This window comes from Gardnerella sp. c23Ub_4 (assembly GCF_055804115.1).
This window is the reverse complement of sequence record NZ_JANUYO010000001.1, coordinates 806,521-864,191: the sequence shown is the minus strand read 5'-3', so window position 1 is coordinate 864,191 and position 57,671 is coordinate 806,521. Positions and strand designations below refer to the sequence as shown.

At 40.7% G+C, this 57,671-nt stretch carries 43 protein-coding genes, 1 tRNA gene, 1 other RNA gene and 2 pseudogenes (2 of these 47 only partly in view); 21 read left to right on the top strand and 26 right to left on the bottom strand.

The window, feature by feature from the left end:
* Together rpsA and NYP67_RS03405 are read right to left on the bottom strand one after the other, a co-directional pair.
* Nucleotides 1–71, bottom strand: the 5' end (the start) of a protein-coding gene (gene rpsA / locus NYP67_RS03410; protein WP_004130522.1) for a 30S ribosomal protein S1. Its footprint begins 1,435 nt before the window's first position; the window shows 71 of its 1,506 coding nt (coding positions 1–71); it begins with the start codon at nucleotides 69–71; the stop codon falls past the left edge of the window.
* Between the two features lie 163 nt (nucleotides 72–234).
* Complete coding sequence (locus NYP67_RS03405; protein WP_004130520.1) at nucleotides 235–1,119, bottom strand: bifunctional methylenetetrahydrofolate dehydrogenase/methenyltetrahydrofolate cyclohydrolase; 885 nt, start codon at nucleotides 1,117–1,119, stop codon at nucleotides 235–237.
* Between the two features lie 299 nt (nucleotides 1,120–1,418).
* Between NYP67_RS03405 and NYP67_RS03400 the strand changes: the two genes are divergently transcribed.
* Entirely contained in the window at nucleotides 1,419–2,489 is a 1,071-nt protein-coding gene (locus NYP67_RS03400; protein ID WP_415695141.1) for a metal ABC transporter solute-binding protein, Zn/Mn family, read from the top strand.
* Between the two features lie 93 nt (nucleotides 2,490–2,582).
* On the opposite strand, the gene NYP67_RS03395 is transcribed toward NYP67_RS03400, so the two are convergent.
* Complete coding sequence (locus NYP67_RS03395) at nucleotides 2,583–3,191, bottom strand: pyroglutamyl-peptidase I (protein WP_115761821.1); 609 nt, start codon at nucleotides 3,189–3,191, stop codon at nucleotides 2,583–2,585.
* 360 nt (nucleotides 3,192–3,551) lie between these two features.
* Between NYP67_RS03395 and nox the strand changes: the two genes are divergently transcribed.
* Together nox and NYP67_RS03385 are read left to right on the top strand one after the other, a co-directional pair.
* Complete coding sequence (gene nox, locus NYP67_RS03390; RefSeq protein WP_473411176.1) at nucleotides 3,552–4,892, top strand: H2O-forming NADH oxidase; 1,341 nt, start codon at nucleotides 3,552–3,554, stop codon at nucleotides 4,890–4,892.
* A 208-nt stretch (nucleotides 4,893–5,100) separates the two neighbouring features.
* On the top strand, nucleotides 5,101–6,234 hold the full coding sequence (locus NYP67_RS03385; RefSeq protein ID WP_004132241.1) for a 4-hydroxybutyrate dehydrogenase: 1,134 nt from the start codon (nucleotides 5,101–5,103) through the stop codon (nucleotides 6,232–6,234).
* Between the two features lie 162 nt (nucleotides 6,235–6,396).
* Here NYP67_RS03385 and NYP67_RS03380 read toward each other — a convergent pair whose 3' ends face one another.
* The 3 genes from NYP67_RS03380 to NYP67_RS03370 form a co-directional block, all read right to left on the bottom strand.
* Nucleotides 6,397–7,050, bottom strand: a complete 654-nt coding sequence (locus NYP67_RS03380) for a TenA family protein (protein ID WP_020758031.1) — start codon at nucleotides 7,048–7,050, stop codon at nucleotides 6,397–6,399.
* A 300-nt stretch (nucleotides 7,051–7,350) separates the two neighbouring features.
* Nucleotides 7,351–9,429 (bottom strand): YhgE/Pip domain-containing protein, encoded by a 2,079-nt coding sequence (locus NYP67_RS03375; RefSeq protein ID WP_004130169.1) that lies wholly within the window; start codon nucleotides 9,427–9,429, stop codon nucleotides 7,351–7,353.
* Nucleotides 9,419–10,186, bottom strand: a complete 768-nt coding sequence (locus NYP67_RS03370) for an ATP-binding cassette domain-containing protein (protein WP_032819532.1) — start codon at nucleotides 10,184–10,186, stop codon at nucleotides 9,419–9,421. The genes NYP67_RS03375 and NYP67_RS03370 overlap by 11 nt, the downstream gene beginning before the upstream one ends.
* A 695-nt stretch (nucleotides 10,187–10,881) precedes the next feature.
* Here NYP67_RS03370 and NYP67_RS03365 point away from each other — a divergent pair.
* Together NYP67_RS03365 and NYP67_RS03360 are read left to right on the top strand one after the other, a co-directional pair.
* Nucleotides 10,882–12,684, top strand: a complete 1,803-nt coding sequence (locus NYP67_RS03365; RefSeq protein WP_004130173.1) for an ABC transporter ATP-binding protein — start codon at nucleotides 10,882–10,884, stop codon at nucleotides 12,682–12,684.
* 369 nt (nucleotides 12,685–13,053) lie between these two features.
* Nucleotides 13,054–14,385, top strand: a complete 1,332-nt coding sequence (locus tag NYP67_RS03360; protein ID WP_016636140.1) for a Na+/H+ antiporter family protein — start codon at nucleotides 13,054–13,056, stop codon at nucleotides 14,383–14,385.
* 157 nt (nucleotides 14,386–14,542) lie between these two features.
* Here the strand turns inward: NYP67_RS03360 and NYP67_RS03355 are convergent, their stop codons facing one another.
* From NYP67_RS03355 to NYP67_RS03345, 3 genes are all read right to left on the bottom strand, one after another.
* Nucleotides 14,543–15,352: a nucleoside phosphorylase gene (locus tag NYP67_RS03355; protein WP_004130177.1), complete on the bottom strand. Its 810-nt coding sequence runs from the start codon at nucleotides 15,350–15,352 to the stop codon at nucleotides 14,543–14,545.
* Between the two features lie 140 nt (nucleotides 15,353–15,492).
* The gene (locus tag NYP67_RS03350; protein WP_060785529.1) at nucleotides 15,493–16,047 is read right to left on the bottom strand and encodes a LemA family protein; all 555 of its coding nucleotides are present in this window, start codon (nucleotides 16,045–16,047) and stop codon (nucleotides 15,493–15,495) included.
* A gap of 107 nt (nucleotides 16,048–16,154) precedes the next feature.
* Entirely contained in the window at nucleotides 16,155–17,141 is a 987-nt protein-coding gene (locus tag NYP67_RS03345) for a DUF3137 domain-containing protein (RefSeq protein WP_180963216.1), read from the bottom strand.
* 378 nt (nucleotides 17,142–17,519) lie between these two features.
* Here NYP67_RS03345 and NYP67_RS03340 point away from each other — a divergent pair, with 378 nt between their 5' ends.
* The 6 genes from NYP67_RS03340 to epsC all read left to right on the top strand — a co-directional run bounded on the left by NYP67_RS03340 (nucleotide 17,520) and on the right by epsC (nucleotide 23,130).
* On the top strand, nucleotides 17,520–18,119 hold the full coding sequence (locus tag NYP67_RS03340) for a sensor histidine kinase (RefSeq protein ID WP_004130184.1): 600 nt from the start codon (nucleotides 17,520–17,522) through the stop codon (nucleotides 18,117–18,119).
* 76 nt (nucleotides 18,120–18,195) lie between these two features.
* Complete coding sequence (locus NYP67_RS03335; RefSeq protein WP_016840073.1) at nucleotides 18,196–18,996, top strand: energy-coupling factor transporter transmembrane component T family protein; 801 nt, start codon at nucleotides 18,196–18,198, stop codon at nucleotides 18,994–18,996.
* Nucleotides 18,978–19,829, top strand: a complete 852-nt coding sequence (locus NYP67_RS03330; protein WP_004130187.1) for an energy-coupling factor ABC transporter ATP-binding protein — start codon at nucleotides 18,978–18,980, stop codon at nucleotides 19,827–19,829. The genes NYP67_RS03335 and NYP67_RS03330 overlap by 19 nt, the downstream gene beginning before the upstream one ends.
* Nucleotides 19,829–20,632, top strand: coding sequence for an energy-coupling factor ABC transporter ATP-binding protein (locus tag NYP67_RS03325; RefSeq protein ID WP_115793856.1), 804 nt, complete (start codon nucleotides 19,829–19,831; stop codon nucleotides 20,630–20,632). The genes NYP67_RS03330 and NYP67_RS03325 overlap by 1 nt, the downstream gene beginning before the upstream one ends.
* 564 nt (nucleotides 20,633–21,196) lie before the next feature.
* Nucleotides 21,197–22,129: a cysteine synthase A gene (gene cysK / locus NYP67_RS03320; protein ID WP_473411175.1), complete on the top strand. Its 933-nt coding sequence runs from the start codon at nucleotides 21,197–21,199 to the stop codon at nucleotides 22,127–22,129.
* Nucleotides 22,130–22,272: 143 nt separating this feature from the next.
* Nucleotides 22,273–23,130 carry a serine O-acetyltransferase EpsC gene (epsC, locus tag NYP67_RS03315; RefSeq protein ID WP_473411174.1) on the top strand — a complete coding sequence of 286 codons (858 nt, stop codon included), beginning with the start codon at nucleotides 22,273–22,275 and terminating at the stop codon, nucleotides 23,128–23,130.
* Nucleotides 23,131–23,137: 7 nt separating this feature from the next.
* Here epsC and NYP67_RS03310 read toward each other — a convergent pair whose 3' ends face one another.
* The 4 genes from NYP67_RS03310 to NYP67_RS03295 form a co-directional block, all read right to left on the bottom strand.
* The gene (locus tag NYP67_RS03310; RefSeq protein ID WP_016799377.1) at nucleotides 23,138–23,560 is read right to left on the bottom strand and encodes a GNAT family N-acetyltransferase; all 423 of its coding nucleotides are present in this window, start codon (nucleotides 23,558–23,560) and stop codon (nucleotides 23,138–23,140) included.
* Nucleotides 23,561–23,704: 144 nt separating this feature from the next.
* Entirely contained in the window at nucleotides 23,705–24,961 is a 1,257-nt protein-coding gene (gene sstT / locus NYP67_RS03305; RefSeq protein WP_473411173.1) for a serine/threonine transporter SstT, read from the bottom strand.
* A gap of 194 nt (nucleotides 24,962–25,155) precedes the next feature.
* Entirely contained in the window at nucleotides 25,156–26,457 is a 1,302-nt protein-coding gene (locus NYP67_RS03300) for an MFS transporter (RefSeq protein WP_032839296.1), read from the bottom strand.
* A 561-nt stretch (nucleotides 26,458–27,018) separates the two neighbouring features.
* On the bottom strand, nucleotides 27,019–28,146 hold the full coding sequence (locus tag NYP67_RS03295) for a hypothetical protein (protein ID WP_050543289.1): 1,128 nt from the start codon (nucleotides 28,144–28,146) through the stop codon (nucleotides 27,019–27,021).
* Nucleotides 28,147–28,772: 626 nt separating this feature from the next.
* Between NYP67_RS03295 and NYP67_RS03290 the strand changes: the two genes are divergently transcribed.
* Nucleotides 28,773–29,930, top strand: a complete 1,158-nt coding sequence (locus NYP67_RS03290; RefSeq protein WP_415680708.1) for a Panacea domain-containing protein — start codon at nucleotides 28,773–28,775, stop codon at nucleotides 29,928–29,930.
* A gap of 216 nt (nucleotides 29,931–30,146) precedes the next feature.
* Here the strand turns inward: NYP67_RS03290 and NYP67_RS03285 are convergent, their stop codons facing one another.
* The 7 genes from NYP67_RS03285 to guaA form a co-directional block, all read right to left on the bottom strand.
* Complete coding sequence (locus NYP67_RS03285; protein WP_102705002.1) at nucleotides 30,147–30,527, bottom strand: recombinase family protein; 381 nt, start codon at nucleotides 30,525–30,527, stop codon at nucleotides 30,147–30,149.
* Nucleotides 30,528–30,765: 238 nt separating this feature from the next.
* Nucleotides 30,766–32,253 (bottom strand): N-6 DNA methylase, encoded by a 1,488-nt coding sequence (locus NYP67_RS03280; protein WP_219722719.1) that lies wholly within the window; start codon nucleotides 32,251–32,253, stop codon nucleotides 30,766–30,768.
* Nucleotides 32,213–33,049: a hypothetical protein gene (locus NYP67_RS03275; RefSeq protein WP_219722718.1), complete on the bottom strand. Its 837-nt coding sequence runs from the start codon at nucleotides 33,047–33,049 to the stop codon at nucleotides 32,213–32,215. The genes NYP67_RS03280 and NYP67_RS03275 overlap by 41 nt, the downstream gene beginning before the upstream one ends.
* Before the next feature lie 426 nt (nucleotides 33,050–33,475).
* A complete protein-coding gene (locus NYP67_RS03270; RefSeq protein WP_102705000.1) occupies nucleotides 33,476–33,682 on the bottom strand; it encodes a helix-turn-helix transcriptional regulator in 207 nt (68 codons plus the stop codon).
* 878 nt (nucleotides 33,683–34,560) lie between these two features.
* Nucleotides 34,561–34,957, bottom strand: a transfer-messenger RNA (tmRNA) gene (ssrA, locus tag NYP67_RS03265).
* Nucleotides 34,958–35,100: 143 nt separating this feature from the next.
* A complete protein-coding gene (locus NYP67_RS03260; RefSeq protein ID WP_415680720.1) occupies nucleotides 35,101–36,783 on the bottom strand; it encodes an alpha-amylase in 1,683 nt (560 codons plus the stop codon).
* Nucleotides 36,784–36,884: 101 nt separating this feature from the next.
* Nucleotides 36,885–38,447 carry a glutamine-hydrolyzing GMP synthase gene (gene guaA / locus NYP67_RS03255; RefSeq protein ID WP_415695139.1) on the bottom strand — a complete coding sequence of 521 codons (1,563 nt, stop codon included), beginning with the start codon at nucleotides 38,445–38,447 and terminating at the stop codon, nucleotides 36,885–36,887.
* 373 nt (nucleotides 38,448–38,820) lie between these two features.
* Here guaA and NYP67_RS03250 point away from each other — a divergent pair, with 373 nt between their 5' ends.
* The 3 genes from NYP67_RS03250 (at nucleotide 38,821) to NYP67_RS03240 (ending at nucleotide 44,637) form a co-directional block, all read left to right on the top strand.
* The gene (locus tag NYP67_RS03250) at nucleotides 38,821–41,298 is read left to right on the top strand and encodes a phosphoketolase (RefSeq protein ID WP_004112522.1); all 2,478 of its coding nucleotides are present in this window, start codon (nucleotides 38,821–38,823) and stop codon (nucleotides 41,296–41,298) included.
* Between the two features lie 283 nt (nucleotides 41,299–41,581).
* A complete protein-coding gene (gene pta, locus NYP67_RS03245) occupies nucleotides 41,582–43,240 on the top strand; it encodes a phosphate acetyltransferase (protein ID WP_473411172.1) in 1,659 nt (552 codons plus the stop codon).
* 167 nt (nucleotides 43,241–43,407) lie between these two features.
* Nucleotides 43,408–44,637 (top strand): acetate/propionate family kinase, encoded by a 1,230-nt coding sequence (locus tag NYP67_RS03240; RefSeq protein WP_004130229.1) that lies wholly within the window; start codon nucleotides 43,408–43,410, stop codon nucleotides 44,635–44,637.
* A 102-nt stretch (nucleotides 44,638–44,739) separates the two neighbouring features.
* Here the strand turns inward: NYP67_RS03240 and aroA are convergent, their stop codons facing one another.
* From aroA to NYP67_RS03215, 5 genes are all read right to left on the bottom strand, one after another.
* On the bottom strand, nucleotides 44,740–46,119 hold the full coding sequence (gene aroA / locus NYP67_RS03235) for a 3-phosphoshikimate 1-carboxyvinyltransferase (protein WP_473411171.1): 1,380 nt from the start codon (nucleotides 46,117–46,119) through the stop codon (nucleotides 44,740–44,742).
* A gap of 50 nt (nucleotides 46,120–46,169) precedes the next feature.
* The gene (locus NYP67_RS03230) at nucleotides 46,170–47,063 is read right to left on the bottom strand and encodes an energy-coupling factor transporter transmembrane component T family protein (RefSeq protein ID WP_473411170.1); all 894 of its coding nucleotides are present in this window, start codon (nucleotides 47,061–47,063) and stop codon (nucleotides 46,170–46,172) included.
* A 24-nt stretch (nucleotides 47,064–47,087) separates the two neighbouring features.
* Nucleotides 47,088–48,656, bottom strand: coding sequence for an ABC transporter ATP-binding protein (locus NYP67_RS03225; RefSeq protein ID WP_473411169.1), 1,569 nt, complete (start codon nucleotides 48,654–48,656; stop codon nucleotides 47,088–47,090).
* Between the two features lie 192 nt (nucleotides 48,657–48,848).
* The gene (locus NYP67_RS03220) at nucleotides 48,849–49,451 is read right to left on the bottom strand and encodes an ECF transporter S component (RefSeq protein WP_020758098.1); all 603 of its coding nucleotides are present in this window, start codon (nucleotides 49,449–49,451) and stop codon (nucleotides 48,849–48,851) included.
* Nucleotides 49,452–49,710: 259 nt separating this feature from the next.
* Nucleotides 49,711–49,784 (bottom strand) — tRNA-Pro (locus tag NYP67_RS03215).
* A 135-nt stretch (nucleotides 49,785–49,919) separates the two neighbouring features.
* On the opposite strand from NYP67_RS03215, the gene NYP67_RS03210 reads away from it, so the two are divergent.
* Nucleotides 49,920–50,972, top strand: a complete 1,053-nt coding sequence (locus tag NYP67_RS03210; protein ID WP_020758097.1) for a hypothetical protein — start codon at nucleotides 49,920–49,922, stop codon at nucleotides 50,970–50,972.
* A gap of 151 nt (nucleotides 50,973–51,123) precedes the next feature.
* Here the strand turns inward: NYP67_RS03210 and glgX are convergent, their stop codons facing one another.
* A complete protein-coding gene (gene glgX / locus NYP67_RS03205; RefSeq protein ID WP_016786800.1) occupies nucleotides 51,124–53,247 on the bottom strand; it encodes a glycogen debranching protein GlgX in 2,124 nt (707 codons plus the stop codon).
* 242 nt (nucleotides 53,248–53,489) lie between these two features.
* Between glgX and NYP67_RS03200 the strand changes: the two genes are divergently transcribed.
* The 5 genes and pseudogenes from NYP67_RS03200 to NYP67_RS03180 all read left to right on the top strand — a co-directional run.
* Complete coding sequence (locus NYP67_RS03200) at nucleotides 53,490–53,954, top strand: YraN family protein (RefSeq protein WP_473411220.1); 465 nt, start codon at nucleotides 53,490–53,492, stop codon at nucleotides 53,952–53,954.
* Nucleotides 53,954–54,548: pseudogene (locus NYP67_RS03195) on the top strand (magnesium chelatase domain-containing protein); the annotation flags it as partial. The gene NYP67_RS03200 and the pseudogene NYP67_RS03195, both read left to right, overlap by 1 nt.
* Nucleotides 54,549–54,661: 113 nt before the next feature.
* Nucleotides 54,662–55,639: pseudogene (locus tag NYP67_RS03190) on the top strand (YifB family Mg chelatase-like AAA ATPase); the annotation flags it as partial.
* Complete coding sequence (locus NYP67_RS03185; RefSeq protein WP_473411168.1) at nucleotides 55,636–57,180, top strand: DNA-processing protein DprA; 1,545 nt, start codon at nucleotides 55,636–55,638, stop codon at nucleotides 57,178–57,180. The pseudogene NYP67_RS03190 and the gene NYP67_RS03185, both read left to right, overlap by 4 nt.
* A gap of 97 nt (nucleotides 57,181–57,277) precedes the next feature.
* Nucleotides 57,278–57,671, top strand: partial view of an FAD-binding protein gene (locus NYP67_RS03180; protein WP_473411167.1) — the start only. 1,550 nt of this gene lie beyond the right edge of the window; the window shows 394 of its 1,944 coding nt (coding positions 1–394); its start codon is at nucleotides 57,278–57,280; the stop codon falls past the right edge of the window.

Sequence of the window (57,671 nt, the reverse complement as noted above, 5' to 3'; positions counted from 1 at the left end):
TTGATGAAGTCTTCTTCGGTGCCAATATCATTAATCGCAACCTTGGCGACTTCGTTATTATTCTCTGCCATTACTTATTAGTGGTTTCTTCTTGGGGTGGATATTACTCGATATTAAATTATGACTTTTGCACGCGCACTATGCACGCGCTCTGTCAATGTTATATATAGGCATAGCCAAAATCGCCGTTTTACTTCGGGCGTGTCGTGCGACTTGATATTTGCTACTTAACACTTACTTGCCACTCGCTGCTCGCTCAGCCATGTCAACAACATTAGCCAATAGCATTGCGCGAGTCATTGGTCCAACTCCACCAGGATTTGGCGAATACGCTCCCGCGACTTCTCTACAAGCAACATCAACATCGCCTTTTACGCGATACCTTCCCACTTCTTCATCAAAAACGCGCGAAACACCAACGTCAACCAACACGGCTCCAGGCTTAACATCACACGGCTTTACAAATCCCGCGCTGCCCATTGCTGCAATAATAACGTCGGAGCGCATCATAATATCGTGCAAATCACGAGTGCGAGTGTGGCACAATGTTACAGTTGCGTCTACTCCCCTGCGCGTAAGAAGGAGCCCGATTGTTCGGCCAACCGTGATTCCTCGTCCAAGTACGCACACATTTTTGCCTTCAAGATCAATGTTATAAGCATCTAAAAGCGCCAAAATTCCTCGCGGCGTGCATGGAAGAGTCGTAACAATATCTCCCGAAATATGCATAACCAGCTCGCCCAAATTATATGGATGCATTCCATCGCAATCTTTTGCAGGGTCTACTGCCTCAATAATTTTTTGGGAATCAACTCCCTTTGGCAAAGGCAATTGCACAATAAAACCTGTGCAAGAAGGGTCATTATTAAGCTGATTTACGGCTTTAAGAATTTCGTCTTCGCTAGCGTCTTCTGGCAAATCGCAGCGGATTGAGCGAATCCCCACTTCTTCGCAATCCTTGTGTTTTCCGGCAACATACTTCAACGAACCAGGGTCGCTTCCAACTAAAAGCGTTCCAAGCCCTGGATTAATGCCTTTTTCTTTAAGCTTTTCTACTCTATTTTTTAAGTCGCTTTTAATACTTGCAGCTAGCGCTTTTCCATCTAATACAACAACCATGATTCACTTCCCAACTCGTATGTTAATTCTTATGTTCAACTTACAAATCATCTAACACAATTCGTACGCGTAGGATATTCGTATGGATAGGATATCGTGAGGTATCGAAGTGCGCGATACAAAGCATCGCGACACAACTGCTAATAACTGAATATTATAATAGAATGGTATTTATATTGCATAAGCAAGCTACTGCGAGCCTTTGAAAAACAAGCCTTGCAACAGACAAGCCTTGCAGCAAACTAGAACGAGTTTTAACAAGTGCTAATGCTAATAACACTGACGGAAGGGGCGCAAAGATGTGCGAAAATATTTTTCATTTAACTCGCGCAAAGAAAATATGCAAAGCTGTTTTAGCGTGCATAATTGTTCCATCAATGTTGCTTGGCATAGCTGGGTGCGGTGAAAGCTCGCAATCTTCTAAAACTCCAACGCAACCCAAAAAAGAGGTTAAGCAAATTAAGGTTGTTTCCACTCTTGAATCTTGGGCAAGTTTGGCTAGAGAAATCGGCGGAAACGATGTTGAAGTGCAATCTATAATCAGCAATCCAGATACCGATATGTCTACTTTTAAGCCGTCTAGTAAAGATTTGCAAAAGCTGTATTCTGCGCAAGTTGTTGTGTCAAATGGCGCTGGCTACGATAGTTGGGTTGCAAAGCATACGTCTAAAAGCAGCGAGATTGTAAACGCAGCTTCTACAGTCGGCGCGCTAAATGGCGATAACCCTTATCTTTGGTTCTCAAAAGATGCTAGAAACGAGATGGCTTCTAGCATTTGCAACGCTTTTTCTAAAGTCCTTCCTTCAAAAAAGAAGGTTTTTGCTAAAAGACTTGACGCAGTTAAATCGCAAGAAAATAAGCTTGATGAATATCTTTCAAACTTCGCTAAAAGTCACAAAAAGTTTAAGTACGCTTCAATAAATCCTGTTCTTTTCTGGCTTATGTCCGATATGGGAATCAGCGATTCTGCGCCTAAGGCATACGCTAAGCAAGTAGCGCAAGGCGACGAAGTAGACAAGGCTAATATAGATGAATTCCAAAAGCTTATTGAAGAACGAAAATTCGACGTACTTATAAGCAATAGTCAACGTAAAGGCGACGATATTAGCATTTTGACGGGAACTGCTGGCAGAAGCTACACATCTGTAATGTGGGTTAATGAGCTTATGCCAACGTATGCAACAGATTTAAGAAAATGGGTTATGAAGATTTGCGAAGACATTGATAACGCAAGCAAAACTACGACCGATATGCGCAAAGATTTAGCAAAGCAAGAAGCTGATCAAAAGAAGCCTATTACCGAAAAGCCTACTGTTTCTCAGCCAGATCCAAACAGGTCTAACGAGGGCCAGCAAGATCCTGGTAAATAGGCACGTGCTTGAGCAAGTATAGACAATAAATACTTCATACTATTTATTAGCAATTACTTACAAATTAACGATTTGCTGGCGATTTATCTGCAATCACTTGCAATCATCTGCAATCACTCGCAGTGCAATTTCAATGCCTCGAAGCATATCAGCTAAACTCATAGAACTCGTGCTCGGCTTATTGAGAACCTGCTCAGGCAAATACGGAACGTGAATAAAACCGCTCTTAATTGGCAATTTTTTAGTCTGGCAATAATTACAAACACTGTAAAGCACGTCATTGCATACGTATGCACCCGCAGAAAAAGACACAGCCGCAGGCAATTTCGCTTTATTTAAAGCGTCAACTATGTTCACAACTGGCAAAGTCGCTTTATAAGCCACATCACCATCCTGCACAACAGACTCATACCAAGGCTTATATCCACTATTATCTGGTATGCGCGCAGCTCTACAGTTAATGCCAACATATTCAACGTTAAAACAAGCAGAACCGCCAAATTGCCCTAGCGAAAGCACAGCATTAGGGTGAACTTCCTCTATTTTCTCAATAACTTTTTGCGCACCCTTGTTAAATTCCGTAGGAATCTGCAAACGAACAAGTTCCACACCTTCAGGCGCATGCACTGATTGCGCAATCTCCCACGAAGGATTTATAGACTCATTATCAAACGGCGTAAAACCAGTAATCAAAATACGCATTAAAATACCCCCTCATACAACTCTTACTTATCAAGCTTTATCAAACTTTATCAAACTTTATCAAAATACATTGCAAAAACTGTATACACGTATATACACGAATGCACTTGTATAGAACATTCATGATTCTATTACTTATTTCACTTTCATAGCAAAGTTTAAATGGTAATTACAACTTATACAATAATCGCAAAACAACACACCTAGACTCACGATTAGCAAGACTCGTCTTAGTGTAATATGATTGTCTATTGGCGCGTGCTTAACGAACAATGTTGTTAACAGCGCGCATATAAAACAATATAAATAAACCATATAAATACACATAAATAAAAAATCAATGACGAAAAGAGATTACCGATGACCAAGATTATTCAAATTGGCGCAAATCATGCTGGCACTGCCTGTGCTAACACCATTTTGAGCTACCCAGGAAACGATCTTACAATCTACGATCAAAATAGCAACATTTCCTTCCTTGGCTGCGGTATGGCTTTGTGGATTGGCAAGCAAATTCAAAGCAGCGATGGTCTGTTCTACCAGAAGCCAGAAGATTTCGTCAAAAAAGGCGCAAAAGTAAATCTGGAAAGCAAAGTTCTAGACATTGATTATGCAAAGAAAGAAGTTACTGTAGAGCTTAAAGACGGCACTGTTATTCACGATTCTTACGATAAACTCGTTCTCGCTACTGGCAGCCTTCCAAACAAGCCACGCATTAAAGGCATTGACTTGGAAAACGTGCAAATGGTAAAGCTTTTCCAGAACGCGCAAACTGTTATTGCAAAGCTTCAAGAGCGCGATTTCAATAATGTTGTTGTTCTTGGCGGCGGCTACATTGGCGTGGAACTTGCGGAAGCGTTTAAGCGTTTGAACAAAAACGTGACTCTTATTGACATGGAAGACCATATTCTTAACGGCTACTTTGACCCAGAGTTTTCCGATAATTTGAAGAAAATTATGGAAGATAAGGGCATTAAGTTTGAGCTTGGCCAAGCTGTTGAAGAGATTGTTGGAGATACTGAAGTCAAGGCTGTTAAAACAAGCAAGGGCACTTACGAAGCCGACATGGTGATTTGCGCTATTGGATTCCACCCAAATGTTGCTCTTGGAAAAGATCATTTGAAGCAATACGAAAATGGCGCTTTCCTAGTTGACAAGAAGCAGCAAACTTCCGACCCAGACGTGTACGCTATTGGCGATTGCGCTACAATCTACGACAACGCTCGAAGCCGCGTAAACTACATTGCGCTCGCTACTAATGCCGTTCGAAGCGGCTTGATTGCAGGCCACAACGTTTGCGGAACTCCTGTAGAAACTGAGGGCGTGCAAGGCTCTAGCGCAATGATGATTTACGATTACAAGCTTGTTTGCACTGGTTTGAGCTTGACTGCCGCTCAAAAAGAGGGCATGGACGTTGACTACGTTGATTTTGAAGATACACAAAAGCCTGCGTTTATGGAAGTTGAGAATCCAAAAGTTAAGATTCGCATTGTTTACAAGAAGGATTCTAAGGTGATTGTTGGATGCCAATTGGCTTCTAACTACGATATGTCTGCAGCAATCCACCTGTTCTCTCTTGCTATTCAAAAGAAAGTCACGATTAAAGAGCTTGCTTTGTGCGATATCTTCTTTATGCCTCACTTCAACCAGCCATACAATTACATTACGATGGCAGCTTACACGGCTTTGTTGAAGGGCTGATTAATATCTGATTAGACTTTTCTGATTAGCTTAGGCTGAATCGCTTTTTGCTGATTAGCTTATGATTAGCTTAAATCGCGTTTATTAAACCAAGCAATTTGTTCTATAATGGAGCAGTTGCTTGGTTTTTTAATCATCCGCGCACAAATCGCGAACCAAAACGCGCATATTAGCGTAAGACATACAAATTAAAACAAAGGAGTCTAGGATGAAGCAGCTCTCTATTAAGCCGACTATTCATAAATTTGAAAATACGCGCGATTTTGCGCAAGAATTTAAGCTTTGCAAAGACGATTTGGTTATTACAAACAAGTACATTTGGGAGCCTTATTTTGGCAGCTTAAACCTTGATTGCAATGTGATTTTCCAGGAAAACTACGGCAAGGGCGAGCCAAGCGACGAAATGGTTGATGCAATTGTTCGAGATATTCACACTACCCCAAAGCGCGTGATTGGCATTGGCGGCGGCACTGTTTTGGACATTTCTAAAGTTTGCGCGTTAAAGCAAACAAGCCCACTCGAAGACTTGATTGACGGCAAGATTCCTGCGCAAAAAGGCGCGGATCTTATTCTTGTTCCAACTACTTGCGGAACTGGCTCCGAAGTTACCAACGTTGCCGTGTTCTCGCTTACAAAGCGCAACACTAAAAAGGGTTTAGCAAACGATGCTTGCTACGCTACAGACGCGGTTCTTATTCCAGAATTGTTAAAAAGCCTTCCAGATTACGTTTTTGCAACCAGTTCTATTGATGCCCTTACGCATTCTATTGAGTCTGCGCTTTCACCTATTGCAACCGAGCTTACAAAAATGTTTAGTTACAAGGCTTGCGGGCTTATTTTGCAAAGCTATATGCGAGTTGTTAAGGAAGGTAGCAGCGCTAAAAGCCAAGTTGTAAGCGACTTGGTTTCTGCAAGTCTTTACGCTGGCATTGCTTTTGGTAACGCTGGCTGCGGTTGCGTGCACGCTATGGCTTATCCACTTGGCGGCACTTTCCACGTGGCTCATGGCGAAACAAATGCTGCTCTTCTTACAAGCGTTTTGCGCTACTATGCTAAGCATGATGCAGAAAACAGTACTAGCGCCGAAAACACTGAGCTTTCTAAGCTTTTTGACTTTATGGCAAATATTCTTGAATGCCAAAAGGTAGATGTATTAGATAAGCTTGACGAAGTTCTTAACACAATTTTGACTAAGCACAAGCTTCACGAGTATGGCATGAGCGAAGATATGATTCGCGACTGGGCTTCAAGCGTTGTTAAAGAGCAGCAGCGACTTTTGAAGAATTCGTACATGCATATGAGCGAAGATGCCATTGCCGAAGTTTACGCATCTACTTTCTAATATATAGTTAACAGTGAGATTTTCAATTATTAACGAAAATTTCTCATCTTCTTAAAGGTAGACCCTACAAATCTTGTAGGGTCTATTTTTATTCTCACAGCTTGCTTACTTCGTTAGATTTCCGTCCGTTAGATTTCCGTCCATTCGTTAGAATGCTGTTCGTTAGATTGCCGCAGGAGTTTCATACGAATTATCGAAGAACATGCGCTCCAGCTTTACTGCACGCGCAAAATATTCTCGAGCAATATCAGCATCCTTAGGACCAATACGATCCAACTCATCACGCAAGAACCCTACAAACTTGTGGAATCCTTCATAATCATGCAGGTCGATCCACTGGTAATGAACCTTGCGTTCAGGACGCTTACCTTCAGCGTTTGATGCCCACGTAAGATATATCCATTCCGTAACGTTTAACACGGCTAGCACGGCAGCATAATGTCCACTGTGAGCCGCGTCTAAAAACATCTTTTTAAATTCGCGAGTTGCTTCAGTGTCTGGAATTTTATTGCGGAAAGATTCAGGAGTATTAAATTCGTTAAATGCATCCACAAAATACGTATTCTCATCTCCCGCTACCTCACCAATATATTTCGAAAACACGAGACGAGAATCAAGTGTGTCTGCTGTCGTAACTGCAGCACCAAGCAAAGCCAAGAAACTATCTAAAAATCGGTAGTCTTGAATTAAATATCCAGCTAATACAGCATCAGGAATAGTGCCCTCAACTAACTCGTTAACAAAACGATGATGAATAGCAGCATCCCATGTTTCGATATTCTCATTTTTTAATTCGTCGGTAAATCGTGCAGTCATTGACACGTCCTTTCCCTCTGTAACTCATATAAGCACTTAGGTAGCTTAATATAATTGCGCATAGTTGCGTTAGCCATACCAGTTACGTCATATACGATTCACATATAGTCGTATAGTTATGCAAAACCGAGCACTGCGCGTACACCTAGCTGAACAACTACGCTAGTATGAACAATATCATAAGTAGTCATACTTAACTTGGGTACAAATTTTAGCAGCACTCGGTTGCAATTTTTATATTATGGCAACTTCAGTAACTTCAGCAATCACAGTAATTACTCCCTACTCATTGTCGTATTCTCATGCATCCAATGTAATTACAGGATGCAAATCAAACATTTTTACAGTACGCTTCATGCGGAAGGCAATGCTTGTTATAGCAATCGCAATAACGCCGAAAAGCACAAGCATTCCAACGCCAGAGACTATTTCACCACTGTTCTTTCCAGACATTGCTTGACGCAACCCCATAATCGAGTACGTCATTGGCAAATATGGGTGAACAGCTCTAAAGAACGATGGCGTCATTTGTACTGGGAACGTTCCTGCAGAGCTTGTGATTTGCAACATAAGAAGCACAATAGCAACTATTCGCCCTGGCATTCGGAACACCACCATAATCATTTGCATTATTGCCATAAAGACTATTGACGCTATAATCCCCAGCGCGTAGAATGCACCAACATTATCGATTTGGAACTTCAACGCTCCTTGAACAACGCCCATAAGAATAATCGCTTGCACTACGCCCATAATCACAAACGGCGTCAAGCTAACAAGCGCGCTTTTAAGCGGATTCATGCCGTTTAGTATCGCTCGCCTATCCATAACTCTCAAAACGAATGTTGTCATAAGAGCACCAACCCAAAGGGCGATAGAAATAAAGTAAGGTGCAAAACCGGTACCGTAGTTTTCAACGTGCGAATACTCGTGCTCCTCCAAGGAAACTGGTGCGCTCATCATCTTACTTTTTTGCTTAATATTGTTGATTTTGCTAGAGTTTTGTGCGCTTTTAAGACCTTCATGTAACTTTTTAGCTCCATCAGCAAGCTTTGGAGTATTTTCAGAAAGCTTTTGAACTCCAGAATTCAATTGACTTGATCCATCAACTATTTTTGCAGACCCAAGCGCAGCAGAATTAATACCATTATTGAGCTTTTCACTTCCGTTGCTTACAGCGCTAAGACCTTCCGCCAGCTTATTTGCTCCAGCGGAAAGCTGCGATGAGCCACCTCGAACGCTTGATATTCCTTTAGAAACGGCGTCAACTCCAGCTTTTATCTTCAAGCTACCAGAAGAAAGTGCTCCAGCACCTTGGCTCAACGCCGAAAGATTCGTCTCTAAGAGCTTAGAATTTTCGCTTAATCCTCCTGCAAGACCTTGCAATTTTTCTAACACAAGCTCTTTTGTTACAAGCGGATTTTGCGCTTCAACAAGCAATTGAGCAAGCTGATTTTTTGTAGCCTCGTTTCCAGCCTTAACATGCTGTTCAAGCTGCGCACTAGAATCTGAAAGCTTTTGAGCACCATTATATAGTTCGTCTGTAGCGTTATATAACGTTTGCGCTCCACTATTTAGCTGATTTGCGCCATTTGCCAAATCGTTAGTTTTTTGAGCTAAGAATTGCGCTCCATCTTTGCTTTGCGCATTTGCATTTTTAAGCGATTGCGCTCCCTTTTGAAGTTCGCTTAATCCGTTTTGTAGTTTTTGCAAAGACTGAGTAAGCTTAATCGATCCATAAGCAAGCTTATCTACTCCGCCATTAAGCGATTGCATTCCAGCGCTTAAATCGCCAGAACCACTCACTGCTGAATTAAGAGAATCAGAAGCAGAATTTACTTTTTCAAACATATGCTCCCAATATTCTTGAACAATCGCCTCACTAATTTCGCTTCTCATAGTGCGGAAAGCAGTTTTACCGATTTGTGAAGCCAGCATATTGCTTGCTTGATCGTATTTTACGTGAAGCTTTGCTTTAGTAGGAGTATCGTATTGCGCAGAAGCAATGCACTTACTAAAAGACGATGGAATAGTTGCTACCATAAAATAATCGCCATTTTTAAGGCCTTTATTTGCTTTAGCGCTATCTACAAAGTTCCACTGGAATCCTTCACTTCCATCTTTTTGATTCTTTAAACGATTCTTGATTTCATCGCCAACATTGCGCATTTTGCCGTTTATCATCGCACCGTCATCTTCCACAACAAAAGCGACTGGAACGGTGTCTAGCGTTTTGTAAGGATTTGTAAACGCCCACAAGTAAAGCGATCCGTATAAAAGTGGAATCAAAGCTACGGTTCCAATAACAAGCTTTCTAGCTTTTCCTTTCATCGTATTGTTAATCTCACGAAATGCAAGAGCAATAGTATTAACGTGCATTGTTTTCACCACCATTTGCTTCACTTGTAGCAAGTTGAGAATCAGTATGAGAATTTTCTGTTTTCTCATTATTTGGCATAAGTCTTAAGACTTGATCCGCTTGCTTTTCTAACTCACTTTGCAAAACTCCAACAAGGCAGGAGCAGTAGTTTTTGCTAACATATTCGCGAATGTCTGCAAGTAAGCATTCGCTTTGCTCACTAGTAAGCTCCATCTCAATTCCATCAACAAATAGCAGCCACGGCTTTTTTAGCAAAGCCAACGCAATTGCCAAGCGCATGCGCTCGCACGGAGTCAACTCTCCTATTGCTGTTTTGTGAGGAGAAAATACTTTCCATTGAGTTAGCACGTTGTAAGCGTACTGCTGTAAAGCTTCACGGTTTTTAACATCATTTTTGTATTGCTTCAAAAATAGAGGCGAACGCGCTGCTAGTTTCAGCTCGCTCATAAGAACTTCTTCTATTGTTTGCATTTTGTAGAATTCGTTAATTCCGTTGAATAATCCCAATCCCACATATTTACGCGATTCTTTAAAATCGTTAGGAAGAGTTGCGTCCGCAATAGTAAGAGTTCCGTTCGTAAATTTCATATAACCAGACAATGCAAGCAGCAAAGCTGATTTTCCAGAGCCGTGTTCGCCTGATATTGCAACGATTTGATGAGGCTCTACTTTTAACGATACGTCCCAAAATGGTGTTCTTCTAAATATTTGTAAACCTAATTCTTTCGCTTCTATAAGCGTTTGTTCTTCTTGCATAATTTGCATGATTTGTTTGCTGCAAAATACCGATGGTATACATTTCTAAATGGTATACATTTTTAATGTTGCTATCGAAATTGCTATGCATTCCTCCTTTGTATCTAACTTTTTCAATTTTTCAATTTTTTGATTTTTCAATTTTTTGATTTTTTGATTTTTTGATTTTTTGATTTTTTGATTTTCCTAACTTCAGACTCAATATTTAATTCTGATATCGCCTACAATGATTTTGGCGACTACCTCATATTGCTATGTTGCAACAAAAGGTTATAAATAAAGAGGCCAATTATTGACGTCAATCCCCCGAAAGTACTTTCATTGTACTCTTCAAGGTGAACAAATACTAACTTATTTTTGAACATTTTGTTCATTTGTCTATGTTTTGGTCATAAAAACACGCTATATATAACAAAATCTCACATTTTTGATTTAATCGTGTGACTTCTAATATTATTTCTGGTGAACATTACCTATAAGTTTGTCTAAGTATTTATATAAGTATTTATATGTGTTGTCATATGTTGTCAAGTAGATAATTGTGACCAATCAGAATGAGTATGATAATGTAGCTTTCAACGTTTTGTAGCGAGCGAATCAGAAAAACAGAAGCGAAAATGCTAGCTACAAAAATACCATTAGAGAAAAATAGCAAAATAGCAAAATAGATATAAAGGAAGCGAGAGGTAGCGAGAATGAGCAAAACTGACAACACGGCAAATCAGAATTCACGCGCAAATCAAAATACTGCGTCGAATCAGCAATCGCCTGCGAATCAGCAATCATCCAAACTACATCCCGACGTAAAAAATTACGTAAAACTATTTTTCAAAGAAAACAAGCTTGTAGCTTTTCTTTCGATGATAGTTTTTATTGCCTTGTCTATGATTTACACTGCTATTTCTTGGATTTTGCAAATTATTTTCGATTATATGGCTGGTAAAGGAGCTTTTTCTTTAGCTACTATTTTGCTGCTTGTAGTTTCCTTTATGCTGGCAATCTCCCTGATTTTCGCGTTAAAGCGCAGCGCGTATCCTCGCTTTCTTGAAAAAGCAATGAATCAGTATAAAGAGTCTGTTATTAAAAAGCTGTTAAAAAAGAGTTATAGCGATTTTTCGCTTGCAAATTCTGGAACATATCTTTCTGTGCTCACTAATGATTGTGAGCGTATTCAAGAAAAGTATTTGAAGAAGATTTTTGACTTTGTTCAAGACGTTCTTATGCTTGTAAGCTCGCTAGCTCTTATGATTTACTATAGTCCGTTGCTCACTGTTATTGCTCTTATTATTTCTGTGCTTCCAATGGCGTGCTCGATTCTTACAGCTAGCGGAATTGCCACTCGCGAGGAGCAGGTTTCTAAATCGAATGAGTCTTATACGGCCCTGACGAAGGATGTTTTGAACGGAGTTTCGGTTATTAAGAGTTTTAAGGCGGAGCAGGAGGTTATTAACCGTTATCAGAATCAGTCGATGGAGCTTGAGCATACAAAGAATCTTCGCGAAAAAACGATGACTACTGTTTCTGCTCTTGGCACAATTTCCAGCCTTGCAACTCAGCTTGGCGTAATGCTTGTTGGCGCTTGGATGGTTAACGCTCATGTTGGTGTTATTACTGCTGGAATGGTTTTAGCTTTCACTAATTTGATGAATGGCGTACTTCAGCCTATTGCAAGTCTTCCACAAATGCTTGGCGAGATGAAGGGTGCTAAGAAGCTTATTAGTAAGATGGCTGATTACATGAGTAACGCTAAAGAGGATTCTGGCGAGATTATTGACGATCCGATTAAAAGTGTTGTTTTGCGAGATGTTTCATACGCTTATGATGCGGATCGTAAAGTCTTGAAAAACGTAAATCTAACTTTGCAAGCTGGAAAATCTTACGCGATAGTAGGGCCTTCTGGTGCTGGTAAGAGTAGTTTGATTAATCTGCTTATGGGCTACTACAAGGATTATAAGGGTAGCGTGCAGCTGAATAATCACGAACTTAGCAATGTGAGCAAGAGTTCACTTTATGATAAGACGACTCTTATGCAGCAGTCTGTGTTTATGTTTGATGCTTCGATTTTAGATAATATTACGCTTTTCAAGCCGTTCCCGGATGCGGAAGTGAATCGCGTGATTCACTTGGCTGGTTTGGATGATTTGATTGCCGCTAAAGGCAATGATTATCAGTGTGGCGAGAACGGTAGTCATCTTTCAGGCGGCGAAAAGCAGCGTATTGCTATTGCGCGAAGCTTGCTTAAAAAGTCCGAGATTCTGCTGGTTGACGAGGCAACGAGCGCGCTAGATAACGAGACGAGCGTTAACGTAACGCAGTCTATTTTGGATTTACAAGGAATTCTTCGACTTGTTGTAACTCACCGCTTGGATGCCAATTCTCTTAAGCAATATGATGAAATTCTTGTGATGAAAAGCGGCGAACTTATTGAGCGCGGAAGCTTTGAGGATCTTATGAATCAGAAGGCTTACTTCTACTCGCTTTACACTGTGTCTATGTAATACTGTTACGCTGGTTTTGGATTGGCTTGCGCTGTACAATTTAGCGCAATAAATTCTGAAGCAGCGCTAGTAACCATTAGGTGCAATTTTGCGGTGATTGGGTACTAGAGATAACAACACAGCTGAGCCTACTCTTAAATGCTATTGCTAACAAACTATTGTGAACGAATCTGCATTAATGTATTAATGTATTTAACTTTTAAAGAGTGATTTATAAAAGCGTAATCTAAGTTTTACTTTACGAATAAAACTTTACGTAAGTCTTTATGATATTGTCTTTAATTATTAAAATTTAAAAATTATAAAAATTGAAAAACATATTATTACAAACATCAAAATGAAGATAACTTTAAAAAGAGGTGAAAGAGTATGCAAATTTTAAACATTCTATGCAACCCAGTAATTGTATCGGTTGTAGTGTTATGCGCGTTAAGTCTCGCTAAACTCAATGTTTTACTCGCAATGATTGTTGCGTGCGTTGCAGGCGGCATTGCCGGCCATCTCCCTCTTTTTGGAGATGGAAGCCATACTATTATGGCGCTGCTTTGCGATGGATTTTCCACAAACGCGCAAACTGCGCTCGCCTACATTCTTCTTGGTACTTTTGCAGAAGCCATTACAGCAACTGGTCTAGCTCAAATCATTTCTAAAAAAATCAGTAAACTTATTGGCGCAAACAAATTTATTCTTCTTGCAGTTCTAACGATTATTGCATGCATGTCTCAAAATATTGTGCCAGTTCATATTGCTTATATTCCTATTCTTATTCCACCAATTCTTTCCATTATGAACAAGCTTAAGCTAGATCGCCGTGCTGCCGCTTGCTGTACTGCGTTCGGCCTAGAAGTTCCATACATTGCTATTCCATTTGGCTTTGGCTTAATTTTCCAAACAGTTATTGCAACTAATCTTTCTAAAAACGGCATGAAAGTTAGCGTTTCAGACGTTAGCGCTGTGAATTGGTATTTAGGTGCTGCAATGCTTGCAGCTTTACTGTTTGCAGTTTTTGTTCTATACCGCAAGCCTCGCGAATATAAAACAACCGAAGCAGATACTCGCGCTGCGGACGCTGTTGTTGGCCCGCTTACTAAAGCACACTACGTAACCATTCTTGCGATTATTGTTGTTGTAGTAGTGCAAGTTATTAGTAAGGATCTTTCGCTTTCTTCTCTTGCAGGTCTTGCAACCATGATTATTTTTGGCGCAATAAAGTGGAAAGACATCGACAAGCAGCTTATGGGCGGCGTTAAGCTTATGGGTCTTATTGCATTTATTATGCTAATTGCTGGAGGCTACGCTAACGTGATTCAAGCTACAGGCGGAGTTAATGAGCTTGTACACCTTGGCGTTGCTTTTATGGGTCAAAACAAGCTAATCGCTGCATTCGTTATTACGATTATTGGCTTGCTTGTTACTATGGGCATCGGCACCTCGTTTGGCACGGTTCCTATTCTTGCAGTTTTGTTCGTACCGCTTTGCCAAAGCATTGGTTTTAGCACTCCTGCAACAATTCTTCTTATGTCTTCCGCTGCAGCTCTTGGAGACGCAGGTTCTCCTGCTTCCGATACAACGCTTGGTCCTACTTCTGGCTTAAATGCAGATGGTCAGCACAGCCACATTTGGGATACTTGTGTTCCAACATTCCTTATTTTTAACATTCCACTTATGGCTGCAGGCATTGTAATATCGCAGTTTATTTAGCATTTAGCTGAAAGTCACCAACAATATACATCTAATAAACGCTGGTGAAGATTTTTGCCATTTGCGGCTATTTTCTTCACTACCCCAAATTGTAAAAAACAGGCAAAGTTTGATACACGTCGAGCCCATTAATTAGCTCTGTAAACGCGTACAAAAATCAAATGCGCAACACTGCTTCAATACAAAGCTCAAGCGCATACGCTTTAGAATCCCCACCCCAATTGCGCTCATCGTAATTTTCAACATCATGCAAAGTATCTGCAGTATAAAGAATCTCACCCCAAACAATCTCACGCATTTGCGCACACGCAGCTAAAGCAGAACACTCCATCTCCACAACCGCGCAGCCCTCCTGCTTACGACTAGCAACTTTCGTCTTAGTTTCACGGAAAAACCCATCCGTAGTCCACGTTTTAACTTCATGATAAGGCAAATTATGCGCCTGCAAGGTTTGCAAAATAGCATGCCTCGAGCGCTCTGAAACGTCAACATAACGACTTGGAGGCAAATAATGATAAGAAGTTCCCTCATCTCTTAAAGCTTTATACGGAACCAGAAAAACGTTTTCCGCATAATCAACTAGCGATCCGCAAGAACCAGCACTAATAACTTCCCTAACGCCGTAAGAAATCAACCAATCTAAGATCTGAACAGCGGCAGGAGCGCCAACTGGAGCCTGTACTAAGCAGATTTTTTGCGTTTTTTCTTCTATTTCGCTGTTTGTATTTTCTCTTACTGTATCTCCTACTTTTTCTTCCAAAACATATATCGGATATACTTTAGTTGCAGATTCAAAATTTGCTACAATCGTAGCTTTCCTACTTAAAGCATACTGATCGATTTCATCGCCTAAGAAAGCAAAAACCGCTTTAGATGGAAGCTGGACGGAAATATTATCGTGATTTGGCATTAAAACTGCGCTTTTATCGGAATCATACTCTAAAATCGGCAAATCATATTCTGCCATACAATCAGCTCCTTAATACAATCAGCTCCATCCTACAAGCAACTCAATCCTATATACAAACACACGCATTAGTACGTAAAGATCATAAAAATAGCCAATCGCTACAAATCTGCAACGATTGGCCACTTAAGATATGTTATCTAGCTAAACATGCTATCAATATTCTTCTTATTGCTTAGATCATCTTCATCAAGAAAATCCATCTGCTTTATTCCACTTAATCTTGCAATAAGCGAAATTGGGAATGTAACAATATTTTGATTAAGCGCACTGATGTTACTATTTACTATTCTTTTTGCTGCAGCCAATTGCTCGTTTTCGTCATTTACTTCTTCTTGCAAATTCAAAAATTGTTCTGAAGACTTTAATTCTGGGTAAGCTTCTGCCAAAGCATAAATCTTCCCTATTGCATGATTCTGATTTTTCATTGCTTCGCTAGAATCCGCAGAGTTTAATCCTTCTCTTAAACTCACCAAATCAACTAATGTTGTTTTTTCGTATTTTGCAAACGATTGCGCAACTTTAAGCATTTGGCAAATCGTGTCGTACCTTTTAGCGAGCGCAATGTCAACATTTTTTTGCGACTCTTCTATAATCACTTTATATTTTCTTAGTCTATTTAACGTGCCAATAAACCAGCCAATAGCCACTACAAGCACTGCCGCAATGACTATTAAAATAATCTCATAATCCATAATGTCTCCTTTATTTTTAGCTCTTTCTAGTCCTAATTGTCTATAATTTTACAATTCGCTAGTATTTTCCACTTTTGCAATTCACGAGTATTGCAATTTTCTAGCTTCTAATTTTGCAATTTTTCTTTAATTACGTTGATTACTTCATAATACTCAGCCAAAACATCCCTAAATCTTGCATATTCTCTTGTTAAAGATAGGTTTTCTATTCCAGATTTTCCAGGATTTCCTAATATATACCGACCAGAGTCAAAAGATGCAATAATATGCTCGCTATCTATATATATGCAAACTCTCATTCGTTTTTGCAAATTATTCAATACTTCTATAAAACTTGGATCCAACACAAGCTTTGTATAAAAATCGTCTGTAGAAAAGATTGAATACGAGTTGTTAAACTCAATGGATTCTGTTTGAACTTCACTCTCCCCTTTTGTTTTTTTGCCATAGTATCCATTTAGTTTTTGCCCCATAAAGGTCTTTCCAGTAACGGGAACAATTCTAATATGACCATTTATATTGGTTTTTGCGTTTATTAATAAGACTTGACCAATAAAATCAGTTTTTTTGACAGTTTTTCCACTTTCAGTTCTAGAAAAGTGCATTGCTTGCATATTTGAAAATTCAGTTTTAGATTCATCGCCAAAAATTATGTGTTTGTTTGAATAATACCTACTAGATATTGGCAGAAGATTATTAAAAATGCTATTGTCAATTCCTTCGGAATTTTCTAATACAGTTCCAGGCAGAATCGCATTCAAAATCGGCGTTAAAACATTATCCGCGTATAGCGAGCTTACATCAACCTTATTTGTTACAAAAAACTTGCCAGCAAAGCAAACAACAAAGGCAACTATTATGAGTAAAGGATATTTATAAGTAGAGTAATCAAGTGAAGGCAGATAATTGCCAACAGCACCAATAATCAGGACTACTGGTATTAATGGAATCAAACGCATTGGGTCAAAAGCGTTGTTTTTTACGCCTTCTTTTAACTCATTTAATTTCCCTTGCATTTGGGGAGATTTTTCTAATTTATTAAGTCTTTCTAAAACTTCGGAATCTGTAAACACGCTACTATGCTTTACATTCATCGTCATCTCCCTCTTATAATCGCCAATATTTTTATAACAATATTTTTATAACAACATTTTTGCAAAAGGCATAAAAGGCTCTTATATTTTTTATCATAAATAACCATTATTTGGAATAGTAAGATTTGTGATAGTTGAATTTGAAATAGTGAAATAATAACCACTTTGATTTTGAGCCACTTTGATTTTGCTAGCAAAGTATCTTAAATGTGATTATTTTCAATAAAGATTTAATACAAAACAAATAGTAAAGAACAAAATAACACAGAATAAACAATATAACAATTTATAACACATTAATTTTCAACTACTTTAATAACATTTGGCAAAGCGTATAATGAACTTGAATTTATTCCTTAACTGATAGGAAATTCCAAAATGGTACAGAAACTAAAAAATATTTGGAGCGTTAAATTAACTACTGCTTCACTCGTACTAATACCAGCTGCAATCGGCATAAATTATGTTGCAAAACTATTTGCAAGCATGCTAAAACTACCACTTTGGCTTGGCACACTAGGCACTTGCATTTCAGCTTGCTTAGCAGGACCAGTTGTAGGCGGAATTGCAGGATTTTTAACTAATATTGTTTACGGCTTAACGATTGATCCAATTTCTACAGTCTATAGCATTACAGCTGCAGCAATTGGCGTAAGCGTTGGAATCGCTGCACGACTAAAGTACATGAACAAAGGCCTACACATTTTTATAACAAGTCTTATTGTTGCAGCAATCGCAATAATCATCTCTACACCTCTAAACATGATTTATTGGGGTGGAACCACTGGAAACGTTTGGGGTGACGCTGTTTTTGCAGCAATGGGTTCCAAAGGCTTCTTTGCATCATTCGTAGATGAGCTTGTTGTAGATATACCAGATAAGATTGTTGTTTTGTTCCTTGCAGCTGGAATCTATAAAGTTCTTCCTAAGAGTTTAATAGCCATCTATCAATCCGATGACGAAGATCTTGATAAATAAACGTTTATCTCAAGCAAATAAATCGCATAAACGTTAAGTTCTACAAGTTTTTATAAGCGCAATAAGACGAGATACTATGAAAAGCATCAGCCTATTTGAAGATAAGAATTCGTTTCTAAACGGATTATCTGCAAAAACCAAGCTTGCATACGTAATATGCGCTACAAGCACGCCGAGTTTGCTTGGAGGCTATACTTCTTTCGCTATCTTTATTATTTTGAGCCTAATATTACTTGCAACATCAAGGGTCCTAGCAAAAATAAAAATCGTAATACAAGTTACTGGTTTTATTATTGTAACTATTTTTATAGTTCAAACTTTCTTTAGATCGGGAAACTACACGATTTTATTCAAACTAGGACCTTTGATTGCTCGCAAAGAAGGTTTTGAAGTAGCAATGAAGATTGTGCTAAATATATTAAATATTTCGTTTGCATTTTGTGTTTTAACACTTACAACTAAACCTTCCAATATGATGCAAGAGATGATACAAGCTGGTTTACCACCTAAAATAGGCTATGTTTTTGTCTCGCTATTTCAAATCATTCCTCAAATAACACAGCAAACTTCGACTATTGTTGACGCTCAAAGAAGCAGAGGATTACAAACAAAAGGTTCCCTAATAACTCGTTTCAAAGCTTTTTTGCCTTTAATATCCCCGATTATAATGTCTTCGTTTATGAGTTCTAAAGAAAGAACTATAGCTTTAGAAGTTCGCGGATTTTCGTGCAATAATCAAAAAACATTCATAAAACCATTTAAGCCAAGTAAATACAATACGCTATTTTTATGCGCTTGTTTAATCGTAATAATCGCATCTATTATTTATGCGTTACTTAATAATTTAGGATATGTAGCATGGCAGCTATTCATATAGAGCACTTAAAATATCGCTATCCTTATAGTAAAACTCTTGCGCTAGATGACATTTCTTGCGATATTCATAAAGGCGAATTTATTGGAATAATAGGTGCTAATGGAGCTGGAAAATCAACATTATCTCAAGCTATTTTAGGTCTTGTTCCTAATCTTTACCACGGAGCGTACGGCGGAAAAGTCGAAGTAGACGGTCTTAACGCAAAAACTACTCCAATAGACAGTCTTTGCAAAAAAGTTGGATTGGTTTTTCAAAATCCTTTTAATCAAATTACAGGCTCGAAGCTTACTGTGTACGAAGAAATTGCGTTTGGGCTTGAAAATCTTGGAATTGAGCAAAACGAGATGCAAAATCGCGTAGAGAAAATCATGGAGATGCTTAACATTGCTCATCTTAAAGATTGCTCTCCATACGATTTATCTGGCGGCCAAATGCAACGCATGTCTATTGCCGCTATTCTAGTTATGCAACCAGAAGTAATAATTTTAGACGAGCCAACTTCGCAGCTTGATCCTAAAGGTTCCGAAGAGGTTTTTAAAGCAGTAGAATCCTTAAAAAATCAGGGCCAAACTATTATTATGGTTGAGCACAAAATGGAAAAAATCGCGCAATACAGCGACCGCGTAATGCTTTTAAGCGAAGGAAAACTCATTGATTTTGATACTCCGCAAAAAATCTTTTCTCGCGAAGACTTGGAAGAATATGGCGTAAATTCTCCTGTTTATACTCAAATTTGCAAAAAACTTTCGTTAAAAAACAATAATGGCTTGTATCCAATAACTCTTGAGCAAACGTCACGAATTTTACGCTCGCACGAAGGGAATCGCTTATAATGACTCCTACTATTGAAATACGAAATGTGTCTTTTTCTCATACTCCAACATCACAAATATTCAACAATCTAAATTTGTCTTTTGCTCCTGGAGCATGCGCTATTGTTGGTCAAAATGGCACTGGAAAAACAACTTTACTTAAAATCCTTAGAGGTCTTCTTACGCCAAAATCTGGAAGCGTTTTATTAAATGGTAAAGATATTGCAGAATGTACTGTTCCCTCTCTTGCTAAAGATATTGGATTTGTATTCCAGAATCCAGATGACCAGATTTTTGAATCAACTGTTATACGCGAAGTAATGTTTGGACTTTTAAAAATTGGAATTGATAAGAGTCAAGCATTGATTCAAGCAAAAGAAAGTCTAAAACTTGTAGGACTTTTAGATAAAAGCGAGGTAAATCCTTACGATTTAAGTCTTTGTGAAAGGAAAATGGTTTCTATTGCGTCGATTCTAGCAATGGATACGCAAGTCGTTATTTTAGATGAGCCTACGATTGCTCAGGACAATTGCGGCAAAAATTGTATTGAATCAATTATTAAACACCTTGTTTTGCAAGGAAAAACTGTTATAGCTGTTCTTCACGATATGAATTTTGTGGCTAGAGTATTTAATCGAGTTGTTGTGCTTTCCAATGGCAAGGTTCTTTTTGACGGCACTGCGCGCGACGCATTTATGCAAGATAACATACTTTCTAGCGCACAACTAGATAAGCCAGATGTTGTTAAGCTGTGTGAAAAAATGGGCTATAAAAACGCATTCCTATCTGTTGAAGAATTTGTGAACGACTATTACGAACAATAAAACTACCGACTATCAAATGAAGCAGCAAAGAAAGCAAATGCACAAATCGCGTAGTTTCTTAAAATTAGCATTTGTTAATAAACATTAGTATCAGCAAACACAAATCAAGTTTGACAAACACAAATCCATTCGCTATAGTCTTCACCTATCACCATTTCGACTAGTAAAGGAGTGCACATGTATCATGCAAATATGATGACAAATTGTTGTTGTAACGTATGCTGTTGCGCATTTCTTAATCGAAATGATGTTTGCAAGCACTAAGTATGCATAACATCTAGCCTGTGTTAAAAGCATTTACGTTAAAACACAGCAAATTACGATTCAAGAAACAGCGCGCTGTTTCTTTTTTTTATGCCAAAAATCGAATATAACGTTAAAAAATAACAATTTAATACGTGTTAATGTTAAAACGAATAAATATTAAACGAATAATGGCATCTTTAGAAACAAATAATAAAACAGTAGTCGCTTTATTAATAAAAATTATTTTTAAAAATTAAAAACAAATTAAACAAAACAAAAACAAACAAGTAAAACAACAAACAAGTAAGGGGAAATATTATGTCTAATATTTACAAGTCCGTGCAAGAACTCGTAGGAAACACTCCACTTATGGAGCTTACACACATTGAAAAAGAGTACAATCTAGCAGCAAAAATTCTTGTAAAACTCGAATACTTTAACCCAGCAGGCTCCGTAAAAGACCGAATTGCAAAGCAGATGATTGAAGAAGCAGAAGCTGCAGGAACAATTAAACCAGGCTCAGTAATTGTTGAGCCAACCTCTGGAAATACTGGCATTGGTCTTTCAATGATTGCGCAGACAAAAGGATACAAAAGCATTATTGTAATGCCAGAAAGCATGTCTATTGAACGCCGAAAACTTATGAAAGCATACGGCGCCGAGCTCGTGCTCACACCAGCTAAAGATGGAATGAAAGGCGCAATCGCCAAAGCAAAGGAAATCGTTGAAAACACGCCAAACGCGTGGACTCCGGGGCAGTTTACCAATCAAGCAAATGTGCACGCGCACTACAAAACAACAGGTCCAGAAATTTGGCAAGACACTGATGGAAACGTGGATATGCTCATTGCTGGCGTTGGAACAGGCGGCACAATCACGGGTACTGGCACATATTTAAAGGAACAAAATCCGAATCTGGAAGTAATCGCAGTAGAACCAGCCGACTCCCCTGTACTCGCAGGCGGCAAGCCAGGAGCGCACAAGATTCAAGGAATCGGCGCAGGATTCGTGCCAGACGTGCTTAACCAAAACATTTATAATCGCATTGTTCACGTAACAAATGAAGACGCAATCGAAAGCGGCAAGCTTATAAGCAAAAAAGAAGGCGTTCTCGTTGGTATTTCTTCTGGAGCTGCAATCTGGGCAGCAATCCAAGAAGCAAAAAGAGAAGAAAACAGGGGTAAAACCATCGTTGCAATACTGCCAGATTCAGGAGATCGATACTTGTCTACCGCATTATTTGAAGACTGACTACATTTAGGAGCACTACTGTAAATACGCAAGTTTTGATTAAATAATATATGGATAATAAATAACATTATTAGATAATGATCAAAACTGTAGAATAAAGAAAATAGAAAATAAAGAAAATAGCAAAATAACGGGAGAAATGTATGAGTGATAGCCTTGACCTTATAAATCAACTAAACTCAATTAACGATTCAGACATAAGGCAAGCTACATTCATACCTAATTACCGCAATATTATTGCACTCATACATGCGACTCAGGCTCTACTTTTGCCTGAGTTGCATGTGCGCAATGAAAGCAACAATACTACGCAACTCAACGCTAGTTTGAACAATAACGCTAGTTTGAATACCGTTACTTCAAACGCATTAGACACTATAGAACGCATTATATTTCACGAACTTCAATGCTACACAAGCAACACAATTAAAATTCGAGAAACTTGCAATCAATTTATAAATACTCTTCCTACAATTAAAAAGTTACTTTTAACAGATATTCAAGCCATGTATGAAGGCGATCCTGCTTGCACAAGCAAAGTAGAAGTAACGCTCGCATACCCTGGTTTTTATGCAATGCTTATTCACCGCACAGCTCACGCACTCTACGAACTTAACGTACCGCTAATTCCTAGACTTATGAGCGAATATGCACACAGAAAAACTGGAATCGACATTCATCCAGGAGCAAAAATTGGCGCATATTTTTGCATTGATCACGGAACTGGCATTGTAATTGGCGAAACAACTGTGATTGGCGAGCATGTTAAGCTTTACCAAGGCGTAACGCTGGGTGCAAAAAGTTTTGCTCTAGACGAGAATGGAAATCCTGTAAAAGGCGGAAAGCGGCATCCAAATATTGGAAATAATGTTGTAATTTACGCAAACGCAACAATCTTAGGCGGAGAAACCACAATCGGCAGCGGAAGTACAATCGCAGCAAACGCGTGGATAAACCGCAGCATTCCTGCAAACACAACCTACCACTTCCCTAAAGCCTAATACGCTATTATGCTCTGTCTTTTATAAAACCGCAGCACTCGATTTCTGATAACTCAATAAAACCAGCAGATTTATAAAAAGCAATAGTTTTTTCAGTACAATCCGTGGTTAATTGAATTTGACGAACATTAGGGTAAAAATCCACAATCGCATTTAACAAGGCAGAGCCTATTCCCTGCCTTTGATACTCTGGCAAAACAAGAATATCTTGAATAAGAACAACAGTGTATCCGTCACCAACAGCTCTAGCAATTCCAACTAGCTCATCATTTTTATACGCAGCTAAAACCTTGAGCGAATTATTAAAGCCATTTTCTAAAGCAACTAAATCATCTGTATACGAAGACCAACCAACAGAATCATATAGTCTTAAAATATCTTTGCTATTATATTTTTCGTACTCTTTTATTTGCACGTCTGTTAAATTCATTTACAATAACACCTCGCAAAACATAACAAAAGTGCGCGATTCTAAAACGTAAAAATGTAAAAACATAAAAACGTAAGAACGCGTACTTGTAAGAATACTTAATAACCGATACAACCGATGCAACAGCTACAACAGCTACAACAGCTACTTTTTAAGTTGCACTGGCTCGTGGTCTTTGCCCATCTTAAACTTAAGACCTGCACGCTGCCACATGCGATATTCGCCAACTGCCGTAAAGAGAACATCTGTGGAAGAGTTAAGAGCTGTTTCACACGAATCCTGAATCACTCCAATAATAAGGCCAATAGCAACTACTTGCATAGCAATATCGTTTGAAATACCAAACGACGAGCAAGCAAGAGGTATAAGCAAAAGCGAGCCACCAGCTACACCAGATGCACCTGCAGCGCTAACAGCAGAGAGCGCAGACAAAATCACGGCTGTTGGAATATCAACATAAATCCCAAGAGTGTGAGCAGCACACAAAGCCATAATCGAAATCGTTATAGCAGCACCACTCATATTAATGGTTGATCCAAGTGGTATAGAAACCGAGTAATTGTCTTTGTTAAAGCCTAGTTTTTCGCACAAATTCATATTTACAGGAATATTTGCCGCAGAAGAACGCATAAAGAACGCTGTAACTCCCGAATCGCGCAATGTTCTTAATACAAGAGGATACGGATTCTTTCCAGTAAGCACAAAAACCAAAATAGGATTTACAATCAAAGCAACAACAGCCATAGTGCACACTAACAAGGCAATAACGGAACCGTATTCACTAAAAATACGAAGACCATTGCTTGCAACTGTTGTATAAACAAGACCCATAATGCCAAAAGGTGCTGCGTTAATAATCCAGTGAACAATTTTCCCAATAGCAGACGAAACGTTGTCAAAGAATGCTTTAGTGGAAGGCTCAGCCAAGCGAAGTGCTACGCCAAAGGCGATTGCCCAGAATAAAATACCAATAAAGTTGCCCTTAGCAAGAGCATCTACAGGATTTACAACAATATTTAACACAAGAGAATTAAGAACTTCACCAATTCCTTGAGGAGATGGAGAAGATGCTGCTTCAACATGCGCAAAAGTGAAGTCAACAGGGAAAATCATAGCTGCGCAAACAGCTATAAGGCTTGCAATAAATGTGGAAAGCGCATACAACACGATTACTAGCTTCATGTTTCCAACACTTTTTGCTTTTGCAAGCGCGCCAATCACCAGGCAGAATACCAAAATCGGAGCAACAGATTTAAGTGCGCTTACAAACAGCTTTCCCATAAGATCTAGCACGTAAACGTGAGCTGGCACAAAAAGACCAAGTGCAGCGCCAAGAAAAAGACCAATAACAATACGCAAAATAAGGTCAATGCTATTCCACTTTTGAATAATCTTGTGCATGAGAGTCTCCTGTAATTTAGTTTGTGCAGAATATTTTATACTCTTTTATTTGTATTCATACTCGCAAGATTTTCTATTTTTACATATTATACACATGCATGCATACGTATGCAAATCGTTAGGTTTTAGCGATTTAACAATGCCTTTTGCTTAAAATTAGTCCTTATTAATCCTTATTAATCGTCATTAATCACCTAATCTGCATAACTAGTATTTGGTAATTGAGGCAAAACAACAAGCAATCCTGCTGTAAAAATCAACGCGAGTATAGGCAAAAGCTGCCATTGGAACGTAGATGAGAATGCAAATCCAATCCAAGAACCAGTAGTAGCACCAATCGCAAACGCAAGGCGCGCCCAACCAGAAAACTTAGCGAGAGTACTTCCCTTAAACAGAATCTGACGCGAAACAATAATCGGCTCTACTAGTAGCATTCCGCCAATCGCTTCAAGTAAGAATGCAAAGCACATTATTGGCAAAAGATTAATAAACATAAAGCAATAAGCAAATGCGCTCACAATAATGCCTAAAATAGCAACTTTTCTTAAACCGAGCTTTTGAGACGAATGCGCATACAAAACGGATGCGAGCACGCTTCCTACACCAGTGAAAATATACAATATCGTCAAAGATTTAGAGCCATATTGCTTACCTAAACCAAGAAGAATATATGAAACAGAGCATGCAGGAATAAAAGCAACCAAGAGAGACCCGGCAAGAAGCATGATTTTACTCTTTAGTAATGGATTCGCAGATTGCTTAACTTTAGATTGATTATCTGCAGATTTGGAATCTGCTTTATTTTCCAGTTCCGTCTGCGATTCCTGCAATTCTTGCGATTCATTCTCTACCTCTTGCTGCGCTTCCGCTACTTCGCAAGATGCTTGCGCAATGTCTTGTTTCATAATAAATCGCGTAGCACAAGCCGCAAAAGAAGTCACGGACGAGAAAATCAAAACCGCAGGAATCGACCAGCTTGCAATCCAAGATCCAAGCGGAGAGCCGAGCAAGGTTCCTGTAATACTTGCCAAAATACTCACAATGCCGCTGTAGTTTACAATCATGCCGTCATCACCGCCGGCAGCATCAACCTCGAAAACTTCGCTAGCAATATCAATCACTTGACCTGTAATCAGCAATGCGCAAGAAAGAGCCACCAGCGACCACTTCCACGCAGGAGAGCCAAGCATAAGAAGCGGTAGTAAACTGAGCACGCCTTCTACGCCTTCAGTCATAGCAAGAGCGCGAAAACCGCCAAGCTTATCAACAATCCAACCAGAGCATGGCGAAAGAAAATCGGCAACTGTCATAAAAGTCTTACGAAAACCAATCACCCAAGCTGGCAAGCCCACAATAATAATAGAAGGCAAAACCGAGCCTTCATACGCCTGATTGCCAAGCATAGAAAAACAGAAGCCAACCAAAGCCCATCGCAATGCTGGACTAATAGATCTCATGCGAATAAAAATATTATTCTTACTAAAAATTGACTTCACAGCAACCAACTCTCCCTTAAAGCTCTTGCAAAATCGAAAATCATAATGCAAGTTTCTGCAAATGCATAACTACTCGCAAATCACTATCAAACTTAAATAATTCACTACAAACTACACAAATCCAATAGCTTATTCTACAAATTTAGTAACACTATACTCTTGTTCAAGAAAAAACAACAAATAATAATACAAAATAACAAAAACGCTACAAAAAAACAGTGGTTAGCTATAGACCAAAAAACAGTTTAGACAAAAAGTGAGGGTTATAGGCCAAAAGTAAAAAACAAAAACTGAAAAACAAAAAAGCTTTCGATTTTAAATGCCCCTAGTAGCAAATAAAACCGAAAGCAACACACTCAACACTCAAAACCCCGCAACCAACGCCCTAACTCTGGGAAGAAAAGAAAATAATAGCAAACCAGAATTAAAACAAAAGTGCAAGAATCAAGAGCAAAACCAGTGTGGCATTTCCCTACAAAACACCACACCAGTCGTTAAGTGCAAACTCTAAAAGAGCATAAGCACGCACTCACACACTTAGCATAAGTGCGCGCGCAATGCTTAGTGACGAGCCTTGCGAACAGCAGCACCCATGCCAGCAAGCATGGTGGCAGCCAAAGCGGTCAAAGTTACGCCAACACCAGTACCAGGCAACTTCTTACCGCCATCCTTCTTCTTCTCAACCACAGTGGTCTTAGCACCAGCAGCAGCATTAGCGCCAGCCTGGCCAGCAGCCTGACCTGGCTTGCCTGGCTTTGCAGCACCTGGCTTACCTGGCTGAACTGTTGTAGATGGAACAAAGTTGGTGCCATACTTGTAGTCAGTAGAAAGAGGAGCCAAAGAAGCTGGAGTTGGATACGTAGAAACATCAGCCTTAGAAGCCTGAGCATTCTTGTAAGCACCAGCATATTCGCTCAAAGCCTTATTGAACTTAGTAGCAGCCTCATTGAAAGCCTTATCTGCATCAGCAAACTTGGTCTTTGCAGCAGCCAAAGCTTCCTTAGCCTCATTGATTACCTTCTTCAAGCTCTCAACTTCAGCATTGTAAGCACGAGAACCCTTATCCTTAGCATTCTCATCCTGGTAATCCTTAAGAGCACGCTGAGCAGCCTTTAAGTTATTCTCAGCCTCATGCTTAGCGTTGAAAGCAGCATCAGCCTCAGCAAAAGCCTTATCCTTAGCTTCCTGAGCCTTACCCAAGTTTTCCTTAGCTTCATCCAACTTAGCAAGAGCAACACGCTTTGCATCCTTAGAAGGCTCAACTTTTGGAGTTGCAGCGTTTACAGCATCCTCAGCAGTCTTTACAGCCTCAAGTGCAGCCTTGTATGTGGCAAGCTTTTCACGATAGGTATTTGCCTTAGTAGCTGCATCATCTTTAGAATCATCAGCCTTCTTGACAACCTCACCTTTATCATTGAGCTTGTAGTCAGCCTTGTTCAAAAGATCACCATTTTCATCTACAATAGTTGCAGCAGCCTTGGCGTTCGTCTTTTCATTTTCGGCAGTATCAGCATCATCATAAGCCTTCTTCAAAGCTGCCTTCAAAGTCTTAAGAGCAAACGAATCATCCTTAGCTTCATCAGTACTGACAGTACGTGGAACAGCAGCGAATGCTGGGGTTGCCATTGCGAAGCCGGCAAGCAAAGTTGCGCCAGCAGCGAAAGCGGCGATAGCCTTCTTATTCATCATTTTATTTCCTTTCTTCTTCTCCCCCATTCACATCGCAGAAAACCCGCGATAGATCGGGGAAAATCTAAAACACGCGTTCGCGCATTTCCACCAACGGTTATCCACCGTGTGATGTTGCTATTAACATACCCCCCCCCGTTTGAAAAAGTCAAGCCTCAGCCACACATGCCAAACCGAAAAAAATGATGTTATACACAAACTAATCCACAATTAAGGCCACTATTGCCGTAAAATTTGATGATAAACAACACTTAAACCGTAAAAATACGCATTTCAAGGTTTTTGAAGAATTTTCCCAGGTTTTTTTAAGAAAAGGATTTTCGGGTGTGTCGCGTCGCTTGCGAGGCCTAAGCGCTCAGGCAGGTCATGTCGTTCTCGCGTTACAGCGCGCGAACGTCTTCGCCTCATGTAAAGTCCACTGGACTTTACATTTGAGCCAAATCACGCTTTGAATGAGCTTGAAATGCGTTATGCAATTTCAAGTTCAGTCAAAACGCCCATGCAAGTCGATTCGCGACACGCCGCCAGTTTGTACCATACGCAACTCGTATGGTAACGTTTTCGCAAAATAAAAACCATTACCCCACCAATAGTCATATCTTTTCAACGGTGAAAGGAATACTAAAATGTCTACAATCAAACGCGTAGCATACGCAATACTACACAATTACGGAAAAATGAGCCACGAAAGACTAGAACTACTCACATACTACTGTCAAGCACAATACTTATCCACAACAAGCATACAATTATTCCCCAACTCATTCCAAGCATGGAAAAACGGGCCAGTATGCCTAGAACTATTTAACATATGCTACCTAACACAAGACGAAGTAAGCGAAAACAATATTATCTTCAGCCCAATCGAACTATACAAAACATTTAACCGCTCCCAACTACGCGTAGTATACGCCGTTTGCGAAGCGTTAAAAGATTACACTACACAAGACTTAGCCGCCAGAGCGCGCAGTGAACTACCATGGGTTGACGCTAGAAGAGGCGTTGACACTAACAACGCATGCGATACTGAACTATCACATAAAATCATCCACGACTATTATGCGAAAAACCCTGTAATTGCCGAAGGGCGCGCGAACACAAGAAGTAGAAGCGTTGAAAACGCTATACGCCGTCTAAGAGACGCGCATCTTAAAAAATGCAAGCAAGCAGAAAAAGAAAAACTAGAAGCACAAAATCAAGCGCACGCGGTTAATAATCATTGTAAAGAACTCATAGACGCTGAAAACATGGTCATGCGTAAAATCAGCATGCTAAACGAGTTCAAAAACATGTCGGATAATAATATTAAAACTCGAGCACGCATGATAGCTAGAAGCCTAGGAAAACAATTATGCGAATACGAGAAGAACGAGATTAAACGCCAAAACTTTCAACATAACCTAGAAGCAGTAAAACAACAAAACACGACTCAAAACACGAGTACAAACAACACTAGTAAAACTAGTAACATGAGTACAAACAACACTAGTAGTAACACGACTCAAAACACGACTAGTAAAAGTAGTAGTAAAACTAGTAACACGACTACAAACAGTGGAAACACTGCAAACAACGCAAAGGCTACGACTAGCGGAAACACTACGCACAGCACGAACACTACAACTAGCAGGAATCCTGCGACTAGCGCAAAGAGTGAAGCCAGCAGAAAATCCAAAACTGGTGAAAAATCCAAGACTGGTGGAAAAACCAATACTAACGGAAAGAGTGAAGCCAACAGAAATAGTGAATCCAACGGAAAGTCCGCAAAAAGCAAAGATAGTTAACGCATTTTGCGCGACTTTACAGCAGTTCATGATATGTTAAACACTAGAACAACAACAAAAAACGCCACTGTTTTAGCAGTGGCGTTTTTGCGTTTGTGGAGCTAGGGGGGGGGGGCAATCGAACTCGACGGCTTCCCCTTCAGCAAAAGGGTCTTCCGTTCCCTCCGTTCAGCACCTCCATAGGAACCTCGCGTTTGTACTCCGAGTACCAAAACGTCACCACGAGTCTGTCCTCATGTAAATAGATTTTGTTAACAAAGTATTCCAGAACGGAATCCCTAACTTCTGGATTGTCGAACTCTGCATGGAGAAACCTGTCGAAGTACGCTTGATGTTGACGGACAGCTGCCTTGAGTAGAACTCGGACATGCCCTCCATCATCGTCTCCATAAGCACCGACTCCGGCGAATCATCTGGTGTAGGCTCTGCGATGAGGCAGATGCGACATAGAGCATCGCGAATCCGCCGTTTCGCATCCGCAGCAAGCTCGAAACGATCACACCCCAGCCTGTACGTCTTCCACAGGATGACGGCAGCCGGCCTTATCGTGCCCACCTCGGAGAGCATGAGCTGGCACTGCGGGCGGTCGCTCGTCATGCCCTACATGGCAGCCTCCTCGTACTCCTTCACGATGTTGTACCCGTGAGCCTTGGCGAACGCCTGTGCCTGCTACCGCTGCTGGTCTATCGACGCCTCGTTCTGGCTATAAGAAGAGAAGCGATAGTAGGCTATGGCGAGGTTGTTATCGCTCTGCTTGAACTTGTTGTGCTTTGCCACTTAATCAATCAACTCCTGATATCTAACAAAAGTAATAGTTGCCACAACCGTGGAACACTTATTTTGCTGGATATAGAAGGCCTGTCATTTTTTCTGTTAGATTTGATGTTGCAGCTTCAAGCTCTTTCTGTATAGTTCGCAGCGGTTTAACATAATCTTCTACAAACTTATTCTGTTCATTAATAGGTATGTACTCAATGTAATATGCCTTCAGGTCACTATCGCGTATTGTCAATTTGGATGTGCCATCGGCTAAATCAGCTACTAACTGTCTGCGTATTGTCTCAAAAAACCAGTTGTAAAATTGAAGATTGACAGGGTATTCATTCTTATATTCTTCGTTTTGAGTCAGAATCAAGCAAAGATTGCTTGCTACAAATTTACCGTTTACATACTGGCTTTTACCAAGCGAACCTCCTGCGCTAATCGCATAAACTAACGCTTCCCCATCATGCGTGTAAGAGCTGTGCTTCTTTCTTTCACTCGATGCTGTAATGAAATCGTATTCACCATCATCATCATTCTTTGTAGACGCCAATGTGCCCTTTGCGATACTAAACAACTTATCGAAGCGAACTAACTCGTGTTTACTATCGCGAGGCTCTACCCAGCCCGTACAATTCAATACTTCACTCTTGTAAATCTTTCTCAGAGAAGATTTCCCCTTTATTTCTCTACGGTTATTTATAGTATCGAGAATAGTATTCTCGATATCGTTCCACTGATTATGAATATCCAATCGGCCTTTATGCTGGACACTCACAAACCCATCGTCCTCAAGATTAAAGAACATCACTTCGTCATCTTTATGATGCGGGGTTTTTGTAAAGCCAAAAATAGATGTGTTAACCGTTCTTCCTTGTTCATTAAAAAGGTTATATGGCATCTTAATAACAAAATCCAATTTTGCTTCGCGTAATAAAGTTTCCGTCAAGCCTCCTTTTTCTTGATGTTTAGTCAAAGTAGGAGTAGTCATAATGACAATAAGCTTTCCATTTGGTTCAATATACTCAATAGCCTGCTTAACGAATTTAATCGGATTATCATTCTCATATGGAGGGTTAATTACGCACTTCATAGGTCGCTGCTCTTTAATAAATGACAACAATGCGTCATCGTGGTTATCAACAATGGCCTCTTGACTATCGTGAAGCAAACTGCTCCTATACAATAGGTTAGAGCGACCATCACCATGAAGAAACATGTTAGAGCATGCTAACGCAAACAATATAGGGTCGATTTCAAAACCGATTATCTGATGCTCGCAAATATAATTAATTTTTTCAATATCATCGCCAGCTAAATTGATTAGTACCTCTAGGGCATCCATCAGGAATCCACCAGTTCCCATACAAGTATCTAAAACAACATCATTCACCTCGATTCTTGCGAGCTTAATCATCAATGATTTGATGTGGTCTGGTGTGATAATGATGTTTTTATTTTCTACCTTTCCGGCACGTTTGAGGAATAGCTTATATGCCTTGCCTAAGACATCTCTCTTTTCATCGTGAATAAACGGATAGTAAATTTTTTCTTCTATCAACTGGATTATTTTTTTTGTATTGATCGAGCGGAAAATCTATCGTTGAGATAAACACAAACCTATCATACCAGCTAAACTCCTTAGAGAGGTTATTCACCTTTCCTTTTAGCTCAATATCTATCGCCTCAAGCAAGCGTTTATTAAGGTTATGCGCTTCTAAAAGAGTCAATCTCGTGGTTGCTCGTTCTGTTTCTGAAGGCTGCCTAATAGATTTGTAACTAGCCCGAAAATCATCATTCCTCAAAGCAATCAAAATTCCTGAAAAGAAGAGGCTTCTATCAGTGTCTCGGACCTTGTTCCCAGCATGAAATGTTTCGTTCAACTGTTTAATAATTTTTGTCAGTTCTTCATCGGATATAGATTGTCCTGATATTTTTTTCTCGTATGTTTTGACAATATTCTCCACAGAAATCAAGCTGTCGTGAACTTGAAATTCCTTTATCTCATCATCAGGTGAGTGCCTATAATAGTAGGTTGTCTTAATCTGACTTAAATCCTGTCCTGAAACCGCAATCCCAACCATTCCTTGAGTTGTGATGGAGTTGTTATTCATATAGAAAACAACTTCTTCTTCAGCATCAGAATGCTTGAGTGCTTTTGCTTCAACAATGATGACCAAATCACCTAAATCTTTGAAAAAATCTGGATATCCTGAATAACGAGTTCCCTTTTTTGAGGTGAATCCATATGACTTAGGTATTGCACTCTTTTCAATAAATGTATTTGGGCCGTAGTAATTACGGAAAATGTTTTCTGTAATTGACTCAGATACTTGCTTCGTTATTAAACTTGCCATTATTTGTTACCTCGTCTTTCATAATATCCCTGCTCCTCTAAAAAGCGGGTCAAAAGCTCCCTCACGACGGGAGCGTTTTTCATATCATTGTCCAAACAATACTGTCCCAGCGCCTTATGCAGCTCTGGTTCCACGTAGACCTGTAAGAGTCTCGTGTCCTTGGACTTTCTCGTTTTCCCAGCCATAGACTCCTCCTGACTTCTATTTACATAGTTACATAGTATCATGTTCACATTGCCTTTTCAGGCACAAATGAGTCCATAAGGACTCGCGGTAGCACATGCGCAATCGAGTCAAAGTAGTATTGGGCATGTACGACATATACGGGTGGAATCATGTTATTATCTATATGTGGATGAGACAGTTCCCTTTGCCAGCAAGGCGCGGGGGCTGGCTTTTTTACGCCACTCATGAAATATCACCTACTCACTTCTTTGGCATTACAGACTTGTAATGCTCGTCAATCCATGCGCTCAGGTCGTCTGCTTTGTAGAAGACTGCACGATGGAACTTGTAGAACACAGGTACCTTATGCTGTGCCCTCCACGTGTGAAGCGTGGCAGGAGCTACGCCCAGCCTGTCAGCCGCCTCATACGTGTTCAAAAAATCCTTCTTACTGCTTTTCTCCTTCATGTCTCATACCTCCTAATTCAACTTCTCGAACAAACAAAAAGCTCCCGCCAAAACCAGAAGCGGACACAACAAAAAGTCATGTCTACTTCTGGTTTTAGCAGGAGCTTCGTTCGTCGTTATTTCACCTGCGACGCTCGGCGGTATTCCACCTTGCGCTCGACTCTTATTCCCGACAGTTACCCCGCATCAAAGACGGGACGGGCGCTGAGCCTTTGTTCATCCTCTCACATAATACGCTGCAAACAAGCAGAACGCAAGACAAATATTCGCATTCAAGCAGGTCATAGACGTATTCGACTCATATATGAACGGAAACAAGCAAAAATAATTTTTTACGGCTTCTGGCGGGATAGCCAAAAGAGCACAGCAGCGGCGACCGGTGTCTGACCACACGTGTGACCACATCAAAATGATATGTGGTCAGCTTTTTTGAAAAATTTACGTTCGTTTATGAGGATTCACATGTTTTATGCCACGTTTCACACGTCATATGACAGTGTGCATTTCGGACGCTAACTCGTCCTCAATGCAAAACAGATTGAGACGGAACACGCTAAAAGAACCTAAGTTCATGCCGCCTTCCTCTGTGCCATGTCTATCTTCTGTAGGACAACGGAGACGCGAAGCGCCGTAGTTGTCCGAGCAAACTAGAATGTCGCGGACGGCGCAAGCCGTCCCAACCCACATCACTCAATCAACCCTACGGCTCAAATAGCCATTTTAAGGCAAAAAGACCTCAGACGAGGATTTTCCCGTCGAGGTCTTAAAGCCGCTCTACGGGCTTCCTAGAGCATGTTTACGCGGTTAATAATCATCTACGAATCTATATACAAGCGCCAACTCATTCCTCACGAAATAGAGTTCAACGCTTCCTCTTTTGGTGGAGTCGCGGGGAATTGAACCCCGGTCCGGAAACCGTACCCTTGGTCTTCTACGTGCGTAGTCTGCTGGCCATTCGGCAGTTTTTCTGCCCCCATGTTATCGCAGACAATTCATGGCGAGCATATCTACAGTAAAAGTCCCTGAACTACCCTGCAGCTCGGCAATTCAAGCAAGTCTTCTAATGACGTTCAGCACCACTCCGAAGACGTGAGTGGGTGAACGGAGCAGCTGCTCACTGGTTAATCCTGGCGCGAAGCTCAGGCAGCAAGAGCGAACTCAGTGCGATTAGATTTAGCACTTATTCTTTTGCGAAAGGACGTTTACGAGTGGACTTTCGCATTCTCGGCACGCTTCCCCACGGCAAACAGATCACCGTCGAAACCGATCGACCCCTTTTGATTTATCAAACTATCAATTAAATACTGGCATAAAGCCAGAATAATCATTATAAATAAACGTTTTAACAGAGTCAACCTGTTTTAAAATATTGATTTATTCCAGACTCAACTAAAGCTCACCTAGAGCTTATTCCAGACTCACTTACCTTTAGTTTCATCTGTTTTAGCATCACCACTATTGCCTTTAGCAAGCTTCTTCGATTTTTCAACAAATCTTCTATTAACAACAAACGCACAAATTGACACAGAAAACACGCAAATAAATATTGTAACGTTTCTAGCTTTAGCATTTCCAAGGCTTTTTACAGCATTAGCATGAAGAGCAACAGCAGATTCCGCATCAATAGTGGTCTCTACTTTGCCGCCACTAACGCTCACAGTTTTAGTGCAATCTTTAGACTCATAAACATTGCAATATTCGCCATCTGGCAAGTCGGTTTTATAATTCACTTTTTGAGGCTTTTCCGTGTTGTTAATCGCAAGAAAACCCTTGTTTCCTCGGCTAAACGCAACGTTATTATCGTCATCATCTTGCCAATTAGTAACCTTAGTGCCTCTAACAGCGTTGTAAAACCCAATCATTCCGCGAATCGAAGTTAACCTCTGCGTGCATTGCCACTTAGAATCCTTTGCACAACTCACATCAGGAATCGAAGTTTGCATAGCTCCAGGTGCTCCCTCATCTCGTTTTGTAAACTCATAACCAGAAAACACATTTGGAGTTCCATACGGATACGCAAGCATAAACGCGTTTGCAAGCTCATACTTTTTGCCATCTTTATACGTCAAAACTCTGCTTGCATTGTCTCGCTCAGTATCCCAATTCGTAACGAAAATCGCAGCTTTTTTGCTTGGAATCAGCTTATCTGTAATATGTTTAAGATTCTCAATAGACCCATAAAAATAGTTTCTAAGCCTATAAGAGTACTCAAATTCGTTCACTTCGCCAGTTTGTAAATATTGGTCTGGCTGAATTCTAGGGTCTTGCTCGGGGAACCCTATTGTTTCTTGCATCCACCAAATCTTATCTGGCGTTGTTCCAGCAGCATCCGCAGCCGCAGCTTTTATAGCCTTTACATCTTGTGGAGACATGTGTTTTGCTGCATCAACTCTAAACCCAGCCACTCCAAGCTTTAGCATATACGCAAAGTACTCTCCCAAAGTTTTTTGCACATGAGGATTAGAAGTGTCTAAATCCAACAATCCAACAAGTCGATGCGTCCAAACGATTTCTGCTTTTCTATACGTGTTTATATCTTCCGTTGACTTGTGAAAATCGTCTTTTGTATATCCAGCATCTGGGAACGACTGATTTGCAGCATCATACTTGCTTCCGCCAACGCCAAGTGTGTCTTTGTTTGAAAAACCAGTTGTGTGGTTTATTACCGCATCTGTAATAATTCCAACACCCGAAGCTTTGCAAGTTGTAATCATCTTTTTAAACTCGTCTTCTGTGCCAAGTTTTGAATTTAGCTTATAACTTACAGGTTGATAACTTGTCCACCATTGATCGCCCTTAATATGATCTTGCGGAGGAGAAACTTGCACGTATTTTACGCCCTCTGGGCCGTACGTTTTTTTGCATTCTTTTGCTATACTTTTCCAATTTTGTTGGAATGCTGTTACAATTACGCCTTTTTGTGTAGTTTTTTGAGATGATTTTGCGCTCTCATTTGCAATCGCTGGGCTGCTTGCGATTACTGCTCCCGCCAAAACGGTAGCAACACAAGATGTTATAGCCGCAACTCTTGCCAACACAAACTTTAACTTTACAAGCGTCTTTTTATTGAAGCCTGTAAATACCTCTATGTTGCGGATCATCATTGTTCCTTTCTGCAAGAATTGCGGCTTTGCTTTGCTCTTACCTTGTTCTTACTTTGTTCTTTTTAGAGCTAGATTCTACCTCACTATATTAGGCTCATCTATTCCCACTCGATTGTTGCTGGTGGTTTAGATGTAACGTCTAACACAACGCGATTAATCTGACGGCATTCGTTTGTGATTCGAGTAGAAATCTTTGCCAATACATCGTAAGGAACTCGCGACCAATCAGCGGTCATAGCATCCTCAGAGCTTACTGGTCGAAGCACAATCGGAGAACCGTATGTGCGCTCGTCTCCTTGAACTCCAACAGAGTGAACATCTGCCAAAAGAACAACTGGGCATTGCCAAATATCGCGATCTAATCCAGCTGCAGAAAGCTCTTCGCGCGCAATAGCGTCTGCCTCTCTAAGCACAGCTAAACGCTCGCGAGTAATCTCGCCAACAATGCGAATTCCCAAACCAGGACCTGGGAACGGCTGACGCCACACAATAGCATCTGGAAGTCCAAGCTCCGTACCAATTGCGCGAACCTCATCCTTAAACAGCGTGCGCAAAGGCTCAATAAGCTTAAACTTTAAGTCCTTTGGCAAGCCTCCAACATTGTGATGAGACTTAATGTTTGCAGCACCGTCTCCGCCGCCAGACTCAACAACATCTGGGTAAAGCGTGCCTTGTACAAGGAACTTAACTTCTGCTCCAGTTTTACCAGCTTCTTCAATAACTTGACGCTGTGCTTTTTCAAATGTGCGAATAAACTTTTCGCCAATAATCTTGCGCTTGCGCTCTGGCTCACTCACACCTTTAAGCGCATCTAAAAAGTCATCTTCTGCATCTACTGCAATAAGCTTGATTCCAGTTGCCTCAACGAAATCATGCTTAACTTGCTCGACTTCGCCTTTACGAAGAAGACCATGATCCACAAAAACGCAAGTAAGCTGATCTCCGATTGCTTTATGCACAAGAGCCGCAGCAACAGCGGAATCGACTCCTCCAGAAAGTCCGCAAATAACTTGCGCATCTCCAACTTCTGCACGAATCTTTGCAACCTGATCTTCTATAATGCTCGAAGGATTCCAATCATTCTCCAACCCTGCACATTCATGCAAGAATGTAGAAATAAGCTTTTGACCTAAAGGCGTATGCTTGACTTCTGGATGCCATTGCACTCCGTAAAGCTTGCGACTTTTATCTTGCATAGCTGCAACTGGAGCGCCTTGAGTATGAGCAAGCACCTCAAACCCTTCTGGCGCACTCTTAACTGCCACTCCGTGGCTCATCCAAGTGTTTTGATCTGCTGGAGAATTAGCAAGCAATCCTTCTGCTTCATCAATAGTTGCATGCGTTTTTCCATACTCACCCAATGCAGCTTTGTCTACAACGCCGCCAAGCTCGTGAGCCATAACCTGGAATCCGTAGCAAATTCCAAGCACTGGAACGCCCGCTTCAAAAATCTTTGTGTCAATTTTTGGCGCTCCTGGCTCATAAACAGATGCAGGTCCGCCAGAAAGAATTATGGCTTTTGGATCTTTTGCCAGCATCTCCTCTACTGGCATGGAGTGTGGAACAAGCTCCGAATAAACGTTTGCTTCCCTCACTCTTCTAGCGATTAGCTGGGCATATTGGGCACCGAAGTCAACTACAAGTACCGGACCGTTTGCCATGATTCTCCTTATATATAAGAAACACATTTATAGGTGATTCAATTTATACTAATGGCGCTTTTAGACGTTGCGTTGTGCGAAACGCCGTAACTTAACAAATTATAAAAATTGTAAAAATAAACAACCTTGACATAACAAGAAAGTGAACATCAAACATAACATAATTGATACTTTTAAGGTGATTTTTGTTAACACTTTAACACATTTTTTCAACAAATTCGCACGTAGTAACTAATCAAACGCACAAAAGTCAAAAGCTGTTACTATACTGAAAAAGATGGAAAAAGAGGCGAATACATTTGTTTTTTGGCCTCTATAACCAAATGGTAATGATTAAAATCGCACTGAAAAGTGCTTGAGTACAGGAGTACACATGACGAGTCCTGTTATTGGCACCCCTTGGAAGAAGCTTAACGCTCCAGTTTCCGAGGCGGCCATCGAAGGCGTAGACAAGTATTGGCGCGTTGCTAATTACCTCGCTATCGGTCAGATTTATCTTCGCAGCAATCCTCTAATGAAGGAGCCATTCACTCGCGAAGATGTTAAGCATCGTCTAGTCGGCCACTGGGGTACAACTCCAGGCCTTAACTTCCTTATTGGACACATCAACCGCTTTATTGCTGATCACCAGCAGAACACCGTGATTATCATGGGTCCAGGCCACGGCGGCCCAGCTGGTACTGCTCAGTCTTATCTTGACGGTACCTACACTGAGTACTATCCAAAGATCACCAAGGACGAAGCTGGTTTGCAGAAGTTCTTCCGCCAGTTCTCTTACCCAGGCGGTATTCCTTCTCACTTCGCTCCAGAGACCCCAGGCTCCATCCACGAAGGTGGCGAGCTTGGTTACGCTCTCTCCCACGCTTATGGCGCTGTTATGAACAACCCAAGCTTGTTCGTTCCAGCAATCGTTGGTGATGGCGAAGCTGAAACTGGTCCTTTGGCTACTGGTTGGCAGTCCAACAAGCTTGTGAACCCACGTACCGATGGTATTGTGCTTCCAATCTTGCATTTGAACGGCTACAAGATTGCTAACCCAACCATTCTTTCCCGTATTTCCGACGAAGAGCTTCACGAGTTCTTCCACGGCATGGGTTACGAACCATATGAGTTCGTTGCTGGCTTCGATGATGAGGATCACCTTTCCATTCACCGTCGCTTTGCCGATATGTTTGAAACCATCTTCGATGAGATTTGCGATATTAAGGCCGAGGCTCAGACTAACGATGTAACTCGCCCTTACTACCCAATGATTATCTTCCGCACTCCAAAGGGTTGGACTTGCCCGAAGTTCATCGACGGCAAGAAGACCGAAGGTTCTTGGCGTGCACACCAAGTTCCACTGGCTTCCGCTCGCGATACCGAAGCTCACTTCGAGGTTTTGAAGAACTGGATGAAGTCCTACAAGCCTGAAGAGCTCTTCGACGAAAAGGGTGCCGTTAAGGAAGACGTTCTTTCCTTCATGCCAAAGGGCGAACTCCGTATTGGCGAAAATCCAAACGCCAATGGTGGTCGTATTCGCGAAGATCTTAAGCTTCCAAAGCTTGAGGATTACGAAGTCAAGGAAGTTAAGGAATTCGGTCACGGCTGGGGTCAGCTCGAAGCTACCCGTCGTCTTGGTGTTTACACTCGTGACATCATCAAGAACAACCCAGATTCCTTCCGTATCTTCGGCCCAGATGAGACCGCTTCCAACCGTTTGCAGGCTGCTTACGAAGTAACCAACAAGCAGTGGGACGCAGGCTACCTTTCTGGCTTAGTTGACGAGCACATGGCTGTTACCGGCCAGGTTACCGAGCAGCTTTCCGAGCACCAGATGGAAGGCTTCCTCGAGGGCTACTTGCTCACTGGTCGTCACGGCATTTGGAGCTCTTACGAGTCCTTCGTACACGTTATTGACTCCATGTTGAACCAGCACGCAAAGTGGCTTGAGGCTACAGTTCGCGAGATCCCATGGCGTAAGCCAATCTCCTCTGTGAACTTGCTTGTATCCTCCCACGTATGGCGTCAGGATCACAACGGCTTCTCGCACCAGGATCCAGGCGTAACCTCCGTGCTCTTGAACAAGACCTTCAACAACGATCACGTAATCGGCATCTACTTCCCAGTGGATTCCAACATGTTGCTTGCTGTTGCAGAGAAGGCTTACAAGTCCACCAACATGATTAACGCCATCTTCGCTGGTAAGCAGCCAGCTGCTACTTGGTTGACTCTCGACGAAGCTCGTGAAGAGCTCGAGAAGGGTGCTGCTGAGTGGAAGTGGGCTTCCAACGCTAAGAACAATGACGAAGTTCAGGTTGTTCTTGCTGGTGTTGGCGATGTTCCACAGCAGGAATTGATGGCCGCTGCCGACAAGTTGAACAAGCTTGGCGTTAAGTTCAAGGTTGTTAACGTTGTTGACTTGCTCAAGTTGCAGTCCGCCAAGGAAAACAACGAAGCTTTGACTGACGAAGAGTTCACTGATCTCTTCACTGCAGACAAGCCAGTCCTCTTCGCTTATCACTCCTATGCACATGACGTTCGCGGCTTGATTTACGATCGTCCAAACCACGACAACTTCAACGTTCATGGCTACAAGGAGCAGGGCTCCACCACCACGCCATACGATATGGTTCGCGTGAACGACATGGATCGTTACGAGCTTACTGCTGAAGCATTGCGCATGGTTGACGCCGCTAAGTATGCCGACGAAATCAAGAAGCTCGAGGACTTCCGCCTCGAAGCCTTCCAGTATGCAGTCGACAAGGGTCTTGATCACCCAGACTACACCGATTGGGTATGGCCAGGCGTTAAAACCGACAAGCCAGGCGCTGTCACCGCTACCGCTGCAACCGCTGGCGATAACGAGTAGTTTTAAGCTATCAACGCTAAAATTGCTTAGCTGATTTTTAGGGAGTCAATCGAAAGGTTGGCTCCCTAAAAAATTAGTCGCACAAAAAAATTAATAATAAAACACATAAAAATCAAAATTTCCGCTTGTTGTTTTGCAAATAGTCTTAAAATAGCTAAGGATTCTTCGTTCGACATGCAATTTTCAACGTTGAAACACGAAGAATAGCAAAAACGAAAATGCAAAGCAAAATAAAATGCAACGCAAAATAGAATAAACACAGACGCATCAAAGGAGAAAAGTCGTGTCGTTAGTTAACGTAACTATTATTAGCGCAGATTGCGCGCAAAGTCGCAATGTTGTAGCACTAGGAGTTGCAAAAGCTCTCTCTAATCATTATTCAACAACTGTTTTTAGACCATCCGCAAAGCATGATGACGCGTTTACAAGCGAATTGATAGCTGCAAGCAACACAAAACCAACGCTGGAACAAGTAATCGCAGCATGCCCATGCGCAGTTCGTAAAAACAAAGACACACTAAGAGGAGACATTGTAGCTCATTACAACGAGCTGATTAGCGCAACAAACGCTCAAGGATGCGTTATTGTAGCAAGTGATTCTACTTCTGTATTTGATCCAGATTTATTCCGATTCGATGCAAGTGTGGCAGTTGATTTAGCTTCTCCTGTGTTCCTAAGCATTTGCGCAGAAGGCAGAGATAGCAAGCAAATCTTGCAAACAATCGAAGCGCAATGCGCAAGCGTCAGCAAAGAATACACAAAAGTATTCGGTGTGTTTGTAACTGATTGCAAAGAAGACTTAGCAAAAGAACTAAAAGAAGACTATACTCAAAGCAATAATGGCACTCCACTTTGGACTTTGCCTTCTATAAGCGAATCAGAATCAGATAAATTCAACGATTATGTTGCAGATGAAGAAATCATCAACGCTTTGCAGCAGCCATTTGCCGCTCCTACTACCCCATATGCCTTCCAATACAGCTTGCTTGGAAAAGCTAAAGCAAATAAGAAAACAATAGTACTTCCAGAAGGCGAAGAAGATCGCATTCTAAAAGCAGCCGATTACTTGCTAGAGCGGGACATTGTAAACCTCGTTATTGTTGGAGAACGCGAATCTATTCTTGCAAGAGCACAAGAGCTTGGATTAAAGTCTCTTAGCAAAGCAAGCTTCCAATCTATGAGCGACGAAGAGATTCTTAGCAAAATGATTAGCAAGCTTTGCGAATTGCGCGCAAAGAAAGGCATGACCGAAGAGCAAGCTAGAGAACAGCTTAAAGACGCAAGCTATTTTGGCACAATGCTAGTAGTACTTGGATTAGCAGACGGACTTGTTTCTGGCTCTGTTAACTCAACAGCAAATACTGTGCGCCCTGCTCTTCAAGTTATTAAAACTAAGCCTGGATCTAAGCTTGTTTCTGGCGCATTCATTATGTGCTTTAAGGATCATGTAGCAGTATTTGCTGATTGTGCTATTAATCTGAACCCAGACGCTGAACAATTGGCTGACATTGCTCTTCAATCCGCACAAACTGCTAAAGCTTTTGGCTTAGATCCTAAGGTTGGAATGCTATCTTACTCCACTCTTGGATCTGGAAAAGGCCCAGACGTTGATCTTGTAGAAGAAGCAACAAAGATTGTAAAAGAAAAAGACCCAGATTTGAAAGTTGTTGGATCTATTCAGTTTGACGCTGCATGGTCGGAAACTGTTGCTGCGTCCAAAGCTAAAGGCAATGATGTAGCGGGCCACGTAAATGTGTTTGTGTTCCCAGACTTATGCGCTGGAAACATTGGATACAAGGCCGTTCAGCGCTCCAGCGGCGCTTTAGCTGTTGGACCAATCCTGCAAGGCTTAAACAAGCCTGTTAACGACTTGTCTAGAGGAGCATTGGTTCAAGATATTATCAACACTGTTGCTCTTACAGCATTGGAAGCGCAGTTCTAATAATCGCAAGCAATAATATCAAGCAATAATTTAATAATTGCAAGTTCTTACAATGATTTGCAAATGTAATAATAAGTAAATACAAAAGCACTCATTGTAGGAACTTGCATGTAAACTTAAACATGGCAATTTACTAGCCTTATCAACACTTTATGGAGGATGCCCTCATGGCAAAAACCGTTCTTGTTATCAATTCTGGTTCTAGTTCTATTAAGTACCAGCTCGTCGATTTGGAAAGCGGCGAAGGTATTGCGTCTGGTATCGTAGAAAAAATTGGCGAACCAGTTGACGGACACTACAAGCACGTATTCAATGGCGAAAAGCATGAGTTTGACGAGCCAGTGCACGATCACGAGCAAGGCTTAAAGCGCGTACTCGGCTTCTTCGAGGAGTATGGTCCAAATCTTTCCAAGTCTGGAATCGTAGCTGTTGGACACCGCGTTGTTCAGGGTGGCTTAACATTCCCTAAGCCTGCATTAGTAAACAAAAAGACCATTAATAAGGTGAAGGATTTGGCTGTTTTGGCTCCACTTCACAACGGCCCTGAGGCTGTTGGCGCTGAAGTTATGACTGAACTTTTGCCAGATGTTCCACAGATTATGGTGTTTGACTCTTCGTTCTTCCACGATTTGCCACAGGTTGCTGCGACTTACGCATTGAACAAAGATATTGCAAACCAGTACCACATTCGTCGCTATGGCGCTCACGGCACTTCCCACGAATACATTGGCTCTGTAGTTCCAAGCGTTGTTGGAAAGCCTGCAGAAGGCTTGAAGCAGATTGTTTTGCACATTGGTAACGGTGCTTCTGCTTCTGCTCAGGTTTCTGGCAAGCCAATTGAAACTTCTATGGGCTTAACGCCTCTCGAAGGTTTAATGATGGGCGGCCGCACTGGAGATATTGACCCAGCTGTAGTGTTCCACCTTATTCGCAACGCTCACATGAATGTGGATGAGCTTGATACGCTCTTTAACAAGCGTTCTGGCATGATGGGCATGACTGGCCACGGCGATTTGCGCGATATTCATAAGCTCATCGCAGAGGGCGACGAAGATGCTAAGCTTGCTCTTGGCGTGTACGTTCACCGCATTGTTGGCTACATTGGCAACTACACTGCTCAAATGGGCGGCGTGGACGTAATCACATTCACCGCTGGCGTTGGCGAAAACGACGAGATTGTTCGCGCTCTTGTATGCGAAAAGCTTGCTCCATTCGGCGTTAAGCTCGATAAAGAGAAGAACTTGGTTCGTTCTAAGGAGCCACGCATTATTTCCACTCCAGATAGCTCTGTGATTATTGCTGTAATCCCAACTAACGAAGAGTTGGCAATCGCTCGAAAGTCTGCACAAATCGCAGAAGCTGGAGTCGATTCTTACGGCAACAAGTTTGAGCGCTAAATCGTAGTGTAAAACAACGTAACGTAAAAACGTAACACATAAATAATCCCGGGTTAAAAAAACTCGGGATTATTTGTTATTTAGGCTCACTATTTAGGCTCACTATTCAAGCATCTTATTCCACATACCAGGAAAATCAGGGATTGTTTTGCGCGTAGTGGCAATATTTTTTACTCTTATATTAGATATACGAAGACCTAACATTGATGCAAAAGTTGCCATTCTGTGATCCGCATAAGTCTCCATCACTTCCCCATGCATATTTTTGCTAGGAATAATACGAATTCCATCATCTAGCTCATCAGCACCTATTCCAACGCGATTTAGTTCCGTAACTATTGCACTCAAGCGATTCGTTTCGTGGCCTCTTAAATGCGCAATACCGTGCAACTCGCTTACACCATCTGCAAACGCAAGAATCGCAGCAATACTTGGCGCAACCTCGCCAGCAGCAGCCAAATCAAGCGACTTAATTGCACGAATTATGCCGCTACTAGTTACGCACAATGTTGAAGAATCTGCGCTAGAATGCTCAAAAACAATTTTTGCGCCCATTTGCTCAAGAATCCCAGGCAACAATCCCCCAGGCTGAGTTGTTTTAAGCGGCCAATTAGGAATTTTAACGCATCCGCCAGCAATCAACGCTGCTCCAATAAAAGGCGCTGCGTTAGAAAGATCTGGCTCTACAACAACTTCATCTGGCAAAATCAAATCATGTTCTTTAACACGCCATACTCCGCTTTCTGGCATATCTACTACTCCGCCAGCTTTGCGCACATCTTCCATTGTCATTTGAATATGAGGCATACTAGGCAATTTGCTTCCAATATGCTCGATTTGTAATCCTCCTGGAATTCGAGATGCAATTAGCAGAAGCGCAGAGATAAATTGAGACGATGACGAAGAGTCGATACGAATAACGCGATTATTGCAAGAATTTTGAGCACTATTTACATCATATGATTCAAGATTTTTGGGCGGAATAACGCTAAATGGTAAGAATCCGACTTTTCCGTGATATACGATTTTTGCGCCCAACTGTTCCAATCCATCTAGAACAGGCTTCATTGGACGAGCATACGCTTGCTCATCTCCATCAAATTTCACACAATTATTTGCAAACAACGCTAAAGCTGTTACAAAACGCATAACTGTTCCAGCCAAGCCACAATTAACAACCGCACAATCATCTACGCTAAAAACGCCATTTTTGGGCGGAATAACACAAACTGTTGTGCCGTCGCGGCTTAGCAAATCGCATTTAACTCCAAATACGCTTAGCGCGTTAATCATAAGTTCCGTATCTCTTGATCTCAGCAATCCCTTTAGAACAACTGGCTTACTTCCAAGAGCTGCCAAAATCAAATATCGATTAGATAACGACTTGCTTCCAGGAATATTCACTGTTGCGTTCAAAGGCGTATTGCATGATGGAGCTTGCCAAACATCATCATGATTATAAGAATTCATTATTCCGCTCATATTATGAATACTATCTATGAATATGTACGCATTGCAATTTTCAAAATGATTTACATATGAATAAACGCATTATGCCAATATCCTGTTTGTATTGACGCATATAAAGCAACAGTAGGAACAGCAATGCAAATTGCATAAAATATCCAATCGTATGCTGTTAACTTCGATTTTCGTGCTGGAACGCGTTTAATACTACTTCCAAAAGCCCTAGCTTCCATAGCTGTAGCAAGTTTAGTGCCTCTGCGAATAGATAACACAAGCAAGCCAAAAGATTGCGAAAGCATGCGCTGCAAAGCCTTACCATCCAATATACCACGAGACCTGCGAGCTAAACCAAAAGCACGCCAATCATTTTGCAATAGGCTAAACATTCTCAATCCAGCTAATGCTCCGTACACAAATCGTGGAGAAAAATGCAAAATCTGCACTAAGCCGTCTGCTAAATCAGTTGGATCTAATCCAATAGCTAATATAACGCCTGGAACTGCTACAGATGGAACACGAACAAAGGTACAAATTGCCAAATATAATGATCCTTGACTTATATGCATCCAGCCAAACTTAAATATATCATCTCCAGAACTTTGGCCATATAAGAGCACCGATATAAAGCTACCCGAAGCAGCAATCCAAACTGGCCAAGTATGGCGTAAAACATACCAAGGAGTTACTCCAGCAATTGCAAATAACAGTATATCTAAACCAAATGCAATAGAAGCAGAAACAATATCTAATGTAACAAACATAGGCAAGCAGAGTAATAACGCTCCAATAAAACGACTTATTGGATTAAGCTTACGAATAAACCAAGAAGGCGAAACTAGTCGTTCACTTTCTAAACGTTTAGAAGACGCTGTTACATCAATATGAGAAACTTTTAGTAAACTTTCAAAATCTTTAACTTGAATACTAGACGATTCTTCTGCACTACTAGTTTTATTCACTTCTACTCATTCCCTTCACTATAGTTATGAGCGGACACTGCGATTTTTTCGTGACTCAACTCTTATTACTCTGGCATCTAAAGACTTTACAAGCTCATCATCGTGAGTAACAACGATCACCGCTGAGCCACTATCGCGTATTTGCGCAATAAGTTTTACCATTGCTGTCCAAGTTCTAAAATCTTGCCCAAAAGTAGGCTCATCCATAATAACAACACGCGGAGCGGCAGCTAAAAGCGTAGCTACAGAAAGTCTACGTTTTTCTCCTCCAGATAATGTATAAGGATTAGCAAGAGCAAAACGCTTCAAATCCATACGTTCAAGCATGCTATCGGCAATATCGTAAGCTTCCTTTTCGCTTTTTCCTTGCTTTTTAGGGCCTACAGCAACTTCGTCTCTTACAGAAGATGTTATAAATTGATGTTCTGGCTCCTGAAACACCATGCCAACTCGCCCTAGCAATTCTTGACTTTTCCAAGTAAAAAGATTATTTTTACGTCGTTTTGGAACATACTTTTCCATCATGCACACACTGCCAGCAATTGGTTTTAATAATCCTGCAAGCGTTAACGCTAGCGTGGTTTTACCAGCACCATTAGGCCCCATTAAAGCCGTTACTTCGCCAAAACGAAAAGCTACATTAACATGTTCTGCTAGTGGCAGAGTTCTTCCAAAAGAGCAATCATTAGTATAGAGCGCAACAGATTCTTCCGCATCTTTGATTTCGCTATTGATTTCGCTATTGATTTCGCTATCGCAACGTTTAGGTGCAAAAGATTCAACTGTTCTTCCTGGAACCCAAGCACCACCTTTTGCGAGCATATCGCCATATTTTTCAAAAACATCCTCAGGCTTACCGTCTGCAATAACGCATCCTACATTTGCATCATTATTATTTTCGTTTTTTCCAATAACAATAACTCTATCAATCAAATCCAGCCACACATCAATATGATGTTCAACTACAATCATTGTAGAACCTGTTTTTTTAAGAATATTCGCCACAGCATCATGAACTTGCTGAACACCTTTAGGATCTAGATTAGCTGTAGGCTCATCTAAAAGCAGCAATCCAGGATGCATTGCAAGCACTCCTGCTAAAGCAAGACGTTGCCTTTGGCCTCCCGATAAAGATTGTGTTGAGCGTCTAAGACCCTGACTTCCTTGAGTAATATTGTCTAAACCAACAGCTTTTAGCGAAAGCTTTACGCGGTTCCAAGTCTCTTCGCTATTAACTCCAAGATTCTCACTTCCAAAAGCTACGTCGTCGCCTACTCTTTCAAGAATGATTTGAGAATCTGGATCTTGCATAACAAGTCCAACTTTTCCGCGAGCGTCTCTAGCATGAACACCACCGATTAGAAGGCTACCTTCTTCCATGCCTTCTGTTTCATCACCTAAAACACCTGCTAAACCAGCCATAAACGTGCTTTTCCCAGCGCCAGAAGCACCTAAAAGCAACACATGCTCACCAGGCTTAATATCAATATTTACATTCCTTAACACAAAATCTTTGCGCGTAGCGTGTCTCCAACCCCAGTCTTTAGCAACTACGCTCGCTGGAGTCCACTCGTTTTTATCAACAAATCGCATACAAACAAACTTTCATTGCATAGCAAAATTTAAAAATATAAAAATCTAAAAATATAAAAATTGCATAACACAATTTCAAAAAATATAAAACAAGTACAAAATATAAGCATCATACGAGTAAACTACCGTGTTTTTGCATTTTGAGCATTAAACACGATAGTTTACAAGTTGCAATTAGTATTTAGATATAACTCACACTAATGCTTGAGGACGGCCCGATTCAAAACGATCAAGCACACCAGTTGCAGCTAATGCCTTTTGAACAAGCCACACAACAATACCTGCAACAATAAGGCCAGAAATAATAGAAGTAATGAGATTTGCAATAATATATTGAGCATTCCAGCCTTGACCGCCGCTAACCCAATTGTAGATAAAGCAAGCTACGCCTGCTAACGATCCAGATATTGCAGTGGAAAGCAAATTCCATGTTTTGTACATAAAGAAAATGAATGCGAGTTCAGCACCAACGCCTTGAATAATACCGACGATTAACGATCCGCCAACACCCCACTGATTTCCTAACATAAGTTCCACAAAAGCAGCAAGCGTTTCGGCAAACAATGCAGCGCCAGGCTTACGCACGATTATTGCAGCTAAAGGTCCAGCAAAAAGCCAAAAACCATTAGATAAACCTTCAGCACCAGGCAATAAGCTTGCAAAAAGATTAGTAGGAGCTGCGCACACAATATCCCAAGCCCAGAATAATACGCCAGATGCAACAGCGATAATAGCAGCTATGACGATATCAAGAATACGCCAGCGATTAGAATGTTCCATTGAAACATTAGTCATAATAAGTGCCTTTCTTCAATATTGAAAGATTTGGGCACGGGAAAAGAGCGACATCCGTTGCTAACATTACTTAGCACACGTTCAATCGGTCGAAGCTTTCGCTTCCTCTCAGCCAGAAACGGCTCCCGAGTCAAATATTTATAATCACAGTGTAAGAATGTAATGCAAATAATACATCAAAAACTTACCTACACAAGAATACACATAGAGTGCTTTTTTGTATAGTAGATGTTCAAAAAAACAAGCAGATATAAAAAAGTCGGGGTGACAGGATTCGAACCTGCGACATCCTGCTCCCAAAGCAGGCGCGCTACCAAACTGCGCTACACCCCGATGCTTTCTAGCTGATTACCAGCTCCAAGCACAATCAAATACAATAGCGCACATTGCAGACAAACGCAAATTTGCAACACGCGCGATAGAATAGAACAAGCATTGAAAAATAGGAAACGGATTTTAGAGGTTCATATGGGGCGTTTTCAACGTGCAGAAGCAGCTGGATTAATCGCTTTTCTAGCGTGCGCATTATTTGGCATGATTGTAATGTCTATATACATAAACACAATGCCAGCAATATGGCAAGTTACACAACGCTTGTTTACAATGGCGTCTGGAGTGGTTGCCGCTTGCAGCATGTGCACTTTTGTAGTCGGATATTTAAGAACACACAAAGGAATACTTAAAAAGAATTGGTTGCAAATCGCAAAACACGCTTTTGAAATAATCGCGCTTTCTACGATTTATGGCGCAACAATGCTACTTATGTCTTTTGCTCTTCTTTCTATAATCAATAGCATTATTGGAAGAAGTGCCGTAAACACTTATCTTCCTGTTCTTTGTTGCGCATTAAGCGGAATTGTTGGATACGCAACTCTTGTACAAGCAGAACTTTTAGAAGCAAAAACCGTTGCTTCGCTTCTTCCACTATTTGTGATTTCTGGAGCTGCAACTGCTGGATTAACTTCCGACGACCCGTATTGGTACAACAATAACTTCTCTCAACTAGGAGACAGAACAACGTTTGCAGCAAGCATGTTTAATGCAACGCTAATTCTAGCTGGAATATGCATTATTATTACAAGCTACTTTGCTATAACCGAGTTTGTTGCAACACAGCACGAAATCTTGCAAAATAAGGGCACTAACACTACAAAGCATTTTAAGACTCGAACAACCATTATGGCAGCTTTGCTAATTCTTGGAGGAATAGCGTTTATTGGGATTGGAACGTTCCGCTATACTCCTCACCCAGTTATACACGATTTATGCGCTAGAGGCGTTACTGGTCTTATTTGCACAATGCTTATATGCCTTCCATGGCTTGCACCTAGGCTTTCTAAAACATTCTACGTTGCTTCGGATTTAGCTGTTATTCTTACTGCTTGGGTTGGAAATCAATGGGTTCACGGTAATAACACTTTAACAAATGTAGAAGCTTTATCTTGTTTACTATTTTTAGGGTGGATAATAGTGTTTTCAAGGCAAGTCGCAGCTATGCAAAGCGACCGTTTAAGGTCTTAAGTCAAATCTTAAATAATGTATTAAATAATGTATTAAATAATGCATTAAATCAAGATATTAAATCAAGATATTAAAAATGTGACCTACAACCAGCTAAAATCAGCAAAATCATAGGTCACAATTAATTAATTTGCTTATATTATTCTTAATATTATTCTTGCTTCTCACTCATAAGAAGAAGGAAACTTCTTGATTGAGCAACAATATTAAAACCAGATTCGTAATGCAATTGCGGACCTTTTGGATTATGAGTGTCTACAACAAGAGTCCACTTTTCGCCATAACGCTTATCTGGCAAAGTGAAAGTTATAGGCTCGTAATGCGCGTTGAAAATAAGAATAAAGTCATTATCGACCATTCTACTTCCGTACCAATCGGTTTCTGGAATATCTGAACCATTCAAATAAATCATCACCGAAAGCGCATGAGTATTACTCCAAGCTTCCATATCCATTACGGAACCCGTGTGATCAAACCACTCTACTTGCGGAATCTCTGAAGCATCATCCGAAGGCATACGACCAATAAAGAATCTACGCCTATGCAAAACAGGGTGATCTAGTCTTAAATGAATAAGCTTAGAAACAAAGTCAAACATATCTTTTTGAGTGGAATCAAAATCCCAATTAATCCAAGAAATAGCATTATCTTGGCAATATGCGTTGTTGTTTCCATTTTGAGTACGCATAATCTCGTCTCCAGCGCAAATCATAGGAATGCCCTGGCTCATTAGCAAAGTGGAGAAAAGATTTCGCATTTGGCGCTGACGAAGTTCGTTAACATCGTGAATATTTGTAGGGCCTTCTACTCCGCAATTCCACGAACGATTGTCGTTAGCGCCGTCGTTATTGCCTTCCTTATTTGCTTCATTATGCTTTTCGTTATAGCTCACCAAATCGTTCATAGTAAAGCCATCGTGAGCAGTAATAAAGTTTACAGAAGCTACAGGCTTACGACCATTTTGCTCATATAAATCGGAGCTTCCCATAAGTCGACTTGCAAACTCAGGCAAAGTCGAAGGCTGCGAGCGCCAAAAATCGCGTACGCAATCGCGGTAGCGACCATTCCACTCGGACCAGCTTGGAGGGAATCCACCAACTTGGTATCCACCAACGCCAATATCCCAAGGCTCTGCAATAAGTTTTACGCTAGAGATAATAGGGTCTTGCTCAATAATGTCGAAGAATGCAGAAAGCTTATCTACTTCTTGGAATTGACGAGCAAGCGTTGCAGCCAAGTCGAATCGGAATCCGTCTACATGCATTTCCGTAACCCAATATCGCAAGCTATCTGTGATTAATCGCAAGGCTTTAGGAGATCGCATAAGAAGCGAGTTTCCTGTGCCAGTAGTGTCAAAATAATGACGCTGATCGTTGTCTACCAAGCGATAGTAAGCGCGATTGTCGATTCCTCTAAAGCTTAATGTTGGTCCCCTATCGTTTCCTTCTGCAGTGTGATTGTAAACAACGTCTAGAATAACTTCCATTCCTGCGGCATGATATGCCTTAACCATTGCCTTAAACTCGTTTACTTGCTCGCCACGCTGACCAGAGCTTGAATACGAGTTTTGAGGAGCAAAGAAGCCAATCGTGTTATATCCCCAATAGTTGCTTAAGCCTTTATTCTGCAAGAAAGAATCGTTTACAAATTGATGAATAGGCATAAGCTCAATGGCAGTAATTCCAAGCTTTTTTAAGTAAGATATTACGCTTGGATGAGCTAATCCAGCATACGTTCCGCGAATTTCTGGAGGAACATTACGATTTAGATTCGTCATTCCTCTAACATGAGCTTCGTAAATCACGCTATCGTGATACGGGATCATTGGGTGCTGGTCGTTTCCCCAATCAAAATATGGGTTTATAACAGCAGCTTTCATAGTGTGATCTGCAGAATCCAAAGTGTTCATTGCTGCTAAATCATCTGGATTTGCAAACCAATAAGAAAACAGGCTCTCGTCGCCGTCAATATTTCCCTCAATCGCCTTAGCATATGGATCCAAAAGCAGCTTGTTTGGATTACACCACAATCCATGATTTGGATCATACGGACCGTGAACTCTATAGCCGTATCTTTGGCCTGGCTGTATTCCAGATATGTAGGTATGCCAAACGTAAGAATTCTGCTCAGTCATATCGATGCGCGTTTCGTTGTCTTGCTCGTCAAACAAGCACAACTCAACATGCTTTGCTACTTCGGAAAACAATGCGAAGTTTACGCCCGCGCCATCGTAGGTAGCTCCAAGCGGATACATAGAACCTGGTCTAATTTGCATAATTCAAGTATTGCATATATTTATATAGTTTTCATCAATACATAAGGCGATTCTTAAAAAAGATTAAACTTTTACATAATGCAAGCTTTTTTAGAAAATAAAAAAATACTTTATTAAACAGTATGATTTTTCCCTAGATTAAAGGCAACACGCCGAAGTATAGCCTTTAACCACATTGCTCTAAAAAGCTAGAAAAAAGATTTTGAGCTTGATGAAATTGCATCATGATAAACGAAGAAGACATGATATTAGATATATCGCAAGAAGATATACAACAAGAAAATATACAACAAGAAGAACTGCTAAGCCGTGTAGCAAAAGTCGAAGAACAACTATGCGACTTTTCAATACCAAATAAAACAATAGGTAGCCTTGGCGAAGAATACACATCACTAAAACTAATGCTTAAAAATTGGATTTTGCTAGATAGAAATTGGCATAGTCGTTTTGGAGAGCTTGATGTTGTAATGATGAACACAGAAGGAATAATCGTATTTATTGAAGTAAAAACACGACGAAGCATACGTTTTGGCACTCCTCTAGAAGCAGTAACAGAAGAAAAACGTATAAAAACGCATAAAGCTGCATTCAATTGGCTAGAAAATCACAAAATGTTTAAGCATAGAAGAATACGATTCGACGTTGTATCAATACTTATTTCCAAAAACAAAAACATTCAAATACAACACATTTTAGGAGCATTCTAATGATCATTGGAAACGCATTATCTGTAGGACTGCTTGGATTAAAGGCATTTACAATACAATTGCAAGCATTTATATCTAGCGGCCTGCCTGGATTCTCAATTATTGGCCTTCCCGATACTTCTTTAAGCGAAGCAAGAGAACGAGTTAAATCGGCATATATGTCTTTGCGATGCGAATGGCCAGACACAAGGCTAACAGTAAATCTTTCTCCTGCTTCTATGCCAAAAAGTGGAGCATCTTACGACCTTGCAATCGCAGCAAGCATACTAAGCGCTAGAGGAATTATTCCACTTAGCGAGCTAGAAAACACTATTATTTTAGGCGAGCTTAATTTAGACGGATCCGTTTTGCCAATTCAAGGAATGCTGCCAATCGCACTATACGCTAAGCAAAAAAATATTACAAAAATGATTATTCCATACGGAAATCTTGAAGAAGCAAAGCTAGTAAATGGGATTGAAGCAATTGGGATTAAGCATATTTTAGATTTAGTAGACGAGCTAAATGGAAAATTAGAAGACGAAGCTAGGCCGATTGCCAAAAAGAACAGAGAACGCGCGTTAAATGCGATTAAAACGTACGACCACATTAGAGTAGAAGAAAGAGAAAAAGCTGGCGATTTGCACAATTCTAATAGTAACGGCATTAAATACTCGAGCAAAAATATGGCAGATAACGTTGAGCCTGTACATAACGATAGGCCATTAAACGAGATTGGAGATATGTCGGAAGTATTAGGTCAAGAGCACACAAAGTGGGCTTTGCAAGTGGCGGCAGCTGGAGGACACCATGTTATGATGATAGGTCCTCCTGGGTCTGGAAAAACAATGCTAGCTTCTAGAATGCCAAGCATAATGTGCCCTCTTAACGAGCGAGAGCAGCTAGAAGTGGCATCTATTAGGTCGCTTTGCGGAACACTTCCCTACTACGGAATAACGGACGTTCCGCCTTTTGAAGCGCCTCATCACACTTCTTCCGCAGCATCTCTTATAGGAGGCGGCGCAGGTTTAGCCAAGCCTGGAATCATAACTCGCGCGCATTGTGGAGTTTTATTTATGGACGAAGCTCCAGAATTTTCGCCACGAGTTTTGCAAACACTTAGAGAACCATTGGAATCTGGCCATATTGCTGTTTCTAGATCTAAAGGAACAACGCTGTATCCTGCTAAATTCCAGCTCATTATAGCAGCAAACCCGTGCCCATGCGGATATGCGTACGGAAACGGAGAGCGATGCACTTGCAAAGAGAAAGAACGCATACGCTATTTTTCTAGACTTTCTGGACCAATTTTAGACAGGATTGATATTCAAATGGATGTGCCACCAGTAGAAAAAATCATAACCAGAAAAGCCATGTTAGAAAACGGCGCAAGTCAAATGTCGGAAAAAATTTTGACTAGCGCAATGATGCGTGAAAACGTAAAAAACGCAAGACTTGTTGCACAAGATCGTTTTAAGAAACTTGGTTGGAGTTGCAACGCTCAAGCTTCTGGAACATGGCTTAGAAAATACACATCTCAAAAAGCGATTGAGCTTATAAATAAGTCTCTTGAAAACCACAAGTTGAGTTTACGCGGCGCAGATAGAGCACTTAGACTTGCTTGGACTTTAGCAGATCTTTGTGGTCACACTTGCCCAGATTTAACCGACATGGCTCAAGCAATTAGCTTAAGGACAAGAATATGATTAGCACAAATAACGCAAATGTTGTAAATATAACCAATGCAGCAAATATAACAAACACGCAAACAAGTGATATTTATGCAATAAATGACGATACTTTAGCGCGAGCAATACTAACGTTTTGCACAGATGGAGCAGACGCAATAATGTACACGCTTACTATAGGAACTGTTAATGCTACAAGCATTGTAGATGCACTATATTCTATTTGCGAATCAATCACTAAAAACGCAAGCAAAATAAGCAATAAACAATTAGAGCTTGATTTTCCAACAAATTGCTATCAAAAAGATTCTAGCGAAAATAAGCAGCAAGAATGCAATACTGATTCAAGTACAAACGATTTAGACAATGTTCTTACAAACATTGTAAAAAATCACCCACAAATCAAAGTTTTAGAAAAATGCTTTTTGGAAGGTCTTAAAATTTGGGGCGGTAAAAGTGCAAACAATAAAAATGAAGTAAATAATTTTGCTGTATTGCATAAATCTGTTAAAAAATGGTGTTTAAGAATGCAAGATCTACCTTTTTGGGATGCAAACAAACTCAAAAAATGGTTTAGCTCAAGCGGATCGCAATGGATTATATCTCCAAAAAGCAAGTATTGGCCTAAACAATTACAAGATTTAGCAACAAAATGCAAGGTCGCTCCCCCACTTTGCTTATGGGGAATTGGAGACCCAAACGCTCTTATTCAATGCAAACAACCACTTGCAATCGTTGGATCTAGAGGATGCAATGACTACGGGTACGAACTTAGCTTTACTTTCGCAAAATCGTGCGCTAAAAAAGGGCACACAATTGTTTCTGGCGGAGCTTACGGAATTGACGCTGCAGCACATTGGGGAACATTAGACGCATTGGATTGCCACGCAATAAACGCAAGTCCTGTAGGTAAAACAATAGTCGTTTTTGCTGGAGGACTAAACAATATGGGCCCAAGCAGCAATGCTCAACTTTTTAACGCAATACTTGCAAGCGGAGGAGCATGCATAAGCGAGCTTTGCCCCGAAACTATTCCAGAAGCACGCAGATTCTTGCTAAGAAACCGCCTTATTGCAGCACTTGCCAGCAAAGTCATAGTTTCTCAAGCTAGATTAAGGTCGGGAGCGTTAAACACAGCAAATTGGGCATTGGAACTAAACCGAGAATTGTATGCAGTTCCTGGAGATGTAACTTTGCCAAATAATGCTGGATGCAACATGCTTATTCATGACGGAAAAGCTATGATGATATGCTCACACAGAGATATAGAAGACATCTACCCTAATTCACATCATTATTTGCCACATTCACTAAGTAATAACGAAAGTATTCCAGACACTTGCAATGATTTACAAAAGCTTATATTAAAAGCGATTCACAAATGCAAGCACAACAAAGTATGTGCAAATATAGACAATATTCATGAAGCTATTGCAAAATCAGAAACAAATAGCGATTTTTCAATATCACAAATATCAGGAGAGCTTGCGATTCTTGAGCTAGATGGATTAATCAAAAGTCAAAATGGCGTTTTTAGCATAAATCGAAAAAAGACTTAAGTCTAAAGTCTTAAATAAAAAATCCTAGGCCTTAAGTCTTAAATAAAATGTCCTAAAGTCTTAAATAAAATACGAAAAATATGAGAAAATAAGTGTTATGCAATCAAACTTTGAGCAAAGCGAATCAAACGTAAAAAGTCAAGAAAAAAGCGAGCAAATAAAAATAAATAACTCGTTTTACAACGTTTTAATTATTGGAGCTGGAGCTGCAGGACTTTCAGCCGCATTAGGCTTAGTAAAGTCTAAAGAGTACCAAACGCTAAAAATGCACGGAAAACAGCCTAAAATACTAGTGATTTGCAAGCTTCAAGCATTAAGATCTCATACAGGCTCTGCCGAAGGCGGAATTGCAGCATCATTAGGAAACGTAGAAAAAGATTGCTGGCAATGGCACTATTACGACACTGTTCACGGAGGCGACTGGCTAAGCGATCAAGACGCAGCAAAAATGCTGGCAAAAGAAGCTAGAGATACAGTTATTGAACTTGAGC

Excerpts from the sequence above, each read along its gene's own strand:
- NYP67_RS03405 (WP_004130520.1), bottom strand. The coding sequence starts at position 1,119 with ATGGTTGTTGTATTAGATGGAAAAGCGCTAGCTGCAAGTATTAAAAGC.
- NYP67_RS03400 (WP_415695141.1), top strand. The coding sequence starts at position 1,419 with ATGTGCGAAAATATTTTTCATTTAACTCGCGCAAAGAAAATATGCAAA.
- NYP67_RS03395 (WP_115761821.1), bottom strand. The coding sequence starts at position 3,191 with ATGCGTATTTTGATTACTGGTTTTACGCCGTTTGATAATGAGTCTATA.
- nox (WP_473411176.1), top strand. The coding sequence starts at position 3,552 with ATGACCAAGATTATTCAAATTGGCGCAAATCATGCTGGCACTGCCTGT.
- NYP67_RS03385 (WP_004132241.1), top strand. The coding sequence starts at position 5,101 with ATGAAGCAGCTCTCTATTAAGCCGACTATTCATAAATTTGAAAATACG.
- NYP67_RS03380 (WP_020758031.1), bottom strand. The coding sequence starts at position 7,050 with ATGACTGCACGATTTACCGACGAATTAAAAAATGAGAATATCGAAACA.
- NYP67_RS03375 (WP_004130169.1), bottom strand. The coding sequence starts at position 9,429 with ATGCACGTTAATACTATTGCTCTTGCATTTCGTGAGATTAACAATACG.
- NYP67_RS03370 (WP_032819532.1), bottom strand. The coding sequence starts at position 10,186 with ATGCAAGAAGAACAAACGCTTATAGAAGCGAAAGAATTAGGTTTACAA.
- NYP67_RS03365 (WP_004130173.1), top strand. The coding sequence starts at position 10,882 with ATGAGCAAAACTGACAACACGGCAAATCAGAATTCACGCGCAAATCAA.
- NYP67_RS03360 (WP_016636140.1), top strand. The coding sequence starts at position 13,054 with ATGCAAATTTTAAACATTCTATGCAACCCAGTAATTGTATCGGTTGTA.
- NYP67_RS03355 (WP_004130177.1), bottom strand. The coding sequence starts at position 15,352 with ATGGCAGAATATGATTTGCCGATTTTAGAGTATGATTCCGATAAAAGC.
- NYP67_RS03350 (WP_060785529.1), bottom strand. The coding sequence starts at position 16,047 with ATGGATTATGAGATTATTTTAATAGTCATTGCGGCAGTGCTTGTAGTG.
- NYP67_RS03345 (WP_180963216.1), bottom strand. The coding sequence starts at position 17,141 with ATGAATGTAAAGCATAGTAGCGTGTTTACAGATTCCGAAGTTTTAGAA.
- NYP67_RS03340 (WP_004130184.1), top strand. The coding sequence starts at position 17,520 with ATGGTACAGAAACTAAAAAATATTTGGAGCGTTAAATTAACTACTGCT.
- NYP67_RS03335 (WP_016840073.1), top strand. The coding sequence starts at position 18,196 with ATGAAAAGCATCAGCCTATTTGAAGATAAGAATTCGTTTCTAAACGGA.
- NYP67_RS03330 (WP_004130187.1), top strand. The coding sequence starts at position 18,978 with ATGGCAGCTATTCATATAGAGCACTTAAAATATCGCTATCCTTATAGT.
- NYP67_RS03325 (WP_115793856.1), top strand. The coding sequence starts at position 19,829 with ATGACTCCTACTATTGAAATACGAAATGTGTCTTTTTCTCATACTCCA.
- cysK (WP_473411175.1), top strand. The coding sequence starts at position 21,197 with ATGTCTAATATTTACAAGTCCGTGCAAGAACTCGTAGGAAACACTCCA.
- epsC (WP_473411174.1), top strand. The coding sequence starts at position 22,273 with ATGAGTGATAGCCTTGACCTTATAAATCAACTAAACTCAATTAACGAT.
- NYP67_RS03310 (WP_016799377.1), bottom strand. The coding sequence starts at position 23,560 with ATGAATTTAACAGACGTGCAAATAAAAGAGTACGAAAAATATAATAGC.
- sstT (WP_473411173.1), bottom strand. The coding sequence starts at position 24,961 with ATGCACAAGATTATTCAAAAGTGGAATAGCATTGACCTTATTTTGCGT.
- NYP67_RS03295 (WP_050543289.1), bottom strand. The coding sequence starts at position 28,146 with ATGATGAATAAGAAGGCTATCGCCGCTTTCGCTGCTGGCGCAACTTTG.
- NYP67_RS03290 (WP_415680708.1), top strand. The coding sequence starts at position 28,773 with ATGTCTACAATCAAACGCGTAGCATACGCAATACTACACAATTACGGA.
- NYP67_RS03285 (WP_102705002.1), bottom strand. The coding sequence starts at position 30,527 with ATGACGAGCGACCGCCCGCAGTGCCAGCTCATGCTCTCCGAGGTGGGC.
- NYP67_RS03275 (WP_219722718.1), bottom strand. The coding sequence starts at position 33,049 with ATGGCAAGTTTAATAACGAAGCAAGTATCTGAGTCAATTACAGAAAAC.
- NYP67_RS03270 (WP_102705000.1), bottom strand. The coding sequence starts at position 33,682 with ATGAAGGAGAAAAGCAGTAAGAAGGATTTTTTGAACACGTATGAGGCG.
- NYP67_RS03260 (WP_415680720.1), bottom strand. The coding sequence starts at position 36,783 with ATGATCCGCAACATAGAGGTATTTACAGGCTTCAATAAAAAGACGCTT.
- guaA (WP_415695139.1), bottom strand. The coding sequence starts at position 38,447 with ATGGCAAACGGTCCGGTACTTGTAGTTGACTTCGGTGCCCAATATGCC.
- NYP67_RS03250 (WP_004112522.1), top strand. The coding sequence starts at position 38,821 with ATGACGAGTCCTGTTATTGGCACCCCTTGGAAGAAGCTTAACGCTCCA.
- NYP67_RS03240 (WP_004130229.1), top strand. The coding sequence starts at position 43,408 with ATGGCAAAAACCGTTCTTGTTATCAATTCTGGTTCTAGTTCTATTAAG.
- aroA (WP_473411171.1), bottom strand. The coding sequence starts at position 46,119 with ATGAGCGGAATAATGAATTCTTATAATCATGATGATGTTTGGCAAGCT.
- NYP67_RS03225 (WP_473411169.1), bottom strand. The coding sequence starts at position 48,656 with ATGCGATTTGTTGATAAAAACGAGTGGACTCCAGCGAGCGTAGTTGCT.
- NYP67_RS03220 (WP_020758098.1), bottom strand. The coding sequence starts at position 49,451 with ATGACTAATGTTTCAATGGAACATTCTAATCGCTGGCGTATTCTTGAT.
- NYP67_RS03210 (WP_020758097.1), top strand. The coding sequence starts at position 49,920 with ATGGGGCGTTTTCAACGTGCAGAAGCAGCTGGATTAATCGCTTTTCTA.
- glgX (WP_016786800.1), bottom strand. The coding sequence starts at position 53,247 with ATGCAAATTAGACCAGGTTCTATGTATCCGCTTGGAGCTACCTACGAT.
- NYP67_RS03200 (WP_473411220.1), top strand. The coding sequence starts at position 53,490 with ATGATATTAGATATATCGCAAGAAGATATACAACAAGAAAATATACAA.
- NYP67_RS03185 (WP_473411168.1), top strand. The coding sequence starts at position 55,636 with ATGATTAGCACAAATAACGCAAATGTTGTAAATATAACCAATGCAGCA.